Source organism: uncultured Litoreibacter sp. (assembly GCF_947487515.1).
Taxonomy (GTDB): Bacteria; Pseudomonadota; Alphaproteobacteria; order Rhodobacterales; family Rhodobacteraceae; genus Litoreibacter.
Window position 1 is genome coordinate 1 of sequence record NZ_CANKWO010000001.1, and the last position, 56,699, is coordinate 56,699.

The following is a 56,699-nucleotide window of genomic DNA, read 5'->3' on the forward strand; positions in this document are numbered from 1 at the left end:
CGGTTGTAGCTCAGTTGGTTAGAGTACCGGCCTGTCACGCCGGGGGTCGCGGGTTCGAGTCCCGTCAACCGCGCCACCGCTGCACATATGAACCCACACAGGCTGATGCGCGGTTGTAGCTCAGTTGGTTAGAGTACCGGCCTGTCACGCCGGGGGTCGCGGGTTCGAGTCCCGTCAACCGCGCCACTCTTTCTTTTCATTGGAAAATCTTCTTAGCCCGAAGTCACGCCTTTGGCGGTCTTTGAAACGCAAAATGCGAAGGTGTTACCCTTCGCATTTCAAAGATTTGTCATTGTGTTTGAGTTACTTGCGTCTACGAGACACAAAGCGCGGCAACATGGCTGAGAAGTCCTTGCCAGCGCCTTCCTCTTCCTCGACGAACTGCGCGTAGAGCTCGGTTGCGCGGGCGCCCATAGGGGTGTCGGCGTCAGAGGCCTCTGCGGCCTGCTGGCTTAAGCGCAGGTCCTTTAGCATCAGCTCAGCGGCGAACCCAGGGGTGTAATCATTGTCGGCTGGGCTTTGAGGGCCAACGCCAGGCGCAGGGCAATAGGCATTCATCGACCAAGAATAGCCCGACGACGTAGACACCACGTCAAACATTTTTTGACGGTCCAAGCCCAGTTTGTCAGCCAAGGCAAACGCCTCACAGGTGCCAACCATGGTCACCCCGAGGATCATGTTGTTACAAATTTTTGCCGCTTGACCGTTTCCTGACGGCCCACAATGCACAGCCTTTTGCCCCATGATGTCAAACAGGGGAGAGACCGCAGCGAAGCCTTCATCGGTCCCGCCAGCCATAAAGGTCAAAGTGCCACCTGCAGCACCACCGATGCCGCCCGAAACGGGGGCGTCAACCGCACTTAGGCCGGAGGCATGCGCGCTGGAGGCCACGGCACGTGCGCTCTCGACATCCACCGTAGAGCAGTCCAGCAGCGTGGCGCCTTGCTTCATCGCGGGGATGATATCTGACGCAACAGCTTGCAAGATTGCACCGTTGGGAAGCATTGTGATGACCACATCCTTATCGGTCGCAGCCTCTTGCACCGTATTGGCTTTCGCCACCCCTTCAGGCGGTGTGTTGGCGATGTCAAAGCCCGTCACCTCATGACCGGCCGCCGCCAGATTGGACGCCATAGGCGCCCCCATGTTCCCGAGCCCGATAAATCCGATCTTCATGGCATTTCCTTCCAGTTAAGCGCGTTGTCCCCTAAAGGCATCAACATTTGTGAGACATCCATATCGGTGACCGCACCGTGGTCGTCATGGGCCCATTTGGGGCTTCGGTCACGATCGATGATGGCCGCGCGGATGCCTTCGATGAAATCGCCCTGAGCCACAGCACGGAACGTATAACGAAACTCTTGATCCAAAGCCTGCCGGATCGAGCTGGCAGAACGCAACCGGCGAATGATCGTCATGGCACAGCCCACGGCCAAGGGCGCGTTGCGCTTCAGCGCTTTAAGTGCCGCTTGCGCAAAGGGGGTGTCGTCGGTCTCTAGGGACCGGATGACGTCATTTTGAGTTTCGCCTGCGAAGTGGCGGTCAATCTCGGGAAGAAGTTCTTCCAATGTGCCCGCAGGGGCAGGGGCGTTCAGCTTTGGCAACTTTCCGGTTTCCACCATCTGCGCCTTGAGCGATGGCCAATCGGCCTCTGGTGCATAGGCGTCTGCGAAGCCTGCGAATATCGCATCAGCAGCCCCCATTCGTGTCGCGGTCATGCCCAGATATTCCCCCAGCCGGCCTGGAGCCAAGGCAAGCATCAAGGAACCTCCCACGTCTGGCACCAGCCCGATGCCGCATTCAGGCATCGCGATCTGGCTGCTGTCGCCGACTATGCGCAAGGAGCCATGGCAGCCGACGCCAACGCCGCCCCCCATGGTGAACCCTTGCAAAAAGCTGACCACCGGTTTGGGGTACTCGAAAATCTTGGCGTTCAGGCGGTACTCATCGCGCCAGAACTGACGCCCGTAGTCCAGATTGCCCTCTTGGCCGGAGGTGTACATATCTGCAATGTCACCCCCAGAGCAAAAGGCGCGATCCCCTTCGGCATCCAGCAAAACAAGGTCGATATCGGCAGTCCGCCATTCATCAAGGGCGGTCTCAATCGCGAGAACCATGTCGTATGTCAAAGCATTCAGCGCCTCGGGGCGTTGCAACGTGATCCGACCGGCGCGACCTTCTATTCGAACAAAAAGATCACTCATTAAGAAATCAACCCGCGCGCAACGATCATACGCATGACCTCATTTGTCCCCTCAAGGATCTGATGCACCCGCAGGTCACGCACCAGTTTCTCGATGCCGTAATCCGCCAGATAGCCGTAGCCCCCGTGCAGTTGCAGGCAGCCATCGACGACGCGAGATCCCGCTTCGGTGACAAACTTCTTGGCCATCGCGCAATGGAGCATCGCGTCAGGTGCGCCTGTGTCCAGCTTCCATGCGGCTTGGCGCAAGAAGACGCGGGCGGCTTGCAATTCGATTTCCATTTCCGCAAGGCGGAACTGTAGGGCTTGGAACTGGTCGATGGATTTGCCAAAGGCCCGACGCTCGGACATGTAAGTCAGCGTTTGTGTCAAGGCGGACTGTGCGGCCCCCAGCGAGCAAGCAGAAATGTTCAACCGGCCGCCATTCAGGCCCTGCATCGCATAAGTGAAACCTTTGCCCTCGTCTCCAAGAAGATTCCCCGATGGAATGTTGCAATTGTCCATCTGAACTTGGCGTGTGGGCTGTGCGCGCCACCCCATTTTATCCTCAAGCCCGCCGTAGGAAAGCCCGTCGGTTCCATCGTCAATGACCATGGCGGAGATGCCCTTCGGACCAGCATCAGCGGTGCGGGCCATGACGACATAGGCGTCGGAATATCCGCCGCCAGAGATAAATGCCTTCGAGCCGGTTAAGGCATAGCCGTCCGCCGTCTGCTCGGCGCGTGTTTTCAATGCTGCTGCATCAGAACCGGACCCAGGCTCGGTCAGGCAGTATGAGAAGAAGGTCTCCATCGTAGTGGCCTTCTCAAGGTATTTTTCCTTGAGCGCATCTGATCCGTTCTTGTCGATCATTGCGGCGCACATGTTGTGGATGGATAGGAAGGCCGCCACGGACGGGCAGGACATAGAGAGGGCTTCAAACACGAGCGTCGCATCCAGTCGTGTGAGGCCGGAGCCGCCGTATTCCTCTGAGACATAGAGCCCGCCAAATCCAAGCTCGGCCAAACGCGGCCAAAGATCTTTCGGGATGTCTCCCTCTTTTTCCCACTGCAAGGCATGGGGGGCGATGAACTCGTCACCAAAGGCCTTGGCCATGTCAAAAATTGCGGTTTGCTCGTCTGATAGCGCGAAATCCATGGTTTCCTCCGAAAGAATTGAACAGCTGTTTAATTATGCGCCCCTGCACCAGAAATGCAAGGGCGCACATTGTCCATCTATTCCATGACTGGGATTGAGAACTCGCCGCCTTCTTTGATGCCCGAAGGCCAGCGGGAGGTTACAGTCTTGGTGCGTGTGTAAAATTTGAACGCATCCGGACCGTGCTGGTTCAGGTCACCAAACATCGATTTTTTCCAACCACCAAAGGTGTGGTAGGCCAGTGGAACTGGGATCGGAACGTTCACGCCGACCATGCCGATGTTGATGCGGTTCGCGAAATCACGCGCTGTGTCGCCATCGCGTGTATAGATCGCGGTGCCGTTGCCGTACTCGTGATCCATCGCAATTTTTAACGCGTCTTCATATGTTTCGGCGCGTACGGTGGACAACACTGGCCCGAAGATCTCCTGCTTGTAGATGTCCATATCGGTTGTGACACCGTCAAACAAATGTGGGCCAACAAAGAAGCCGTCTTCATAGCCCTGCAGTTTGAAATCACGCCCGTCGACAACCAGCTTGGCGCCTTGATCGATACCGGTTTGCACCAAGCGTTCGATGTTGGCCTTTGCAGCGGATGTAACAACCGGGCCGTAGTCTACGTCTTTCCCAGATGTGTAGGGGCCGACTTTCAGCGCTTCGACCTTCGGAACAAGCTTCTCAAGCAAACGATCTGCGGTGTCGTCGCCAACGGCCACAGCCACCGAAATCGCCATGCAACGTTCGCCTGCGGCACCGTAGCCGGCCCCGACGAGCGCGTCAGCAACCTGAGACATGTCCGCATCCGGCATGATGATCATGTGGTTCTTCGCACCACCGAAACACTGCACGCGTTTCCCGTTCGCACAGCCAGTGCTGTAGATATATTCGGCGATCGGTGTAGAGCCTACAAAGCCCACGGATTGGATTACATCGTGGTGCAAGATGGCATCCACGGCCTCTTTGTCACCATTTACCACCTGCAAGATGCCCTTTGGCAGGCCAGCTTCTTCCATCAGCTCTGCCAGCATCAAGGGGACGGATGGGTCACGCTCGGACGGCTTGAGGATGAAGGCGTTGCCGCAAGCAATGGCAGGCGCAAACATCCACATCGGGATCATCGCTGGGAAGTTGAACGGGGTGATCCCCGCTGTCACGCCCAAAGCTTGCTTCATGGAGTACATGTCAATGCCGGGGCCGGCGCTGTCGGTGTAATCACCTTTCAGCAATTCGGGCGCACCGATGCAATACTCAACCACTTCGAGGCCGCGCTGAACGTCGCCAGCCGCATCGGGCAATGTCTTGCCGTGCTCGCGGGACAGGGCTTCGGCCAATTTGTCCATGTCGCGGTTCAACAGGCCCACAAACTTCATCATGACCCGCGCGCGGCGCTGCGGGTTGGTGGCGGCCCAAGCAGGCTGTGCTGCAGCGGCGATCTGGACGGCTTGGTCCATCTCGGCAGGGGAGGCCAATGGAACTGTCGCCTGAACCTCACCAGTGGCAGGGTTGTAAACGTCGGCAAAGCGTCCAGACGTGCCTTTGACATGAGCGCCGTTGATGTAGTGGGTAAGTTCTTGCATGGAATCCTCCTTGAATATCCGTTCCAGTTTAATCTTGCATTTCTGCATGAAAAAGGGTCAATTTCTCAAAATCATTTTGCAAAAATGTAGGGATACTTGATGCCGGAACCAAAATGGGACGACTTGCGGGTTTTCCTCGCAGTGGCGCGCTCCGAGAGCTTGTCGAGGGCAGGAAAAACCCTGCGGCTTGATCCCGCGACCGTGGGGCGGCGTGTGGCCCGACTGGAAGAGGCGCTGGAAGCGGTTTTGTTCATGAAATCCCCGCAAGGCTATGCTTTGACGCAGGCAGGGGCACGGCTAATCGCGCGCGCCGAAGCCATTGAGACCGCTATTTTGAACGCGCAAGAGGACGCCAGTGGCGGGGCCGAGGCACTCACCGGTCAGATCAGGTTGGGGGCCCCAGATGGCAGTGCGAACTATCTTTTGCCGCAAGTCTGCTCCGCCATTTGCGCGGACCATCCGGGGCTTGAGGTGCAAATTGTAGCCCTGCCTCGGGTCTTTAATCTGTCCAAACGGGAAGCTGACATGGCGATCACCGTGTCTCCTCCGACGGCTGGGCGGCTGACCAGTCAAAAGCTGACGGATTACCACCTGCATTTGATGGCCAGCGAAGACTATTTGAAAAACGCGCCGCCACTCAGAACCTTAAAGGACCTCAAGGATCACACGATTATCGGGTATATCTCTGATCTGATTTTCGACGCTGAACTCGATTATCTGTCCGAAATCGGAGGGCCTTCGACAAAGTTCACCTCGAATTCGGTTTCGGTTCAATTCAATTGGGCGAGAAGCGGGGCGGGGTTGGTGATCGGGCATGACTTTGCCCTGCCGTCTGCCCCAGAGATGAGGCGGGTTCTAACGCATGAATTCTCGCTCAAACGCAGCTTCTATCTGGTGCGGCATGCCGACGATCGGAACATCTCGCGTCTGCGGCTTTTTGCCGAGGAATTGGGAGCGCGTGTACGCCAAGAAGTGGCGCGTCTGGAAGGCCAGACTTGACGGATACCCAAAGTTGCGACGACAGTGGAGTGTATTACACCATAACTTTTGAACAAATGCAGGAGACGCGCATATGCTGGTGAGCCACATTTTGAAGCTAAAAGCGGACGATGGAGTTGTAACAATCAGGCCCGAGGCCTCGGTCGCGGATGCGGCCAACATGTTGTCTTCACGCAAGATTGGCTCAGTTGTGGTTTCCTCCGACACTAAGGCGGCTCTGGGGATTTTGTCCGAGCGCGACATCGTGCGTGAGATCGGCAAGCGCGGTGCGGGATGCCTATCCGAAACGGTAGACAGCATGATGACCAAGAAGCTGGTGACCTGCACGACCGGTGACCGCGCCGATACGATCCTTACGCAGATGACCGAAGGCCGCTTTCGCCATATGCCGGTCGTAGAGCAGGGCGAGATGGTCGGGTTGATTACCCTTGGCGATGTCGTAAAAGCCCGCCTCAGCGAATTGGCGATGGAGAAAGACGCGCTTGAGGGCATGATTATGGGGCACTGACGTCATGGCGCAGGACATAAGCGGCAAATGCATGTGCGGCGCGGTGACATACCGCGCCCAGTTAATAGAGCCCGAATTGGGCGCATGCCATTGCTCTATGTGCCGGCGTTGGACGGGAGGGGTGTTTTTGGCGCTTTCGGTGCTGCCGGACGCCATGACATTCGAAGGAGAGGCGCATATCCAGCTTTTCCAGTCCTCCCCATGGGCGGAACGCGGGTTTTGTAAAAATTGCGGCTCCAGCTTGTTTTACCGTGTAACTGCGGCGGGAAAAGAGCAAGGGATTTACCATATCGGGGCTGGAACGATGAACGATCTGGATGGAATTACTTTGTCACAACAGTTGTTTATCGACCAGAAACCCGATGGTTACTCATTTTGTGAAACCACAGCCGATTTAACCCAAGAACAGGTCGAGGCGATGTTTGCCAATCTTGGCACAGCGTAAACCGTTGATCTATCGCTATCGACTTGCATTCTGCCGCGCAATAATGTTGCGTGAGGCAAATTGAGACGAACAAAGGCCCAGACCATGCGCATCGGATTATATCCCGGCACTTTTGATCCCATTACCCTTGGACATTCTGACATCATCCGCCGCGGTTGCTCGCTGGTCGACAGGTTGGTCATCGGAGTGGCTATTAACCGCGATAAAGGACCGTTGTTTTCCCTCGAAGAGAGGACAGCTATGATTGAAGAGGAATGCGCCAAGATTAGCACCGAAACAGGGTGCGAGATCATCGTACATCCCTTTGAGAATTTGCTGATCCATTGTGCCCGCGATGTCGGGGCCTCGGTGATTATTCGCGGGCTGCGGGCTGTTGCAGATTTTGAGTATGAATATCAAATGGTTGGCATGAACCGAGCCATGGACAACAGCGTCGAGACCGTGTTCTTGATGGCCGAGGCGCAGCATCAGGCCATCGCCTCGAAACTGGTCAAAGAAATCGCTCGTTTGGGCGGCGATGTCTCGAAGTTTGTGACCCCATCTGTGAAGGCTGCATTGCTAGAGCGGCTGGCATAGATCCAGCTGCAGAGGCCGAGGTTTCAAGCAGGGGTTTACACTGCTCTCAACTGGTCTAATTTGTCGCCAAATCCAAAACGCTTAGGAGCGCCCATATAATGGCCGAAATTAAAGATCCCGAAAACACAATCCTGATGGAACTCACCGGCGGTACGGTTACGATTGAGCTGCTGCCGGATGTGGCCCCACAGCATACTGCGCGCATGAAAGAGCTCGCACGCTCGGGCGCCTATAACAATGTGGCCTTCCACCGTGTGATCGACGGCTTCATGGCGCAAACAGGTGACGTGGCCAACGGCAACATGGAAAAAGACTTCAACATTCGTATGGCGGGGACGGGCGGCTCTGACATGCCAGATCTTCCGGCAGAGTTTTCCAAGCTGCCGCACGACCGTGGCTCCATCGGGGCCGCGCGCTCTGCGAATCCGAACTCGGCCAACAGCCAGTTCTTCATCAACTTCTCTGACAATGCATTCCTGAACGGCCAATACACCGTTTATGGCCGCGTCGTTGAGGGCATGGAACACGTCGACGCCATCCAGCGCGGTGAACCACCGATGAACCCAGACCGGATGATTTCGGTTATGGTAGCAGCAGACGCGGGCGGCGCAGACGCGGGCCCAGCAGAAGCTTCAGAGGCGGAAGCCGATGCAGGTGCCGACGGTGACGCTGGTGAATAAGCTTCTGGCAACATGTGCATTTCTGGTCGCAAGCCCCGCGCTTGCCACTGGTCTTGAGGTGGATGTCGCAGGCGAAGCGAAGGGCACCATTGTCATTGACCTGTTTGAGGATGTGGCCCCCAAGCATGTTGAGCAGATCACCGCGTTGGCAAGTGAAGGCGCATATGACGGGGTTGTTTTCCACCGCGTGATCGAAGGCTTCATGGCGCAAACGGGCGATGTGCAATTCGGTAAGGCCGATGGCGACACCTCTGGCGCGGGGCGGGGCGGATCAGACCGTCCTGATCTGCCGGCAGAGTTCTCGGATCTGAATTTTGACCGTGGCGTTGTGGGCATGGCGCGTAGCCAGAACCCCAATTCTGCCAATAGCCAGTTCTTCATCATGTTTGAGGAAGGGGCCTTCTTGAACGGGCAATATACCGTAGTGGGAAAGGTGACAGCCGGAATGGACGTCGTCGATCAGATTAAGTTGGGCACCGGCGGGAATGGCACTGTGGTCGGAACAGCTGATCAGATGAAAGCCGTTCGCGTCACCAAGTAACGCGCCGTAAACCCTGCGTGAGCGGGGCTGTTCTGGCAGCGAGGAACGGGCCATGCTTCTTTGGGAGGAGTAAGCATGGCCCGTTTTTATATTCTACTGTTCATCCTAAGCATGTCGGTGACAGCGGCATGGGCGCAATCCGCATATCTTTCAGCGGGCTGGCCGAATACGGATTTTTCCAAAACTACTGTAAACCTTGACGAAATTCGCTCTGGTGGTCCCGGAAAGGACGGCATTCCGGCTGTGGATAACCCGACCTTCCTTAAGGTCTCGGACGAGCGCCGCATCGGCCTGCGAGAGCCGGTCATGACGCTGGAGATCAAGGGCCAACGCCCGCGCGCCTATCCGATCCGCTATTTCATGGTGCATGAGATCGTAAATGACGTCGTCGGCGGGACGCCGGTTGCGGTGACATTCTGCCCGCTATGCAACTCTGGGGTCGTGTTTGACCGCCGCGTTGCGGGGAAAACCTTGTCGTTTGGGGTCTCGGGCAACCTGCGCAACTCTGATATGGTGATGTATGACCGCGAAACCGAAAGCTGGTGGCAGCAGGCCGTGGGAACCGGCATTGTGGGGCAACTGGCGGGGCGCAACCTGAAGCAAATCCCCAGCTGGATGGAAAGTTGGGAGGCGTTCAAGCAGCGTAATCCGAATGGCTTGGTGCTGAATGCTCCTCGAAAGGGATTTAACTACGGATCAAACCCTTACCTGCGGTATGATACGGCCTCGACCCCGTTTCTTTACGACGGGGCCTTGCCCCCCAACGGGGTTGACCCGATGGCGCGGGTGATTCGTGTCGGCAATCGTGCGTGGTCAATGGAGCGTTTGCGCCGCGAGAAAATCATTCGCGAACATGGCGTGGTGCTGTCATGGGAGGGCGAGCAAGCCTCAGCCCTAGATAGCCGCAAAATTGACAAGGGGCGCAGCGTTGGCGCTGTGCGCGTGAAAGACGGGCAGGGCCGCGATCTTGTCCACGATGTCATGTTTGCCTTTGCATTCCATGCTTTTCACCCGAAAGCGACTTGGCACTAGGTCCAATTCGGGGCGCGTTTCTCCAAGAAGGCATTGATGCCCTCATCCGTGTCGTCTTGCGCCATATTCACGGCCATAACCTCTCCGGTGAAAGCATAGGCTTCGGCAGTGGTCATCTGCGCTTGCGCATAGAACGCCTGCTTGCCGATGCGAACGGCAGAGCCAAGCTTGCCTGCGATTGTTTCCGCGAAGGCCAAGGCCTCTTGGTCAAGATCCTTTTGCGCCACGCGGTTGATCAACCCAAGTTCACACGCGCGCACAGCGTCGACAAACTCTCCCGTTGTTAGCATTTCAAACGCTTGCTTTCGCGAGATATTTCGGCTGAGTGCAACCATCGGAGTAGAGCAAAACAACCCGATGTTTACCCCGTTTACGCCAAATTTTGTATCCGGTGCCGCAATGGCCAGATCGCAAGTGGCCACCAATTGGCATCCCGCGGCAGTGGCGATGCCGTGGACTTGCGCAATCACCGGTTGTGGCAGGCTTTGGATGCGCGCCATCACGGCAGTGCATCTTTCAAACAAGTCCAACCAAGCCGCGCGTCCCTTGTCTGCGGTGTCTCGGACGGCTTGCATTTCTTTAAGATCATGCCCTGCGCAAAAGACCTTTCCCGCACCATTTAGGATCACCACGCGGATGGTCGGGTCGTCGGCGATTGTATCCAAAGTCTCATGTAAGCAAGCCAGCATGGCGTCAGACAGGGCATTCAGCTTGGAGGGAGCGTTTAGGGTCAACCTCGAGATGGCCCCAGAGTCTTCGCGAAGTACTAAACGCTCGTTCATCTTGTCATTCCCTTCATGATCTGCTCGGTTGGGCCATGTTTAGAGGGCAGGGGGAACGCATGGAAGTGAAAATGGATAAGGCCGCATTGCAGGCCTTCTTGGAGCGCGACTTTCCACAAGTGGTCGAAGACTTCGAGTTCGTAGACATCGCGCCGCCCTTTGTGACCATGGCTCTGTCGGCGTCCGAAAAGCATTTGCGCCCCGGTGGTACGGTCTCGGGGCCATCAATGTTCGCGCTGGCGGACGTGTGTGCGTATTTCTGCATCCTTAGCGCATTGGGGCCTGTGGCGCTGGCTGTGACCACGAATTGCTCCATAGATTTCATGCGCAAACCTGCGCCCGGGCGGCTTTTGTGCAAAATGGAGCTGTTGAAACTGGGGCGGGTGTTGGCGGTTACCGAGGGGAGGATTTTCTCTGAATCCGAGCCGGACCGACCGGTTGCGCGCGCGTCTTTGACGTATTCAATCCCGCCGCAACAATGAAAAAGGACCGGACGCGAACGTCCGGTCAAGTTTGACCCCAACGCGGACAGGGAATGTCACGTCGGGCATCAGGAACTGAATTTCAGAAAGGGGTGTTAACCCCGCCAGAAGGGGCGGCGTGCCTCTGCTTCGGCCTGCGCGCGGGTGATGCCGACGTCTTGTAGTTGCTCGGCGGTCAACCCCTTAAGGGCGCGTCGCGTGCGGTAGGCTTCATCCCAAGACATCAAAACAAACGCCAACTTGACAGCTGCGCGAGCCGTCGGCGCCACTTTAGCGCGGGCTGAAAGTGCGGACAGGTCAAGAGAAAGCGGTTGTGTAAGCGTCGCCATGGGAATGGCCTCCAGATTTGTATTGATACAATGCAGCAACCTTGCTACAAGAATAGGGTACAATTCAAAATTGTATGCGTCCATAGAAAGATTGTTATGAATACAATATGGTTCCCCGACCTCGCGAACAGTACTGGGCCGAAGTATCTGGCCTTGGCAGATGCCATACGCGACGCCATTCAGTCGGGGGGCTTGAAGCACGGCGAAAAGCTGCCCCCAGTGCGCGAGGTAGCCTATCAGTTGGGCATCACGGCGGGCACAGTGGCGCGCGCCTACTCTCGGCTTGTGGATGCCGGTTGCCTAGAAGCTGTCGTGGGGCGTGGAACATTTGTCTCGGACAGCCCGTCTGAGGCGGTGGGATCGGGCATTGATATCTCTGCACCCTTACACGTGGGCGGGCCGATCGAAGTTGATGCTACGCCGCATAACGAAGGCGGGAGCGTCTTTCGCGTGAATATGATTTCGCCTCATCTGCGCAATGTGGGGCAGTCTAGGTTGCTGAAGCAATTATTGACGGAGATTGCAAAAGATCCCCCATCTGGAATGATGCACTACCCCAGCAGGGATGCGTCCAAGCCCACCCGAGAAGCCGTGGCGCAGTGGCTGTCTCAAGCCCCAATCGGGCGGGTCTCCGAGGAGAATGTTGTCCTGACCAATGGCGGGCAAAATGCCATTCTACTTATCATGCAGGCCGTGTTGCGGGGGCGGAAGCCAGTGGTGCTGGTTGAGGATTTGGCCTATCCGGGGTTTCGGCGCGCCGCCGAGCTACTGCGCGCAGAGGTGATCCCCGTGGCCACGGATAAGAACGGGATCATTCCGGAAGCCTTGGAGGAGGCCGCACGCACCCATGATGCGCAGATATTATGCACCTCGCCTGAAGTGCATAACCCGACGTGCGGGTTTACCCCAGAAAGCCGACGGCGCCAGATTGTGGATGTCGCACGGAAGCTCGATTTCGAGATCATGGAAGACGACTGCTACCGGATGTCCTTGGCCGAGACGCCGTCCTACCGAATGCTTGCACCCGAACGTAGCTGGTTCGTGGCGTCCCTGTCGAAAACGCTGACGCCGTCCTTGCGGATCGGTTTTGCGGTTGCGCCAACCAATAGGGTATCGGTTTTGCGCCGTGTTGCCGAGTATTCCTTCTTCGGGTTGGCGACGCCTTTGGGGGATCTATGCACCAAGCTGCTGCTGCATCCCGAAACCCCGAAAATTGTCGAAGCAGTTCGGCAAGAGACTGCAAAATATGTCCGAGCTGCGGTGAATATATTGGGGGGATATGACGTGAAGTGGCGTGAGGATGTGTTGTTCTTGTGGTTAGCCTTGCCAGAGGGGTGGCGCGCCAACGCCTTTTGCCAAGCGGCAGAGGCCGAAGGGGTGCAAATCAGGTCTGCAGAAGACTACCAAGGGCGCTCCGCCCCGACATTGCATTCGGTGCGAATTTCGATCAACGCGGGTGTCAGCCTAAGCAGCTATGAGAAGGCCATAGGGCGATTAAGGGTGCTGCTGGACAACCCGCCAGAGCAAATCATGTCCTGAATTGTGGGGTAAAATAATACCTTAATTGCAAGGCGTTGTTATTGCTTGATAATTCATGACAAACTGTCGTTGACTGTGTCGTCAGTTCCGTTAGAACCACGCCATCCCAAGGGGCTTTATGCCTCATGGCCGCAATTCTTGAGGAACACCCATGAAAACCTTTACCGCTACTCCTAGCGATATCGACAAGAAATGGATCCTGATCGACGCTGAAGGCGTTGTTCTGGGCCGTCTCGCGTCCATCATCGCGATGCGCTTGCGTGGCAAGCACAAGCCGTCCTTCACTCCACACATGGATATGGGCGACAACGTGATCGTTATCAACGCTGACAAAATCCAGCTGACAGGTAACAAGCGTGAAAAGCCAAACTACTGGCACACCGGCCACCCGGGCGGCATCAAGTCCCGCACGAACGCCGAAATCCTTGAGGGCAAGCACCCTGAGCGCGTTTTGACCCAAGCTGTGAAGCGTATGCTTCCAGGTGGTCCGCTGTCGCGTCAGCAGATGACCAACATGCGTGTATACGCATCGGCTGATCACCCGCATGAGGCTCAATCCCCCGAAGTTCTGGACGTTAAGTCCATGAACAAGAAAAACACTCGGAGCGCATAAGAATGGCTGACGAAATCAAATCCCTCGACGAGTTGAACACCGTCGCAGAAGGCGTCACCCCAGCAGAAGCTGTGGCAGATGCCATCTCCCGTGAGCCAGTTCGTGACGATCTGGGCCGCTCCTACGCGACTGGTAAGCGTAAAGACGCGGTTGCCCGCGTTTGGATCAAGCCAGGTTCCGGCAAAGTTGTTGTGAACGGCAAAGAGCAGAACACATATTTTGCACGCCCAGTGCTGCAAATGATCCTGCGCCAGCCTTTCACAGTGTCCGGCACCGAAGATCAGTTCGACGTTTACGCAACCGTCAAAGGCGGTGGCCTGTCCGGTCAAGCTGGTGCGGTTAAGCACGGCATCTCCAAGGCGCTGCAGCTTTATGATCCGTCCCTGCGTGGCGCTCTGAAAGCCGCTGGCTTCCTGACCCGCGACAGCCGTGTTGTTGAGCGTAAGAAATACGGTAAAGCGAAAGCCCGTAAGAGCTTCCAGTTCTCCAAGCGTTAAGCTTCGAGTTCTTGCGAAATTGGAAAAGGCCACCCGATGCGGGTGGCCTTTTTTGTTGGGAATGTCATTGGCTTAGAATGTCTCCAGCCCCTTGGTCAATTCCGTGAATATCGGATGTGCCGGTAGTCGCAGATCGTGGTCGATGCTTCGCAACGGGTGTTGGTTTGGGCGCACAGGATGAGGCACGCCTAGAAACCCGCCGTGAGTGAATGCCGCTCTTAGGTAGTCGATGAAGGGCAAAGCGCGACTGTCCTCGAAAACCATCGGGTCCATGCGGGTGTTGGGCAAGAACACATGTGCGCCAATGCCGCCAGATACATTGGCCTTTTGCTCAAAGCTGGGGGCCAGATCCAACTGCAGGCCGATCCCGCCCGAGGGGAGGGAGACCATTTCAACCTCAAACTCCTGCGACAGGTCGTCCAATCCGTTCAAATCCACCACCAAGGGGTTCCAATCCCCAAGCCGAGCGATCACCGCGTCTTGGGACGGATGCGGGCGGCGATCTTCGGCTTCGGCGCGAGCTCGCCTTTCTTGGCGCAGCTCGCTTTCCTTGGATTGCACGCCCTCTAATGCGCCTTGGATCGCCTTCATCAAGGCGCGTTCTGCAGGGGTGACGGTGCGGCCTCTGATTTCTGCCAGCTCATCCTTTGGCTCCGACGCGGGGTAGCGTTGTCGCAGGTCGATGACGCCCACAACCAGTGCGAAATAGTGAAATGCCAAAGGCAGAAAGCGCGGGCCACCAACAAACGTTGACAGGTCGCCAAACCGGTCTTCAAGGGCAGCCTCTGCGTTGCCTAGATGGGTGGAGATTTGACGTCGGGGCGGTTGGGCCTCGCCGTAGCGTCCAGATTCCGTCTCGAAGCGGTAGCCTGTGTCGCGCAGGCGTTCGATCACTGTGTCGGTGTTGCGCGCCACACGCCCGTAGGTTTCGCGCATGACGGCTTCGATATCGGCGGCGTCGGTGCTGTGTGCGATTTCTTGCCAAACCTCAACGTGTTGGCCAGACATATATCGCTGGTAAAGGCTCAATGATCCGGCTCGATCAATCCCAATCCGCGCAGGTAGATCCCGATTCCGGCCTCCAGCAAATCCTCGGGCGGGTAGGGGGATTTGGACCCAGGCGTACCACGCGCAAAGAGCTCTACGACCCCGTGCGACAAGGCCCAGATATGGCTGGAGAACATCTTGGCTGGCGGGCGTTTATGTTCGGGGATGTTTTCGCTTAAGCGCATGGCGGCTTGCTCCAAAACCCCGCGTGAACGATCGGATGCCAGTGCAAGATCAGGGTTGGATTGCAGGTTCACTCCGCTTTCAAACATCGCCATGTAATGGCCTGGAAACTTGCGCGCAAAGGCCAGATAGGCGCGGCCAGTGGCCTCAAACGCTTTTAGCGCCGTGGGGCGGCCGTCGGCGTAGGCGTGCTCCATCAGGTCGCCGAAGATGCGGTGTCCCTGTAGGGCACATTCCGCGATCAACGCCTCGCGCCCGTTGAAATGGCGATACACTGCCGCAGGGGTGACCCCTGCCAGCTTGGCGGCTTCGGCCACGGTGAAGCCGGTGGGACCCTTGCCTTCAATCAACGTCAAGGTGGCCTCTACCAACGCCTGCTTGAGGTTGCCGTGATGGTAGCCGCGTTTAGGCATTCGCAGACCACATGTCCACGCCACCGCAAATTTTGGCGTCTGGACGGATCGCTATGCTATCGTCCTTATTGGCGTAGGGGATGCTGTTGAGCACTTTGCGCAAAGCAGAAATGCGGGCACGGCGTTTGTCATCGCTGCGGATCACTGTCCAACGGGCATGGCTGCTGTCGGTGGCGTCAAAGGTCTCGGAGATCGCACGCGAATAGGCGTCCCATTTGCTCAGGCCATCGACATCAATCGACGATAACTTCCACTGCTTTAACTTGTCGCTTTCGCGCGCCAACATGCGCCGAAGCTGCTCGGCACGTCCCACGTTGAGCCACAGTTTGATGAGTATAACCCCGTCATCCACAAGCATTTTCTCAAAATCAGGGGTCTGGGCGAAAAAGTGGTTCCGTTCCCCAATCGAGCAAAAGCCGAATACATCCTCGACCACGCCACGATTGTACCAGCTGCGGTCAAACAGCGTGATCTGCCCCGCGTTGGGCATATGTTTGATGTAGCGCTGGAAATACCATTGTCCGCGTTCGTCTTCAGTCGGTTTCGACAAAGCCACGGTCTTGCAAACGCGCGGGTTCATGTTCTCGCGAAAGCGTTTGATCGTGCCGCCTTTTCCCGAGGCATCACGCCCTTCAAAGACGATAGCAACGCGTTTGCCCTCTTTTTTCACCCATGCTTGCAGCTTCATCAGCTCAACCTGAAGGCGCTTCATGGAGTCCTCATAGTCGTCGCGATCCATGCGATTATCATATGGGTAGCTCTGGGCCAAAATGTCGTTTTTTCCCGCGTTGCGAATGGCTTCGCGTACATTGTCGGGGATTTCCTTAGTGTAGAATTCGGAAATAGCACCGTCGAAGGGAAGGGTCATAATGGCCTCGTTCTTGTTAACTATCTGCGAGTATGAAGGCTTAAGCCCGCCTAGGCCAGCGTGGTTTTATGAGCCGATCAAATCCATGTCGAAGGGCGTGGTTTGGTAGATCTGGTTGATCCAGTTGCCGTAAAGCTGATGCGCGTGGCTGCGCCAGCGGTTGATCGGCTTTTGGGTCGGATCGTCATTGGGGTAATAGTTCAAAGGCACAGCGATTTTCACGCCTTCGGAGACGTCGCGGTCGTATTCGTCCTTCAATGTGGTGCTGTCATACTCGAAGTGGTTGAAGATATAGAGAGCTCGATGCGCGGGATCTTCCACCAAGCATGGCCCACTGTCGGGACTCCCAAGTAGTGTTTTTAGGCCGTCGACCGCATCGATTTCATCTTGGCGCATTTCGGTCCAGCGGGAGACGGGAATCACGCAATCATCCGAAAACCCGCGCAGAAAGGGCGAGGTCTCGTCAAGATTGCTGTGGCGAAAACAGCCAAAGAGCTTGGTGTCCAGAAGGTGTTTCTGCACACCATGAAAGTAGTTGATCATCGCCATGCCACCCCAGCAAACGCCGAAAGTGGAATGCACATTGGTTTGTGTCCAATCCATAACTTCGCGCAGTTCGTCCCAATAGGTGACGTCGCTGAAAGGCAGATGTTCAATCGGGGCGCCGGTGATGATCAATCCGTCGAACTTTTGATCCTTAACTTCTTGGAAAGGCTGGTAGAATTCGGCCATATGTTCAGCGGCTGTGGTCTTGGTCTGATGCTCTGACATGCGGATCAACGACAGTTCAATCTGCAAGGGAGTGGCCCCAATCAACCGCGCAAACTGGTTCTCTGTCTGAACCTTCTTTGGCATCAGGTTCAGCAATGCGACGCGCAGCGGGCGGATGTCTTGCACCGCGGCCTGATCGGCACTCATCACGCTCACGCCTTCGCGCTTCAACACGTTATAGGCGGGCAGGGAGGATGAAGGCAGTTTGATAGGCATAGGGTCAATCGTATCCGTTGCGGTAGGGATCAGTTACCTAAGTGGATTAGGTCTTGTTGCCAAGGGTTGCGGCGATCAATTCATCGAGACCTTGGGGGGTGGTGACCTTTCCCAGATCGGTATGAGAGACCTTAATCCCGTAGTGATCAGCCATGGCCCGATACCGTGGCTCGCGCTGCGAGATGGCCTGCGCGTAGGTGAAGGTCATGAAGTCGTTCGGCACGACGTCTGCCTCGGCGCATTTGTGGCTTTCCAAGTACTCATCCCACAGGTCCTGCAAGAACTGCGGCCTGTAACACATTGGTTTTGGGGACGATTTGAACCTTCGTACCAGTTCGGCCTCATGGTCTTTCGATCCTTCGATCCACACCATTAGGTGGTTTTTTGCCAGATCATTGAGCAAGGGATCGTCTGGGGTAAAAGGATCAACAACTTCACAGGTAGACCCGCCGGTATCACAGACGAAGTTCTTGTACCCGTAGAGATCGCTGGCGCGGTCAATGAAGTGGGCTGTGTCGTATAGGGCTGCGACTTCGGCGCGGTGATGTTGGGCCTGACGCGCCTGATACTCCGCAAAGCTAAGCCCCCCAAGGGCCGGATTTCCAGGTTTGCCCAGATATGTGGACAGGGGGGACAGGTCGTCAAATGTCAGGTTCGACGCGATGTAGATGCTGTCAGACCGTAGCAAATCGGCCAAAAACGGATCCTGCATCGCGCGGCGTTTGAAGTTGTCGGTGATATATTCGCCCATGTAGCGCGTGCCGATCCGGTAGTCTGCACTGTAGTGAAACCAATCACCTGTCGCGCGTAACATATTGGAAATATATGTTTTTCCAAGACCGGACATGCCGAAGAACAGCACCTTCTTCCCGTCGGCTTGCAGCCAATCCTGTCCCGAGTTGTAGATCATTCGTATCGCTCCTGTGTCCCCAGACAAATAGGTAACGGTGCGCGGGCGGGCTTGCTAGGGGTTTCACAGGAAAAACGCAAAACGCCCCGCAAAACAATGCGGGGCGCTTTGAAAAATCCTGAGCGGTTTGCTTAAAAGTTCAAGCCGATACGAACGCCCGCTCCAACGGCTTCATTGTCGTTAAAGTTCAACCCGCTGGCAAAGTTCTGGCTGCCGAGTTTGGCGTAGGTGACGCCGCCGGTGATCTTGGTGTTGCCCTTGGTATAGGTTACGCCCAAGCCGATGCTTGTCTGACCGGTGCGCGGGTTAAGCAATGTGTTGCCCGGGCGGGTAGCAGGCTCTTCAAAGCCAAGTGTGACAGCACCGGACCAGTTTTCGTTGAAGCGACGGCCAACTCCCAAGGAGTAAGTGACGGTGTCATCGCGGAAGTTCACGTATTGACCTTGCCCAGCCGTGGTGAGGTTAAAGCCTTCCCACTCGACATAGCGCACAGAGCCAAACAGCAAAGTGTCTTTGGCGATTCCGGTTTGGAACTCAAGGTTCAGGCTTGCTGGAATTGTCGCCGTGAAAGACGTGGGCGTTGAAGTTAATGTTGCAAGCGCAAGTTCGGTCCCCTCCAGATCAACATCGATCTCGCTGCTGTAGGTCAGGGCGACACGCATGGCAATGTCGGGGCGTTCATATGCTGCGCCGAATACGAAGCCGACGCCGAAGTCACTGCCTGCAGTCAAGCGAGCAGGGCTAACACCCCCAACAAAGGTCTGGATCTCGCCGCCAAGATCTTGAAAGCGAAGTCCGCCGTGAACACTGAAGTTCTCGTTGAACTTATAGCGCCCTAAAACAGTTACTGCTGTACTATTCACCTCTGCATAGCCGGAAATGCCGAATGCAAATGGAAAGGGGCGGTAATCTACGGAGGCACCAATAGGCTGATCGACAATAACCGAAAAGCTCAACTTCTCGGAGACATCTTGCTTAAAGGCAAACCCGAACAGCGAATAGCTTTTGAGCGGATCAACGGGAAGTCCCGCAGCACTTGCACCGGAACTAACGGTCCCGAAGCTGAATTCAGTATACGCGCCGGTTTCACCACCTTCTTCAAACAAGGGGCGAATAAATTGGCCGGTCCGATCGATACCACCGGCAGATGCCAAGGTTGTGGTTGTCGCAAGAATGGCGGCTGCGCCGTATATCTGTTTCATTTGTTTCCTCCCCGAAACACTTGAATGCTGCTTTCTGTACCCTAATGGCGACATTCCGCCTACGTCAATTTGTGACCATACGTCACAGGCAAATTTGGCTGTAGATCATGGCTTTAGTCGCTCAGGCGTGGCGAAAAGCTCACAATTCCCTTAGGTCAAGTCACCAGATTTACGTGTCTCAAAGGCAATATTGAGGTAGTTGGCACCAAATATGATGGCTGCGCCAACCAAGACCCACGGATCAAAAGCCTCGTGAAAAATGGCCACGCCCAGCAGGGCCACAATGGGCAACCGGCCAAAGTCCATTGGCATAACGACAACGGCTGGCGCATGGCTCAAAGCGGTGGTTAGGCAAAAATGCGCGCTTAGGCCGGTGCAAGACACAACAATGACCCATGGAATTAGCTGCGATGAGGGCCACGCCAGATGGCCATCCCACCCCGCAATTGTGATCCCGAAAACCGCTTGCATAAGGGCCAGCCAAAAAAGAATGCACGTGATTGAATGGTGCTGCGTAAGCTTCTTTGTCGCAATCGCGGACCCCGCAAAGCCAATCGCCGATCCCGCTGCCAACATCGATCCCAAGTCTAGGTTTGATACATCAGGGCGCACGACCACAAGAACCCCGATGAAGCCAAGAATGGCAACCGCAATGCGTAAAGACGTCAGCCGTTCGGCCAGAAAAATCGGGGCCAATAGCGCCACCCAAATAGGGGAGGTGAACTCGATTGCGACGACTTGCGCCAGCGGGGCAATGGCTATGGCCGCGAACCACATGTTTTGCCCTGCGAAATGAGATATGTTGCGCACGACATGCAGGCCAAAGTGCCGGCTACTGATCTGGTTCAAGGTGCCTGCGGCGGCGCCGATGCCCAGCACCAAGGCAATCGAGATGACGGACCGATAGGTCATCAGCTCAAAGGTATCCAGCTCTGCGCTGATCTTGCGTCCTGCTACGGCCATCGTTGAAAACGATATGATCGCACCGACCATCCAAAGGGCAGCCAACGGCATTTGAGGGGCAGGAGACGTTGTCATGTGTACCTGCAAATCTCTTTCCGCTGAGCGGGTCAAGCCGATTTAGGAGGCGCAGCGCATTTGGCGGTCACCACCCCCGCGGGGGTAGTGACTGGAATTGGTTATTCCCACTCGATGGTGCCCGGAGGCTTCGAGGTGATGTCATAGGTGACGCGGTTGATGCCGGGCACTTCGTTGATAATGCGGGTCGCAGTCTCGCCTAAGAAATCATGCTCGAAGGGATAGTAATCCGCGGTCATACCATCAACCGAAGTCACCGCACGCAATGCGCAAGCGTAGTCGTATGTCCGCCCGTCGCCCATAACGCCCACGGTTTTCACCGGTAAAATGGCGACAAAAGCCTGCCAAATGTCATCGTACAGCCCGTGTTTGCGGATCTGGTCGATATAGACCGCATCAGCTTCGCGCAGAATGTCGAGCTTGGCGCGGGTAATCTCACCAGGGCAACGAATAGCAAGGCCAGGGCCAGGGAAGGGGTGGCGACCGATAAAGGATTTGGGCAGGCCAAGCTCGACCCCCAATTCGCGCACCTCGTCTTTGAACAATTCGCGCAAAGGCTCGACCAGCTTGAGACCCATTTTCTCCGGAAGGCCACCCACGTTGTGGTGGGATTTGATTGTCACAGAAGGGCCGCCCGAAAAGCTAACGCTTTCAATGACATCAGGGTATAAGGTGCCCTGAGCAAGGAACTTGGCGTCCTCAATCTCATTGGCGTATTTCTGGAACACATCGATGAACAGCTTGCCAATAATTTTGCGCTTGGTCTCCGGATCCGATTGACCGTCCAACTCGCCCAAGAACAACTCTTGCTCGTCGGCGTGGATCAGTTTCATCTTATAGTTGTCGCGGAACATGGTGACGACCTCTTCGGCCTCGCCTTTGCGCAACAGGCCGTGGTCAACAAAGACGCACGTGAGCTGGTCACCGATGGCTTCATGAATCAGCACAGCCGCAACAGAACTATCGACCCCGCCGGACAAGCCGCAGATCACATGGTTGTCGCCAACCTGTTCACGGATCGCCGCAATGGCCTGTTCGCGATAGGCACCCATCGTCCAATCACCACTGAACCCAGCCAGTTTGACGAAGTTCTCATATAGTTTCGCGCCATTTGGGGTGTGGTGCACCTCTGGGTGGAACTGAACCGCATAGAAGTTGCGCGATACGTCTCCCGTGATCGCATAAGGGGCATTCGGGGAGGTGCCGTAAACCTCAAATCCCGGAGCGATTTCAGAGACATGGTCTCCGTGTGACATCCAAACCTGCTCTTTGCCATCTTCAAACCAACCGTCCAGAATGGCCAGCTTGGCCTCCGTGGGGGTGACAAAGGCGCGGCCGAATTCCGCAGTGCCATGACCGCTTTCCACCTTGCCGCCCAATTGGGTCATCATCGTCTGTTGGCCATAGCAAATACCCAAGACCGGTACGCCAAGGGTAAAGACACCGTCAGCAGCGCGCGGACTGCCTTCGCGTGTGACGCTATCGGGGCCACCGGACAGGATCACAGCCTTTGGGTTGAACTCGGTCAAAAAGGCATCAGTGACGTTCTGATAGGGGTGTATCTCGCAGTACACGCTGGATTCGCGCAAACGACGCGCAATCAGCTGTGTGACCTGCGACCCGAAGTCGATGATCAGTAATTTTTCATGAATGATGTCAGAGGCTGTGGCGGGGGCGATGATTTGATCTGTCATACATGCTGATTATGAGGCAACTGCCTGCGTTGCAAGAGCTGTGGCGCGGTGATTTTGCCCGATGCCACGCATAATTGTGGTGACATGTCGCTTTTTCATCGTAAGGGGCGGTTTCTGGCCATGATCCGAGGCCCCATCGGGTAATCACTTTGTTAACAATTTCTGAGGGAGCCTGCCATGACCGATACAGCCACACCACGTAGACGGACACGCGGCGGCGGCGGCGCTGCGCGACGGGCCGAGCGCACGGCGGTTTCCATCGAAACAGCCAAATACATTGAACGCAACATCCCGAACTTCGAAGTGCTGAATGAAGAGGCGCTTCAGATCATCGAGGACAACGCAGAAACGGTTTTGGCCGAAATCGGGGTTAGCTTCGTCGACAACCCATACGCGTTGGACCTGTGGCGCGAGGCAGGGGCTGAGGTTGACGGGGAGCGCGTGCGCATCCCACGCGGATTGGCCCGCGAACTGTGCAAAACTGCGCCCTCGACGATCACCCAACATGCGCGCAATCCAGAGCGCTCGGTGGAAATCGGTGGCAAAAATCTTGTTTTGGCCCCGATTTATGGCCCGCCCTTTGTGCGCGATGCCGAGGGGGGACGCCGCTACGCGACGATGGAAGACTTCAACAAATTCGTGAAGCTCGGCTATATGTCAAAATGGCTGCACCACTCGGGTGGTACCGTGTGCGAGCCCACAGATGTGCCGGTGAACAAGCGGCATTTGGACATGCTTTACGCGCATATGTCCCTAAGTGACAAACCGTTCATGGGGGCGGTTACGGAGCCCTCCCGCGCACAAGATTCGGTCGATATGTGCGAAATTCTATTTGGCGGCCTGAACGGGCGTACGGTCATGACATCCTTGATCAATATCAATTCGCCGATGACCTTCGATGCGGTGATGATGGGGGCGTTGGAAGTCTATGCGCGCGCCAATCAGGCGTGCATTATCTCTCCGTTCATTGTGGGCGGAGCAATGGCGCCTGTCTCCGTTGCGGGGACTTTGACGCAGGTGTTGGCCGAGGTATTGGCAGGCGTGGCCTACAGTCAGTTGGTTCGCAAAGGCGCGCCGGTGATTATGGGGGCCTTTGTAACCTCTATTGATATGAACTCCGGCGCCCCAACCTTCGGCACGCCGGAGGCGTCTCATATCACCTATGGTGCGGGGCAATTGGCCCGTCGTTTGGGCCTGCCTTACCGCTCCGCGGGGTCGTTCTGCGGCTCGAAGTTGCCGGATGCGCAAGCGGCCTATGAGACCGCGAACAGCCTGAATATGGGGCTGTTGTCTGGGGTCAACTTCATGCTGCACAGCTGTGGTTGGCTGGAAGGCGGATTGGTTGCCTCCTTCGAGAAATTCGTGATGGATGCGGATCAGCTTGGCACCCTTCACCACTTTGCAAAAGGTGTCAGCATGGACGAGAACGCCCAAGCTATGGGCGCGCTGCGCGAAGTGGGGCCTGGAGGGCACTTCTTGGGCTGTGAACACACGCAGGCGAATTTCAAAACGGCCTTTTGGCGGTCCGATCTGTTCGACTATAAGCCCTTTGAAACATGGGCCGATGAGGGCGAGCGTGATACTGTCGCACTGGCATCCGCCCGCGTGACGAAATTGCTTGGTGACTACCAGCAACCGCATCTTGATCCTTCCGTAGATGAGGCGTTGCGGACCTATGTTCGCGAAAAGAAAGAAAGCATGCCCGACGCCTTCAGCTAGGAGGTGATCACACCACGGTAGGGCGCCATCCTGTGCGGCCTTCCGACCGTGTTGCGATTGGCAAATTGCGGGTTTCGGCCATCAGGGCGATCAGCAATTCGATGTGTTTGTTGACGCTGTAGGTGCCGTCATGGGCAAGGCGGGTTTGCTCGGCTTGTTCTTCTTGCAGCAGTAGTGATTCCACCACCGCGAGAGGCGAGGCCGATTGCGCCTGACCGGCGATGCGTTGCAAGTCGCGGCTGCGACGGTAACCACTGATCCCATGACGGGCAGCACGCACCAAAAGACGGGGGCGGCGAAGGTCGGTGATTTGAGTGGCAAGGTCGGTCATGGCAGTGGCTCCGGGTTAAGTTTGTTCACCGCTAATCTAGGCTTGGGTGTGACGCCGTTGCGCATGATTTCGCCTTGCGGACGCTCCCTAAGTGTCTGTTTACGTTTTGGAAACAAAATCGTGGATTTGAACGCAGTGTTAACCATCTCGTAATGAATACAACCTCAAGTTGTGTGCGTTGCTTAGGGGTTTTTGCCGCCTTTGCCCTACCGACTTAGGGGAGTCACACATGCATTCTGCTGCTGTTCTGCCATCTGATTATTCGTTTCCGACCTGGATACCTCAGGCTGTGCGCCGGTATCTCATTCACACGGAAAAAGGGTTATCCCTCAGAGACTTGGCGCGGCGGGAAGGATGTCATGCGTCGACTGTTCTCCGGCAGGTTCGTCGCTTTGAGAACCGCCGCGATGATCCGCTTGTCGATGAGGCGCTTCGAACCTTGAGCAGCAGTTTAGCCATCCGTGAACATGCAGATACGCCCCAAGGAGCCGACTCTATGACAGCACATGCCCGTAACCATTCTGAAACCTATGTTAACAACACCAAACCGGTTGATTCTTCCGGCCCGACCGTTCTCACCGACGAAGACAAGCTAGGTCGAGAGGCCCGCCGTGTCCTACGCCGGTTGTCGGAGACAGGTGCGGTTCTGGCTTTGGCCGCCGACATGGATAAAGCTGTGGTCCTACGCACGCTTAACGATGGTCCGCCAACCCGTACGGCGGTTGTCTCGCGGGATGTGGCGCAGGCTTTTGCTTTGAAGGACTGGATTAGCTGCGCGCGCACGGGCCGTGTCTCAAGCTACACGATTACTGCTGCAGGTCGTTCTGCCTTGAAGCAATATTTGTCTCAAGATCTGGAGCGAAAGCGCAGCGCCAAAGGGTCTCATGACGGGCGATCCCCCTTCGTGGATGCAGATGGTGGCACTGCCTTTGCCCGTCCGATGACGTCGGAAAGCCCTCTGGCGATGCTCGCGCGTCGCCGCGACAAAGAAGGGCGGGCCTTTCTTGCCCCAGAGCTGGTTCAGGCCGGTGAGCGGTTTCGCGAAGACTATGAACTGGCTCAGATGGGGCAGGGCGCCGCGCAACATTGGGATCGTTTCATGGCCTCTGGTGATCGCAACGAGTTGATCGGCGACGACAGCATGTCATCGGGGCCGCGTGCCGCGAGATCGCGCATCGTCGCGGCGCTTGATGATCTGGGGCCGGGCCTGAGTGACATCATCATGCGGTGTTGCTGCTTTCTTGAGGGGTTGGAGACCGCGGAGAAACGTATGGGGTGGTCGGCGCGCTCTGGGAAAGTCGTGTTGCGCATCGCCTTGCAACGGTTGCATCGCCACTATGTCGAAGAAAATGGCCATATGAACGCGATGATTGGCTAAATCCTCGCCACGAACAGGGCGCCCATTGTCTGGCGCCTTGTTTTCGGGGGCAGGGGGCTTGATACGTGGACCTGCGACAATACTTCGTTTAACACTGAACTAAGTTTTGTCGAATAGGCTGAAGCCGTCCAAACAGGAGCCTGAACTATGGCCACCCGCGATCTGAAAATCCCGAGCCAACGTCACCCTGAGAAGGCAAAGCGTCCCGACAACCAGCAACCGCGCAAACCTGAATGGATTCGGGTCAAAGCCCCAGTTGGAGAAGGCTATAAAGAGACGCGTGACATCATGCGCGAACATAAGCTTACGACCGTTTGCGAAGAAGCCGGTTGCCCGAATGTCGGTGAATGTTGGAACCAAGGCCACGCCACAATGATGATCATGGGCGAGGTATGCACGCGGGCCTGCACCTTCTGCAACATCGCAACCGGCAAGCCCCCAGAAGCCTTGGATGTGTTCGAGCCAGGTCGCGTGGCGGATGCGGTGAAGAAGTTGGGGTTGAACCATGTTGTGATCACATCAGTGGACCGTGACGATATTGAAGACGGCGGCGCAGAGCATTTCGCCCAAACCATTCGGGCCATCCGCCGTCAATCCCCCAACACAACAATCGAAATTTTGACGCCCGACTTTATTCGCTGCGACCCCAGCGTGTTGGAGATCGTCGTTGAAGCGCGGCCCGATGTGTTTAACCACAATCTCGAAACCGTCCCGGGGCTATATCCTGAAGTGCGCCCGGGCGCGCGCTACTTTCATTCCCTGCGGTTGCTACAGCGCGTGAAAGAGCTGGACCCGTCGATGTTCACCAAATCCGGCATCATGGTGGGCCTTGGCGAAGACCGTCAATCTGTAATGCAGGTTATGGAAGACATGCGCGCCGCGGATATTGATTTCCTGACAATCGGGCAATATTTGCAGCCCACGCCCAAGCATCACCGCGTTGATCGCTTTGTCACTCCTGACGAGTTTGCCGCCTATGAGAAAGCGGCCTTCGGCAAGGGGTTCTTGATGGTTTCGGCGTCGCCTTTGACGAGATCCAGCTACCACGCAGGAGATGATTTCGCGAAGCTTCGCGATGCGCGTTTGGCCAAAATTGGCAAAGCCTAAGGGCTAAAACGAGGGGCGCGCGGCATACGATCTTGTTGCGCCCATTCCGGCCAGCCGATGTAATGCTCTATCAACGCGATAGCGATGCAAACGGCAATCAGGCCGACCACCAACTTGACGCGGCGCTCTGAAGGTGGACGGCGGGCCCAGATGGAGGCACGCAGCAGCCATCGCCAATTCATGTGAAGCGCACTTTGCCGATGTAGGGCAGGTTGCGGTTGCGCTGCGCGTAATCGATGCCGTAGCCCACGACGAATTTATCGGGAATTTCGAAGCCGGTCCAAGTTGCTCGAATGTCAACTTCACGACGGGTGGGCTTATCCAGCAAGGCAATGGTCTCGATGCGTGCAGGGGCGCGGCTTTCGAGCAGATGCAAGACGTGAGACAATGTGAAGCCCGTATCAACGATGTCTTCGACGACCAAAACATCGCGTCCCCCGATTTCGCCGCGAAGGTCCTTGAGAATGCGAACCTCGCGTGAGCTTTCCATGCCGTCGCCATAGCTGGAGGCCTCTAGAAAATCCACTTCGACGGGAAGGTCCAATTCACGCACGAGATCGGCGATAAACACGAAGGATCCGCGCAGCAGTCCAACCACCACCAGTTTGTCTGTGTCCTCAAAACGCTCGTGAATATCGCGGGCCAATGTCTCGATGCGGGCTGCAATGGACTTGGCCGAGATCAACTCGTCAATGACATAGGGTGGGTGAGACATGTTATCCCTTGAATTTTGCGTCGGACTGGGGGACACCCGCTTGCAACCTGAGAGCAAGCAGAGCCCCTTACGCCTATGCCAAGTCACCGCGAAAAACGCAAGCTGCCCTATAGTGCAGACCAAATGTATGCCCTTGTCGCTGATGTCGCGAGCTATCCGGAGTTTCTGCCATGGTGCTCGGCTGCGCGCATTCGATCCCGCAGCCAAGAAGACGCCTTTGAAGTAATGCTTGCGGACCTTGTTATTAGCTTCAAAGTTTTTCGTGAAAGTTTTGGCAGCAAGGTAACGCTTTGGACAAGTGAGAGAAGAATAGACACCGAATACCTCGATGGACCTTTTAAATATTTGAAGAGCACTTGGAAGTTTCACGATTTAGGTGGAAATGGCTGCGAAGTAGAGTTTTATGTCGACTTCGAGTTCAAAAACCGGATTTTGCAAGGGGCGGCGGGTTTGTTTTTTAATGAAGCAATGCAACGAGTTGTCCGCGCATTCGAGGGTCGTGCCCAAAAATTATATGGTGCAAGTTTGTAACACCGTTTTCCACGCGTAATTAATTTCTTGATTTGATGGATTCCAAAATACAATGTCGCAAATGTAGTTAATTGGGCATGGTGCCCAGTGTAGTATTTATTGGTGACATAGTGGAAGTATTTTTCCAGATGAAGTTTTTCTATTGCGGAAAACCTAAAGGGATTGTGGGCAATCGAGTAAGTAAATCGCGCGAAGATTGCGAAGAAAACATATTAAAACAGTTTGAATTACTAGAGCGGGTGACATTGCCGTCATTGCGCGACCAATCCGACCCGCAGTTTCGATTGGTTCTGTTGACAAGCACGCGAATGCCGCAAGAGTGCAAGGACCACCTGACGTGGTTGCTTAACCACTACTTGCCAGGACGTTCAGAGGTATTGTTTGCGCGCCCCATGGTCGCTGGACGCGTTTTTCGAAACTATATGCAACGCTTAGGGGACGGCCCCGACACCGTCATTCAAACGCAGGTGCTGGAAGGGGATGCCTTTGGGGTCACTTTTGTCAAAACCCTGCGAGAGCATGCCATCCAAAGCTGGTCCCAAATACCGACGGAAAAGGGCCAAAGAACCGGCGGCACCTTCATGTCGTTTAAGCGTGGGTTGAAACTGCGATTGCGAGAGAACACACCAGTAGGGTTAGAGGTCACAAGTACCTCAAATGCGCCCTTTGGGTTGAGCTTGGTCGCAAGACGAACCGGCCGCTACAATCCGGAATTAATCAACCCCGACGTTCTTGGAGTGAAGCTTCCGCATGTCTCCATTCGAACACGCGATATCCATTGTATGAGGGTGGTCTCTGGCGAGAGTGCACGAAACATGCCGCCGGTCGACGAGGATATTCTAATCCAAGCGCGACAAGAATTTGGCGTCCTAAAGTCTGCCGACGCGGTCGCGCGAAAGCGGAACCGGCTCAGAGTTGCTCAAACCGTGGATGGCGTGATCGGGATGCGGCGCGCCGGATAAGCGTTAGTAGCCGCGCCAGATCCATCCACCGCCAAAGATACGGCTGGAACCTTCGTCATAGAACACACATGCTTGGCCCGGAGAAACCCCTTCTTCGGGCGTTAGCAATTCTACTTCTGCTTCGGTCGCAGAGATCGGGCGAATAATCGCCGCGGCAGGCGGACGGGTTGAGCGCACTTTGACGCCGACATGCCACTCCGCTTGGCTGTCAAACGGGGCATCCCCCAGCCAGTTGATCTCGCGCACAGGAATTTTTCGCGTTGCAAGTGCTTCCTTTGGTCCGACCACGACATGCTTTTTGTCGACATCAAGGCTGACCACATAAAGCGGCGAAGCCAGCCCGCCGATGCCAAGTCCTCGGCGCTGGCCAATTGTGTAGTGGATCACACCGTTATGTTGGCCCAACACAGTGCCATCCATATCAACCAGATCACCCGGTTCTCCGGCGCCGGGGCGGAGCTTCTCAATAACTGAAGCATAATCGCCATTCGGCACAAAACATATGTCTTGGCTGTCCGGTTTATCCGCCACCGAAAGCCCGTATTTCGCGGCAAGCGCACGGGTTTCATCCTTGGACGCCAAATGTCCAAGTGGAAAACGCAGGTAATCCAGCTGTTGTGCCGTCGTTGAAAACAAGAAGTAGCTTTGGTCACGGTTTGCATCGGCTGCCGAGTGCAATTCGGGCCCTTGATCGCCGGTTTTGCGCTGAATGTAGTGACCGGTTGCCATGCAGTCCGCATCCAGATCCTTGGCCGTTTCCAGCAAATCTTTGAACTTCACCCGCTCATTACAGCGAATGCAGGGTACTGGGGTCGCCCCGCCAAGGTAGCTGTCGGCAAATTCGTCGATGACCGCATCCTTGAACACGTTTTCATAGTCTAACACGTAATGCGGAAACCCCATGTCCTCTGCCACGCGGCGGGCATCGTGAATGTCGCGCCCCGCACAGCACGCCCCTTTCTTGGCCAATGCCGCACCGTGATCGTATAGCTGTAAGGTAACGCCGACGACGTCATACCCTTCTTCGGCCAATTGAGCCGCCACAACCGAGCTATCCACGCCTCCGGACATCGCGACAACAACGCGCGTCTCTGAGGGTGGTTTGTCAAATCCAAGTGAATTCAGACGTCCTGGGGTCCAGTCCAATGCCATTTTGGCCTCCATTGGGGGGATACGCCGGAATATAGGAAAACTTTAGCCAGTCGCAAGGCCATGCTTCACTCGACCTTAAGATTAGGGGGGCAAACTCGGTAAAGTATTAAGTATTCGGGACGATTTGCAATGTATCTGAAACGGGAAACGGGGCCGCGTATGGTCACTTTGGACGATGGCACTTCGATGAGTAGGGCCGATCTGCCGGACCGCGGCACGCGGCGGTGGGTTGCCAGTCGAAAAGCCTTGGTTGTGCGCGGGGTGGAAGCAGGTCTAATTTCGGATAAAGAAGCCTGCGAAATGTATGAATTATCTGACGAAGAACTTTTGGCGTGGCGAAATGCGTTGGCTGATCACGGAACGGCTGCTTTGAGAACAACTTCAATTCAAAATTATCGACAAAAAAATAGTTTGGACGAAAGTAGTTGAACTCGGTAACCTCAAATTAACCTTTTCCAAATTAATGTTAAGGTACTTGAGGGGACGTATAGCGGAGACCAAATAATGCGAGTTCTTCTCGTCGAAGACGATCCAACAACTGCCAAGTCCATCTCGATGATGCTGACTCACGCGAATTTAAATGTTTATTCCACTGATTTGGGGGAAGAAGGCATCGATCTGGCCAAGCTGTATGACTATGATCTGATCCTGCTAGACCTGAATTTGCCTGATATGACTGGGCATGAAGTGTTGCGGCACCTGCGGCAGGCGCGAATTGAAACTCCGATCCTGATTTTGTCTGGGGCGGATGATACCGATAGCAAATTAAAGGGCTTCGGGTTCGGGGCTGACGACTATTTAACAAAACCCTTCCACCGCGAAGAACTGGTTGCGCGAATTCATGCTATTATCAGACGCTCGAAAGGGCATTCGCAATCGGTCATCCACACCGGAAGTATTTCGGTCAACCTTGACGCAAAAACCGTCGATGTCGGAGGAACGCCTGTTCATTTGACGGGAAAAGAGTACCAGATGTTGGAGCTCTTGAGTTTGCGAAAGGGGACGACGCTAACCAAAGAGATGTTTTTGAATCATCTTTATGGCGGCATGGATGAACCAGAACTAAAAATCATTGATGTTTTCATTTGCAAGCTTCGCAAAAAATTGGCGGCTGCGACAGGTGGTGAAAACAACATCGAAACTGTTTGGGGGCGTGGATATGTTTTGCGTGATCCACAACCTGCTCTCGATTCGGATGATACCCCTCTGATTGCCGCCACCGCATAGACCTCCATCCAAAAGAAACCACTAAGAATGGCGTGCCCTAGGGCGCGCCATTTTTGGTATCCTCATTCATAGGTGATACCAATATTGTCCCACGGATGTGTTGACCTACTGGACGCCTCGGCATTCTCACAATATCAACAAGTGCGTAGGCAAGGGGGCGATCTGTGACATCTATATCTACCGTAGAGCCATCCAAACTGTCCAAACAGCAAGCAATTGAAGAGCTGGCGCGTTTGGCTTCCATGTTATCGCAGGCGGATCTCGACTATCATGGCAAGGATTCCCCTTCGATCGATGATGCCAGCTATGATGCGTTGAAGCGTCGAAACAAGGAAATCGAAAAACTATTTCCGGAGCTGAAACGCCCAGACAGTCCAACGGACAAAGTGGGTGGGCCACTGGCGGATGGGTTTTCGAAGATCAAGCACAGCATTCGCATGCTGTCCTTGGGAAACGCGTTTGAGCAGAGTGATGTTGTCGAGTTCGATCAACGTATCCGCAAGTTCCTCGGAATGGAGGACAGTGATCCATTGCAATATACCGCGGAGCCTAAGATTGACGGCTTGTCGCTTTCACTGAGGTATGAAGACGGGATATTGATCTCGGCGGCGACCCGCGGCGATGGGAGCACGGGAGAGAATGTAACTGCCAACGCGAAGATGATCTCGAATATTCCGCAAAAAATTGAAAACGCACCAAAAATTCTAGAAGTTCGCGGCGAAGTCTATATGGGGCACGCCGATTTTTCCAAGCTGAACGCCGCTCAAGAAGCGGTTGGTGGAAAGGGGTTCGCAAACCCCAGAAATGCCGCAGCCGGATCTTTGCGGCAGTTGAACGCTGACATCACAAAAGCGCGCCCGCTTTCATTTTTCGCTTATGCGTGGGGGGAGGTGTCAGACCCTTTGGCCAAAACCCAGATGTCGGCGATTGCGCGTCTGAAAGGGTTTGGGTTTGCCACAAATGATTTGACGCAGCTCTGCGATGGTCCCTCCGAGTTGGTTTCGCACTATCATCTAATTGAAACCGCGCGGTCAGATTTGGGGTATGACATTGATGGTGTGGTCTACAAAGTTAACGATCTAGAATTGCAACGGCGCTTGGGCTTTCGCTCCACCACGCCGAGATGGGCAATTGCTCATAAATTTGCAGCCGAGCTTGCATGGACCCGACTTGAAGATATCGAAATTCAGGTTGGTCGAACTGGCGCGCTTTCGCCTGTCGCGCGCTTGCAGCCGGTGACAGTGGGCGGTGTCGTTGTGTCAAATGCGACGTTGCACAATGAAGATTACATCAAAGGGGTCGACAGCAAGGGCGCAGAAATTCGCGAAGGCAAAGACATCAGAGTAGGTGACTTGGTTCAGGTCTACCGCGCGGGGGACGTGATTCCCAAGATCGCTGATGTTGACCTATCGAAGCGCGACCCAAATGCGCGGCAGTTTGATTTCCCTGAAGTCTGTCCGAAGTGCCAATCTGCGGCGGTCCGTGAAGGGGATGACGCTGTCCGGCGCTGCACGGGCGGGCTGATTTGCCCCGCTCAGGCCGTTGAAAAACTTAAGCATTTTGTCAGTCGTGGCGCATTTGATATTGAGGGTTTGGGTGCCAAGCAGATCGAGACCTTTTATCATGATGACCAGCTTCCAATTCGCGAACCCGCCGATATTTTTACGTTAAGGTCGCGGGACGATAGCGCGCTCACCAAGCTCAAAAACCGTGATGGTTGGGGGGGGACATCGTCACGAAATCTGTTCGATGCGATTGATGATCGGCGCGTTATTCCGTTGAACAAAATGATCTATGCGTTGGGTATTCGCAATGTCGGGGAAACAGCGGCAAACTTGCTCGCGCGGCACTATTTAAACTGGACTGACTTTCTTGCAGGCGTTCAAGATGCAGCCTCGCAGGCTGGTCCGGCATGGGATGATTTACTGTCAATCGACGGCGTTGGGGCGGTGATGGCAACGTCACTCACGCAGTCCCTGACCCACGAACAAGAATTCGCATCCATTGCTAGACTTGCGGAAGAATTAACGATCGAGCCCGTTGAACCTGTCGCCCAAAGCGAAAGCCCCGTGGCTGGGCAGACCGTTGTTTTTACTGGAACTTTAGAAAAGATGAGTCGCGCAGAAGCCAAAGCGCGTGCGGAGTCTCTCGGAGCGAAAGTCTCTGGCAGCGTCTCTGCCAAGACGAATTTACTGATCGCGGGCCCGGGCGCTGGATCAAAGGCGACCAAAGCTGCGGCGCTCGGCATAAAAGTGATCGATGAAGATGAATGGATCGTCCTCATCGGCGATGTGTAGGTATTATGTCAGGTCGCCCAGAAATCCTTTTCCCGCTGTTTACCGCGTTGACCGAGCTGGACGGAATAGGCCCGAAAACCGCCAAAAATTTCGAACATTTGCGGATCGAAAAGCCTCGCGATCTGCTCTTTACTCTTCCACAATCGGGGATCGATCGGGCGCTCAAAGAGTCTGTTCAAGATGCCATTTTGCCTGATGTGGTGACCGTCGAAGTCGAAATCGGAATGCATGTTCCCCCGCGTTCACGCGGGCGCCCGTATCACATCCACGTCACGGATAAGACGCTGGAGTTTCGCCTCATATTCTTCCACGCACATGGAGATTATCTAAAGAAACAACTTCCTACAGGGCAACGGCGCGTGGTGTCCGGCAGGGTTGAGATATTCGACGGGCAGGCGCAAATGGTGCATCCCGATTACATTATGACGGTCGATGAAGCCTCCGAAATTCCGGCGTTCGAGCCGATATATCCGCTGACACAAGGGGTCACTCAACGGGTCATTCACAAAGCTGCAAAATCGACGCTGACACGTGTGCCTGCACTGAGCGAATGGATTGATCCTTCGCAAAAGGCAAAGGCCAATTGGCCAGACTGGGACGACGCCATTCGGGCGGCTCATACTCCGCAAAAATTGTCCGATATCACGGCCACCGATCCGCAGCGTGAACGCTTGGCCTATGACGAATTCTTTGCCCATCAGCTAACCCTTGGGTTGGCTCGTGCGAGGGTTCGCGCAAAGCAGGGTGTTTCAAGTCAGGCGACAGGCGTGCATCAATCGCGCGTGCTTGCAGCGCTTCCCTATGCTCCAACCGGAGCGCAAACCCGCGCAATTTCCGAGATCGCCGAGGATATGGCGGCCCCAATACGGATGAACCGGCTGCTACAGGGCGATGTTGGGGCGGGGAAAACCTTGGTCGCCTTTATGGCGCTACTGGGGGCCGTTGAAGCAGGTGGGCAGGGGGTCATGATGGCGCCGACAGAAATTTTGGCCCGTCAGCATCACGAAAGCTTGGTCCCCTTGGCCGCAGACGCGGGTGTAGTGCTTCAGCTTTTGACGGGTCGCGACAAGGGATCAGAGCGAAGCGCAAAGCTCAAAGCACTGGCGTCTGGCGAAATCCATATTTTGGTGGGCACACATGCCGTTTTTCAAAAAGATGTTGAATTCAATGATTTACGACTAGCGGTCGTGGATGAGCAGCATCGTTTTGGCGTGAATCAACGCTCGGAGTTGGGCGCGAAGGGGCGCGCGGTGGATGTGTTGGTGATGACCGCGACCCCAATTCCGCGATCTTTGTCGCTGGCACAATACGGGGATATGGATATCTCTGTGCTTGATGAAAAACCGCCAGGGCGCAAAGCGATTGCCACGGCCACGGTGTCTACGGGGCGCATTGACGAGGTGGTTCAAAAGTTACGCGGCGTGATCTCAGAGGGGCGGCAGGCCTATTGGGTGTGCCCATTGGTGGAGGAAAGCGAACTCAGCGATAAAACGGCAGCCGAAGATCGGTTCAAACGGCTTCGCGCGGCCCTTGGTGAGGATGTCGTTGGGTTGGTGCATGGACAAATGCCGCCAGCGGAAAAAGATGCGGCCATGGCGAAATTCGTAGCTGGTGAGACATCGGTCTTGGTTGCAACAACGGTGATTGAGGTGGGGGTAAACGTGCCCAATGCCACCATTATGGTTATTGAACGGGCCGAGACCTTCGGTCTGGCTCAGCTACACCAATTGCGCGGGCGGGTGGGGCGCGGGGATGCGGCCTCTACCTGTTTGTTGCTGTTTCAGGATCCTTTGTCGGAAACGGCGAAGCGGCGTCTGAACATCATGCGAGAAACTGAAGACGGGTTCAGGATCTCTGAGGAAGATCTGGCAATTCGCGGCGCAGGAGATTTGATTGGCACGGCGCAAAGCGGGCTGCCTCGGTTCAGGATTGCAGATATTGAAAGTCAGGCCAGCTTGATGTCAATCGCCCAGAGTGATGCGCGCAAATTGCTGGCGGACGATCCATCACTAACATCACCGCGCGGGCAGGCCGCACGTGTTCTTCTGTGGTTGATGGAACAGGATAAGGCAATACGTTTGATTTCAGTGGGTTAGGTGAAGTAGAACGCTTCGTGCTTCTGTTTGTTCACGTTTGTTCTCAAAAAGTTCTTTACAAGTCATGAATTTAGTGAGAACAAAGGTGCAACAAAAGAAACGACTTGAGGGAGCTTTCAACATGATCAAAGATTTTCGCGACGTTCTGACCCGTTCACCCAAAGCACTTCTGCACGACGCTGCTGGAATTGCATCGATTGGCGTAATGATGACGGTCGCCCTCTACATTCCCAAATTTTTCTAAGAGTTAACTGCCTGCTGTCTTTCAATAGGTCCGACCGGTTTTCTGTCCCGATGCCCGTCGGAATACGCAATGTCCCCAACATCACCGGCTGCTTTCCGGTATGCGTAAACACCCTGACGAGACTAGCTGACTGGCCGCCGCGTCCCGCCCGGGCGCGGCGGTTTTTTTACGCGCAATTTGCGTGACTTACCTGCTCCATAGCTTCAACAGTCGCATCAATGGCCAACATGATTGATGCATGACGGTTCTTGAATTCTTTCGCCGGCAGAAGAACTTTTAACCCGTCAAAGGGGGCGTCTGGGGCAGGGCCATCTGATTTCAACATGGCTTTCAGTTGCGTTTGGGCCGTGCGAACTTCTTTTGCGGTGCGCCCAATCACGGCCGCCCCCACGACGGAGGCTGCGGCCTGACCCAAAGCGCAGGCTTTCACATCCTGCCCGAAGCCGGTGACCCGATCGTCTGCCATCGTGATATCCACGGTGATCGTGGATCCGCATAGCGGCGAGCGCCGTTTCACCGTCGCTTGCGGTTCATCCAGCCGATCTGTAAGGGGTATCTCCGCAGCGAGTGCGAGAATTTGGCCCGAATAGAGCTTGATGAGGTCGCTGTTCTCAGACATTTTCAGGTCCTGCTAGGGCTTCTAAATGTGGTTTCAATCATAGATAAGCACTAGTGCCGCGATTGCAAAAGGTAAATCCCATGACCCGTTTTGATCCCCAAACACTCATCTACAACGACCAAGGGTTGCTACCCGTGATCGCACAAGATCACGTTTCAGGGGAGGTGTTGATGTTGGCGTGGATGAATGCCGATGCGGTCGCAAAAACTTTGGAAACAAAGAAAGTGACCTATTGGTCGCGCTCGCGGCAGGCGTTTTGGGTGAAGGGCGAGACCTCAGGAAACGTCCAGACATTGGTTGACCTAAGGGTCGATTGCGACCGCGATTGCCTGCTTGCCACCGTCAATCAAACCGGCCCAGCGTGCCACACGAACCGGCGCAGCTGTTTCTACACATCCGTTGAAGATGGAACCGAGCGCGAGCTGATGAAACCCATGAGCTAGAGCCCGACTTTGGCTCTAATCTGATCAGCAGTTACCCCGTCTTCACGGTATTTTAAGATCGCGCGCGCATCGTCTCGCTTAGCGAGACGTTTTCCAGCCTCATCGCGGATCAACCTGTGGTGGTGGTAAATTGGCGTTGGCAGCCCGAGCAAATGTTGAAGCACCACGTGAATTTTGGTGGCCTCAAAAAGATCTTGCCCGCGGACCACATGTGTAATCGCTTGGGCCGCATCATCCAGCACCACGGACAGGTGATATGAGGTGCCAATGTCCCGTCGTGCCAGAACAACATCGCCAATCGCCCTGAGAACCTCCTGCCCATCAAATGCGATAAGGCCTGTTTCCCCATTCGGGCCAGCTCCCGTCTCCATAAAGGAATAGCTCTTGTCGCGAACCGCTTTTGACATGTCTAAACGCAGCGCCACGTCGTCAACAGGCGAGGGCGCCTTCACATGGGATGAGGTCTTGCGACAGGTCCCCGGATAGATAACGCCATCAGGTCCAACAGGAAGATCGCCGCCTTCTTGCGGCGCAGAGATCGCAGCTAGAATGTCTTTTCGGTTGCAGCGACATTGGAATATCGCATTCCTATCCCATAACTCCTGCAAAGCGGCGCGGTAGGCCTCATATCGGTCGGATTGGCGCAAAACAGGGGTAGGCCAGCGCAATCCCAACCAAGATAGATCGTCATAAATCTGGGCTTCCCATGCGGGTTTTGATCTGGATTGATCAATGTCCTCTATTCTCAGTAGGAATTCACCTGACAATTGCACCGCAATGTCATGCGCCCGCAGGGCAGAAAAGGCGTGGCCAAGGTGCAAAGGCCCCGTAGGGGATGGGGCGAAACGGGTTCTAACGTGCATGCGTAAAGGCTAGCATAGATGCAGCACCGCGGCCTATGCCTTAAGCGCTTCGGATTTCTCCAACCATTGCGTCCAAGCCTGCTTCGCGCGGTCTGTGTACATCTTGTACCGCGTTGCACGGTGCCTGCGGCCAGTTTTGGCCTCTTCAACCAGTGGAAATAGCCCGAAATTGACGTTCATCGGCTGGAAGGTTTTGGCATCTGCCCCCCCCGTGATGTGGGTGACCAATGCGCCCATTGCGGTTTCGGGGGCGGGTGCGTCCAGCTCATGACCCAATATTTGTGCCGCTGCATAGCGTCCTGAAAGAAGGCCCATCGCCGCCGATTCGACATATCCCTCGACACCCGTGATCTGTCCGGCAAACCGCAAATGCGGCTTTGATTTCAGGCGCATTTGATTGTCCAACAGGGTGGGAGAGTTGATAAATGTGTTGCGGTGAATGCCGCCAAGGCGTGCGAATTCAGCCTCTTCAAGGCCCGGGATCATGCGCAAAACTTCTTTTTGCGCGCCATATTTCATCTTGGTTTGGAAGCCGACGATGTTGAACAATGTGCCCAAGGCATTGTCGCGTCGCAATTGTACAATCGCATGGGCCTTCACGTCTGGTTGGTGAGGATTGGTCAAGCCCACAGGTTTCATCGGGCCAAAGCGCAGGGTCTCGCGACCGCGCTCCGCCATGACTTCGATGGGAAGGCAGCCGTCAAAGTAGCCTGCGGTTTCGCCTTCTTTGAACTCGGTCTTTTCCGAGGCCAAAAGCGCGTCGATAAATGCCTCATAGGTCTCTTTGTCCATCGGACAGTTGAGATATGCGGTGCGATCTTCTTCTGTTTCGCCCTTGTCGTAGCGCGATTGGAACCACGCTTTATCCATATTGATCGTGTCGAAATAGATAATCGGGGCGATTGCGTCAAAGAAGGCCAATGCGTCTTGGCCGGTTTCTGCAGCGATTGCACCCGCCAGCTCCGGTGATGTCAGCGGGCCGGTGGCGATGATCCAGTTGCCCTCCGTCGGGAGTGCGTCAATCGGCTCATATGAAACCGAAATATTTGGATGTGCGGTCAGCTTTTCGGTCACGGATTGGGCGAATGGATCACGGTCCACCGCCAAGGCGCTCCCTGCGGGCAATGCGTGTTTGTCCGCCATTTGCATGATGATGCCACCCGCTTGGCGCATTTCCCAATGCAACAGCCCCACAGCATTTTGCTCATGATCGTCAGAGCGGAAGGAGTTGGAGCAGACCATTTCTGCCAGATCGCCGGTGCGATGCGCGAAGGTCTCTACTTTCGGGCGCATCTCGTGGATGATCACTTTGACGCCCATGTTGGCAGCTTGCCATGCGGCTTCAGAGCCTGCCATGCCGCCACCGATGATATTAAGAATGCTATCTGTCATGCAGGGGGTTTAGTGCCGGAACACCGGTAAGGAAAGGTCAGATTAGCGCAATTCGTTCTCGTTGATCTGGGTCGGGGTAGGGGCGGTATAGACCGATGTCAGCAGTTTCAATCATATCATGAAACCGGATGTATCTTTGTTCGTCATCGTCATCCACGGATTTCCCCAAGGTCAGAAACGCTTGATCAAGTTGTGACATGCCAAGAACTTCTATTTCCAAGATGAAATCGCTGTGACGTCCAGACGCAAGGCCGAATTTCCGCCGGTGCAGTCGCCAGTTTTCAATAAGTTGGCGCTGCTTCAAGCCGTTCAGCCAATCTTCCGCCGCCGCCGCGAAGGACAAAGCCTTTGCGCCGCTGCGAAGTTCTATCATGCAGTGATACATGTTCATGGGATACCTCCGGAATACGAATGCACCGTATCCCGAAGTATCTTATCAGCCGGTTAAGCTTCGCCGGATTCCGGAGTTTCGCTGGTTTCTGGCGCCTCGTCGTCATCTCCTTGGTCGGCGATATAGGCCACCGAGACGACTTCTTCACCTTTGCCCGTGTCAAAGACCTTCACCCCACCTGCAGAGCGGGAGCGGAACGAAATTCCTTCAACCGGACAGCGGATCGACTGGCCCTTGGAGGTCGCCAACATGATCTGATCATTTATCTCGACAGGGAAGGACGCGATGATTTCCCCGCCACGCATGGCCTTGTCCATGGCTGTGACGCCCATGCCGCCGCGCCCTCGAACAGGATAGTCATGCGAGGAGCTGAGCTTGCCTGCGCCGCCCTTGGTGATGGTGAGGATCAGGTCCTCAAAGGCCGACATCTCGGCGTAGCGTTCTTGGCTGATGTCCCCTGCTGGGGCCTCTTCATCTTCCACTTCAGCATCATCTGCTAAGCCCATGACTGCACGGCGCATTTTCAGATATGCTGCACGCTCGGAGGCCTCGGCTTCAAAGTGGCGGATGACCGACATCGACACGACACTTTGGCCGTCTTGCAGCTTGATGCCACGCACACCGGTCGAGTTGCGTGACGAGAACACGCGCACGTCGGTGGAGGGGAAGCGAATGGCGCGTCCAGCGTTGGTGATCAACATGACGTCGTCACTTTCTTCACAGATGCGGGCGTTCACCAGCTCGACACCTTCGGGCAGCTTCATTGCAATCTTGCCGTTCCGCATGACGTTGGTGAAGTCTGACAAGGCGTTGCGTCGCACATCACCTGCGGTCGTGGCGAACATGATTTGCAGGTCGCTCCATTCTTTCTCGTCACGGTCCACTGGCATGATTGCAGCAATGGAAACACCGGTCGGAATAGGAAGGATGTTGACGATGGCCTTGCCCTTGGCGGTGCGACCGCCTTGCGGCAGACGCCATGTTTTCAGCTTATAGGCCATGCCGTCGGTGGTGAAGAACAACAGCTGCGTGTGGGTGTTTGCCACAAACAATTGTGTCACGACATCGTCGTCTTTGGTCGCCATGCCGGACAGGCCCTTGCCGCCACGACGTTGCGCGCGGAATTCGGCCAATGGTGTCCGTTTGATCCAGCCCGTCTGGGTGATCGTGACGACCATGTCCTCTTTCTCGATGAGGTCTTCGTCTTCCATGTCGCCAGACCAGTCCACCACTTCGGTGCGGCGAGGGACGGCGAATTGTTCTTTAACTTCAGCAAGTTCGCCGGAAATGATCTCCATGATCCGTTCGCGCGACCGCAGAATGGCGAGGTACTCGGTGATCTTCTTGGCAAGCTCTTCCAGCTCGTCCGTTACTTCCTTTACGCCGATTTGAGTCAGGCGTTGCAGGCGCAGCTCCAGAATGGCGCGGGCTTGGGTCTCCGACAGGTGGTAAGTGCCGTCGTCATTCACGGTATGGGTCGGGTCATCGATCAGCTTGATATATGCCGCAATGTCAGCCGCAGGCCATGCGCGGGTCATCAATCGGCTGCGTGCCTCTGCTGCATCGGCGGAGGAGCGGATGGTCGCGACGATTTCATCGATATTGGTGACGGCCACGGCCAAGCCACATAAGATATGGCTGCGTTCACGGGCTTTGCGCAACTCAAATGCTGTGCGGCGGGCGACAACATCTTCACGGAAGGCGATGAAGTTGGTCAAGAAGGTGCGCAGCGTCAACTGCTCTGGCTTGCCGCCGTTCAGCGCCAGCATGTTGCACGCAAAGCTGGTCTGCATCGGCGTGAAGCGGAACAATTGGTTCAACACGACCTCAGCGGTTGCATCGCGCTTCAGTTCGACCACAACGCGCACGCCGACGCGGTCGGATTCGTCTTGGACGTGGCTGATGCCTTCGATCTTCTTGTCGCGGGCAGTTTCTGCGATCCGCTCAATCATGGTGGCTTTGTTCACCTGATAGGGGATCTCGGTGATGATAATGGCGAAGCGGTCCTTGCGAATTTCTTCAACATGGGTTTTGGAGCGCACGATGACCGAGCCGCGGCCTTCGGTATAAGCCTTAATCGCACCGGATCGGCCAAGGATAATGCCGCCCGTCGGGAAATCGGGAGCGGGGACGTATTCCATCAGCTGATGTTCGTCCAGATCGGGGGATTCGATCAGCGCCAATGTCGCGTCGATCACTTCGCCCAAGTTGTGCGGCGGGATGTTCGTGGCCATGCCAACCGCGATCCCGCCAGCGCCGTTGACCAGCATATTCGGGAAACGGGCGGGCAGAACGGTCGGCTCACGGTCTTTGCCGTCGTAGTTGTCTTGGAAATCGACTGTGTCTTTTTCAATATCCGCCAGCAAGGAGCCGGCCGGCTTGTCCATGCGCACCTCTGTGTAGCGCATCGCGGCGGGGTTATCGCCGTCCATGGAGCCGAAGTTGCCTTGACCGTCCAGAAGCGGCAGCGACATGGAGAAATCCTGCGCCATACGCACCAGCGCGTCATAAATCGCGCTGTCGCCGTGGGGGTGATATTTACCCATGACGTCGCCAACTGGGCGGGCGGACTTTTTGTAGGATTTGTCATGCGTATTGCCGGTCTCATGCATCGCATAAAGAATACGGCGGTGCACCGGTTTTAGGCCGTCGCGAAGGTCGGGAATCGCACGCGAAATGATGACGCTCATGGCGTATTCGAGGAAGGAGGTCTTCATCTCATCGGAGATGTTGATCTGCGGCCCGTCGTGATGCATGCGAAACGGGGTGTTTTCTTCTTCGTTATCAGGTGTTTCCGGCGTGTCGTTCACGTAGCGTCCCATCTGTCGTTAGATGCGCCGTTAGGCGTCTATATATAGTTGATCGCACTATAGACTAACCTAGGTTTAGGGTGCAATGGGCCTCGGTGAATGAGTTCGACGCCTAGCCAAAGCGTCGCGCAGCCACCAGCCAGATTCCAGCGAGGAAGAAGGATATAATCATGTTCCATCCCGCCATGGAGATACCTGCAAGCGCCCATGCGATATCGTCGCATCGCACCAGTGGGGCGGCCATAATCGACTCCAAAAGCTGCTCTGGTGTCAGGTTGGTAATGTCACCGGAGGTACAGCTGGACGGACCTTCCCACCATTTTTGCTCCACCCCCATGTGGAACAGCCCGATTGCACCGGATGTGGCAGCTGCAAGGGCGCCCAAAATTGCGATAATGCGACTGGGGATAACCAAAAAGGCGATGCCGATGACAAAGGCGATGGCGTGCGGCCAACGTTGCCACAGGCACAGCTTGCAAGGGGGGTAGCCCATCATCTGGAACAAAAATGCGCCGCCCAACAGCAACGCAGATCCACCTGCGGCCACGGTGACGACCTGCGCGCGCGTCATGCTCATACAAACCTCACCAGTGCAAAGCCGCCCAACAAGACGGCAAGAAACAACGTCATGACAATGCCCAAACGCTTCTCGATAAAGGCGCGGATCGGATCGCCAAACTTCCACAGCAACGCCGCCACAAGGAAGAAACGCGCCCCACGCGCGATGATCGATGTGATGATAAAGGTTGTCAAAGGCATCCCAGTCCACCCCGACATGATTGTAATGACCTTATAGGGGAAGGGCGTCATCCCTGCGATCAATACGGGCCAGAACCCCATGTCATTGAAACGGGTGTTGAACTCGACCGCGGCGTCGCCTTTGCCCAAGGCCTCCAAAATCGGTTGGCCAATCTGTTCAAAGGCAAGGGCGCCGATTGCGTATCCCAGCAACCCGCCAACAACAGATGCCGCTGTTGCCAAGCCTGCGATCAGAAACGCCTTGCTTGGTCGCGCGATGATCATCGGGATCATCAAAATGTCTGGTGGGATTGGAAAGAAGGAGCTTTCCATAAAGGCCACTACAATCAATGCCCACATTGCATAGGGATGGTCCGCGAGGGACATTGTCCAGTTGTAGAGCCGTTTCATGTGCTGTCCTGCTTCGATCCAGTCGCGCTCGCTTATACCTGCTGGCTGCAAAAGGGAAGTTTGCCTTCACTGCACCATGACCTTAGAAAGGCGCAAAGTCCAGATGGGGAGTATCAGATGCGTTGGAAAGGACGGCGAGGCAGCCGAAACATAGAAGACCGTCGTATGCAATCCGGATCACGGCGTGTGGGCAAGGCGGGTGGCGTTGGCGGCATCGGGCTGATTGCTGTTTTGGTGATTGGCTACTTCTTGGGGATTGATGTCTCGCCATTGCTGCAAAATGTTGACGGGTCAGGAGGGCAGCAGGTTTCAGTCGACACGCGTATCTCGCAAGCTGACCGCGAGGCAGGGGAATTCGTCTCGGTGGTGTTGGCGGATACAGAGGAAGTCTGGAGCGAGATTTTCCAAGACCAAGTAGGCCGCGCCTATCGCCCTGCAACATTGGTGTTGTTCAAAGGTGGCACACAAAGCCCTTGCGGCGGTGCATCCGGCGCATCGGGGCCGTTTTATTGTCCCGCCGATCGCAAAGCCTATCTCGACACTGACTTCTTCACCACTTTGTCGCGCCGTCTGGGCGCCTCGGGCGATTTCGCAGCCGCCTATGTTGTCGCCCATGAAATAGCCCACCACGTGCAAAATGAGCTTGGCATCTTGGCGCAGGCCAACAAAATTCGCCAACAGGTAAGCCAAGCAGAAAGCAACGCCATCTCTGTGCGCATTGAATTGCAGGCCGATTGCCTGTCCGGCGTTTGGGCGCGTTACGCCAAGGCGCGCTTTAACGCGTTGGAACGGGGCGACCTCAAGGAAGCGGTCAATGCGGCCAAGCAGATTGGCGATGACACGTTGCAGCGCAACGCTGGACGCCGCCCTAACCCGCATAGCTTCACACATGGTACATCCGCGCAACGTCAACGCTGGTTCAAGACCGGCTATGAGAATGCCACGGTTCAAAGCTGCGATACCTTCGGGACGGATCGCCTTTAGCAACACCGCTCGCTTCACTCCGAGGAGGAGGGACCATGGCTTTGGCCACTAAACTGGAGGCGCGCGTGGGGCGTGGCCTCAACCGTATTTGCCGATTGTGCGCTTATTTCGGCGGGATCGTGCTGGTTGCTGCGGCATTGGTCACCATGGCCTCTGTTATTGGGCGGTATTTCCTCTTCGCGGGTCTGGGTCCCATTCGGGGTGACTTCGAGCTGGTCGAGATGAGCTGCGCCATTGGCATTTTTACCTTTCTCCCTTGGTGTCAGATGAACCGCGGAAATGTCACCGTTGATGTCTTGGTCAACCGTTTTCCGCTTCGCGTGCAGTCGTTGTTTGGGCTGCTCGGGGATCTGTCGATCACAGTGCTGTCCGCGTTGATCTTCTGGCGCATCTACTTGGGGTTCGGTGAGAAGTTTCCATATGGCTCCGACAGTTTGCGCGCGGCACTTCACATGGGCACGAAGCCTTTCTATCCCGAAACCACCTATGAATTGGAAATGCCGGTTTGGATTCCCTATGCGCTGTCGACGCTTGGGGCCGCGCTCTTTTTTGTGGTGAGCCTTTATACCGTCTGGCGGGCGTTGAATTGGGTGATCAGCGGGCAGGAGGCACAGATATGAGCGGCCTAGAGTTGGCCCTATCGGGTTTCGGCTTGATGCTATTGGGGATTTTCCTGCGCATTCCGATTGCAGCGGCGATGTTTGCTTCGGGTTTTATTGGCACTTGGATCGTGTTGGGGCGGCCATCTGCTACGCTTAGCCAGATGAAGACGCTGACCTATGATACGTTTTCAAGCTACTCGCTGACCATCGTGCCGTTGTTCCTGCTGATGGGGCAGTTCGCCACTAAATCGGGCATGAGTGGCGCGCTGTTTGCTGCGGCCTCTGACTGGCTTGGCCATCGCAAGGGCGGGGTGGCGATGGCGGCTGTCGGCGCCTGCGCGGGGTTCGGGGCCGTCTGTGGGTCCTCATTGGCGACGGCAAGCACGATGGGGCAGGTGGCTTTGCCAGAGATGCGGAAGCAAGGGTATTCGGATGCCTTAAGCACTGGTGTGCTGGCGGCAGGGGGCACCTTGGGCATCCTTATTCCGCCATCGGTCATCTTGGTGATCTACGCGATCCTCACGGAGCAAAACCTTGTAAAGATGTTCATCGGCGCGTTGATCCCCGGAGTGCTGGCGGCAGTGGGGTATATGATTACGGTGGCGATCTATGTGCGTCTGCGCCCCGGATCGGGCCCTGTGGCTGAACGTAAGCCCATCAAGGCGCGCTTTAGGACCTTGGTCAGAGTGTGGCCGGTTGTGTTGATCTTCTCCTTGGTTATGGGAGGGATCGCGGCAGATTGGAACTGGACCAAAACCGGTGTTCAGGCGCTGTTCACCCCGACCGAAGGGGCCGCAGTCGGGGCCATCTTTACCGGCCTATATGGTGTCATCACAGGCGGATTGAACTGGCAGGGGTTCAAAGCTTCCGTTTTGGAAACCGCACAGGCCTCAGCGATGATCTTTCTGATCATTCTGGGCGCACAGGTGTTCAACTCTTTTCTTGCCTTCACACAGGCGCCTCAGGCCATGGCACAATGGGTGTCCTTGCAGGGGTTTGCGCCTATGACTGTGCTCATTGCCATGCTTTTGTGCTACTTGGTCTTTGGGTGTGTCATGGACAGCTTGTCGATGATTTTGCTGACGATCCCGATATTCTATCCGATCATCGAGACATTGGACTTTGGATTGGGGGCAGAGGGCACGGCGATCTGGTTCGGCATTCTCGCCCTGATCGTCGTCGAGGTCGGGCTCATCACTCCACCGGTGGGGATGAATCTGTTCATTATCAATCAAGTTGGAGGCAATATTCCGATCACGCAGACCTATCGCGGGGTGCTGCCTTTCATCGCGTCAGATTTGATCCGTGTTGTCATTTTGCTGGCTTTTCCGAGCATTACGCTGTGGCTGGTCGGGGTGATGTTCTAGCTGTAGCGCTGCATAGGCGAACTATCTTTGCCAATCGCGTTAAAAACTGCTGGAATCTGCAAACGACGAATTGACGCGCCCTGAAGCTTTGGCTACACCGCACGCACCTCTGGTGGCGACTACCGCGCTGCCATACGAGACAAGGGGCCCGAGTGGTGGAATGGTAGACACGACAGATTCAAAATCTGTTGCCGCGAGGCGTGCCGGTTCAAGTCCGGCCTCGGGTACCAAATCATCCAATACATATAGAATATAAGCAGGCGGCAAGCCTCGCAAAGAGCGTTTGGTAAGGGTTTTCTTACTTGTGCGATCGATTTTTCGTTCAAATTAAGGCGAAAAAATGAGACCCGAGATAATCTAGAGAACTTTAGGCTATTGTTTCCAAACTAGCTTTTACGACGTTAGGTAACGCAAGATTCGGCTTCGTTGGGAGCCTCTAATCGAATCGAATTTGGGATCAATACTGCCAATTCGGAGACAATCATCGGTAAAGCTCTAGATTGTTCTGTCGTTTCTTACGGGGAATAGATAACGAAAAGTGACGATGGATTATCGCTGGTTCACAGGAAAGTGAGGACCGAAACTCGGAATTCGTCATGACCATTCCAGTAATCAGAATGTTTGTGTTTGATGTTTGAGTGATAGTTAAGTTTTTGAAATAAATGAACAATATTAACTTTCCCGACAAGCTGACGCTAGTTTGGGGCAGCGGTTGGCTGCATTTGGGGGAAAAGTAATAGCCAAAAATAGCGGCCGGAAACAATTTTTGGGGTATCCGGTAAAATGTTGAAATAAGGTATTTTTATGATCTTCGTCAAAGTTTCCGCTTTTTGGTTCTCTGTCGAAAAGGTATCAAAAGGCACACCCATCTGGGGGGTGAAGACATTTGGCCACGGGGGCGGCCACACGAAAAGCGCGTTCTTGCAGAATGCGGAGGTAGTCGTGTGATCGTTTGCTGGGCGCGTTGGTTTCAACGAATGCTATTTGCAGATCGTCATCAACGTTGGGCTTACTAAGGTCTGAATTCCTCCTCATTTTTGGCGTAGCGTTTGAGTGTGGTCGCAATTGTGGCGTCTTCACTAAACTAGATGACACGGAACTGCACGAAGCCTGGGGATCTTATGGCTGAAATGACTACACTTACCGATCTTGTGACAGCGTTCAGCGCTGTCTTGTCTGCTGTGTTGGTTATTCAATTGTGCACTAAAGAGTTAAATTTGTTGCGGGGGTCGGCAGTGTATCGACCGACGCTCGTAAAGTCGTAGGAGACTGAAATGCCTGAGGTACTGCTAACGTTCGAAGATCTGCAAGCTGGTGATATTGTTAACGGTCAATACACCTCAAATGGGGTTACTATTAGCTCAGGAAATCCTACCAACCCTACTATGGTGTTTGACACCGATAACCCGACTGGCGGTGACTCGGATTTGGCGACCAACAATCTTGGCAACGTTCTGATCCTGTCGGAAGATGGCGATAGCAACGATCCAGACGACAATGCGGGCGGCGGATCGTTCATTTTCGAATTTGAAGAGCCTTCCGAGGTGGTCAACTTCAGCGTTCTGGACATCGAAGAATCCGGCACCGTGCGCCTTTACGATGTGAACGGGAACCTGATCGATACAGTCACTATTTCGGCAACAGGTAATAATGGCCAAGCCACCGTTAATATCAACGCCGAAAACGTGGCCCGCATGGAGGTCCAGATCAATGGCTCCGGCGCGATCGACAACATCTGCTACATAACTCCAGAAGCCTCCGATGACCTTGACGGCATCGTAGAAGGCTCTGCTGGGAATGACGTGATTGATGCGTCTTATGACGGCGACCCAGACGGCGACTTCATTGACGCCAACGACGAAATCCTGCCCGGCGAAGGCCCGAACGATGACATCGTTGACGCATTTGGCGGCAACGACACAATCACATCAGGCGAAGGCAACGACGAAGTCTATGCGGGTTCTGGCGACGACACGGTCGACGGCGGCGCAGGGGATGACATCATCTATGGCGATAGCAACTACGGCGGCCCTGGCGGGTCCACAACCGTACGCGAAAGCTTTGAGTGGGATTTGCAGTCCGAGGGTGAGGTCGATACGACCTTCGTGCAAGACACTGGCAACGTAGAAGTGACCTACACACGTTTGGCTGACGTCAATAACCACGACAGCTTTTTGAACAACGAGCAGCTCAACGTGAGCGGCATCGACGACGGCTCCGAAACTGTGGATACAGATAGCGGCCTGACATCGGTCACCAACGGCTCGAACGGTCAGGGCAAATTCCAGTGGGAATTCTCCGAAGCGGTTACCGATGTTGACTTCAACATCAATGACATCGACGGCGACGGCGTCGTCAACGTCAAAGCCTATGACATCAACGGCAACGAAATCCCTGTTCAGTTGACCGGCGGCAGCAACCTGACATTGCGCGACACTGATGGTGTGAACGGTGTGGACACTGCAGATAGCAACGGCGGCTATGATGCGACCATCAGCACGCAGTACAACCTGCAGGTGTCCATCGCGGGGCCAGTTGCCCGTATCGTGGTCAACCACACGCAAGATGGCGGCAACAACTCCGGTGTTCGCATCACCGACATGTTCTTCGACACCTCCACGGCGATCATTGACAACGGCCCTGACGGCAACGACACGCTGCGCGGCGGCGACGGCAATGACACGATCTTCGGGGAAGGTGGCAACGATCGCCTTGAAGGCGGCGCTGGCGACGACACCCTTGATGGCGGCGCAGGCCGTGATGTGATCTTGGGCGGCGCGGGTAACGACACCGCTGACGGTGGCGATGGCAATGACGAAATCTGGATGGGTTCCGGCAATGACACTGTTGAAGGTGGCGCTGGCAACGACTGGATCCACGGTCAGGGCGGCCACGACACGCTGAACGGCGGCTCCGGCGACGACATGATCTTCGGTGAGGCCGGCGACGACCGCATCGAAGGCGGCGACGGCAACGACGCGTTGTCTGGTGGTGACGGCGCTGACACCATCCTTGGCGGCGCAGGTCGCGATACCATTCTTGGTGGCAACGACGGCGACACAGTCGACGGCGGCACAACCGGCGACGACTTTGACGTGCTGGACCTGACCGGCGAAGGTCCGTTCCGCATCGTCAATGAAACCCTAGATGCCGACGGCGATAGCACCTCCGGCACCGTAGAGTTCCTCGACAACAACGGCAATGTAACGGGTTCTTTGCAGTTCACCGAGATCGAGCAGATCATCGGTGACCTCGTAAACCAAGGCCCTGATGCGGTTGATGACACGGCTGAAGGCGTTGAAGACGAAAGCGTGACAATCGACGTTTTGGGCAACGACACCGATCCAGAGGGCGACGATCTGACCGTGATTGACGCGACATCTCCAAATGGCGAAGTCGTGATCAACGCTGATGGCACAATCACCTTCACCCCTGACGAGAACTTCAATGGTGACACGACCATCACCTACACAATTGAAGACGAAGCAGGCAACACAGACACCGCTGTGGTGACATTGACTGTTGAGGCCGTGAACGACGACCCAATTGCGAATGATGACACGGCGTCGACCGACGAAGACACCGCAGTTACCATCGACGTTCTGGGCAATGACACAGACGTGGACGGCGACGACCTGACAGTTGAAAGCGCGACATCGCCAGACGGCGACGTTGCGATCAACGCAGACGGCTCGATCACCTTCACACCTGAAGATGACTTCAACGGCGAAACCACCATCACCTACACAATTTCCGACGGCAATGGTGGTACGGATACCGCGACCGTTACGGTCACAGTCGGTTCGGTCAACGATGGCCCAGACGCTGTGAATGACGTGAGCACAACCGATGAGGACACTCCGATCACGGTTGATGTGTTGGCCAATGACACCGACCCAGAAAACGATGCGCTGACAGTGACAGGGGCGACCGTTCCTGCCGCGCAGGGCACAGTTGAGATCGTGAACAACCAAGTAGTGTTCACTCCGGCCGAGAACTTCAACGGCTTGGCGACCATCAGCTACTCTATCACTGACGGTAACGGCGGCACTGACACAGCGATCCACGAGATCAATGTTCTGCCGGTAAACGATGCCCCAGTGGCGGTTGACGACATTGCAGAGACCTTCGAAGACGAAGCAGTGGTTATCGACCTGATCGGGAACGACACGGATGTTGACGGCGACCCGTTGAACATCGGCACTGTTTCGGTTCCAGCAGAGCAGGGCACAGTTGTCGACAATGGCGATGGCACAGTGACCTTCACACCTGCTCCGAACTACACAGGTCCGGCGCAAATCACCTACACGGTTCAAGACGGCCAAGGTGGTGAAGACAGCGGCGCAGCAGTGGTTAACATTGAGGTTATCGGCGTAAATGACGGCCCGCAGGCCATCGATGACACAGCCACAACCGACGAAGACACTCCGGTCACCATCGACGTGCTGGACAACGACTTCGACACCGAAGGCGACGACCTGAGCATCACAACAGCGACAGTTCCCGCTGAGCAAGGCACGGTCGAAGTTGTCAACGGCCAGCTGGTGTTCACACCAGCAGAAAACTTCAACGGCGAAGCAACCATCACCTACGGGATCACCGACGGCAATGGCGGTGCGGATATCGGCGAAGTCGTCGTGACCGTTACCCCTGTGAACGACGATCCGGTTGCAGTCGATGACGTTGAAACCACGGATGAAGATCAGCCAATCACCATTGACCTGATCTCCAACGACACCGATGTAGATGGCGACGAATTGAGCGTCGGTTCGGTCTCCGTTCCTGCGGATCAAGGCACTGTTGTCGACAATGGCGATGGCACCGTGACCTTCACACCGGCCCCGAACTTCAACGGCCCCGCAACGATCACCTATACGGTTGTGGACGGCAATGGCGGCGAAGATGAAGGCCAGGCTGTGGTCTCCGTCGGCGCGATCAATGACGGTCCAGTGGCTGAGGATGACAGCGATGTCACCACCGAGGACACACCGGTCACCGTAGATCTGCTTGCGAATGACAGCGACGATGACGGCGACGACCTCTCGGTCATCAGTGCGACTGTTCCTGCCGACCAAGGCACATTGGTCGACAATGGCGACGGCACGGTCACCTTCACTCCGGCTGAAAACTTCAACGGTACGGCGACGATCTCTTACGAGATTTCCGACGGCAATGGCGGCACAGACACTGCCGAGCACACCATCGAAGTAACACCAGTCAACGACGGCCCAGACGCGGTGGACGACAGCGATGTCACCACCGAAGACACTGCCGTAACTGTTGATTTGCTGGCCAATGACACCGACCCAGAGAACGACGATCTGACCGTCACCAACGCAACTGTTCCTGCCGACCAAGGCACTTTGGTCGACAATGGCGACGGCACAGTCACCTTCACTCCGGCACCGGACTTCAACGGCACGGCGACGATTTCATATGAAATCTCCGACGGCAACGGCGGCACAGATGCTGCGGTGCACACTATCGAAGTGGGCGCGGTGAACGACGGGCCTGATGCGGTTGATGATACAGCTGAAACCGACGAGGACACTCCGGTTGAGATCAACGTTCTGGGCAACGACACTGACCCTGAGAACGATGATCTGACAGTGACCGAGGCGACGTCTCCTGACGGCGATGTTGTGATCAACGCCGACGGCACGATCACCTTTACTCCGGCTGAAAACTTCAACGGCGACACCACGATCACCTACACCATCACCGACGGCAACGGCGGCGAAGACACTGCGGTTGTGGCTGTGATGGTGAACTCAGTCAACGACGGTCCAGACGCGGTAGACGACAGCGATGTCACCACCGAAGACACTGCCGTAACTGTTGATTTGCTGGCCAATGACACCGACCCAGAGAACGACGATCTGACCGTCACCAACGCAACTGTTCCTGCCGACCAAGGCACTTTGGTCGACAATGGCGACGGCACAGTCACCTTCACTCCGGCACCGGACTTCAACGGCACGGCGACGATTTCTTATGAAATCTCCGACGGCAACGGCGGCACAGATGCTGCGGTGCACACCATCGAAGTTGGCGCAGTGAACGACGGGCCTGATGCGGTTGATGATACGGCTGAAACCGACGAGGACACTCCGGTTGAGATCAACGTTCTGGGCAACGACACTGACCCTGAGAACGATGATCTGACAGTGACCGAGGCGACGTCTCCTGACGGCGATGTTGTGATCAACGCCGACGGCACGATCACCTTTACTCCGGCTGAAAACTTCAACGGCGACACCACGATCACCTACACCATCACCGACGGCAACGGCGGCGAAGACACTGCGACGGTTGATGTCACAGTGAATGCGGTGAATGACGATCCGATCGCTGAAGACGATGTCTATACGACAGATGAGGACACTCCGATCACCGTGTCCCCACTGGAGAACGACAGCGACGTTGATGGCGACGATCTGACCATCACTGACGTGACGCAGCCTGCAACGGGTGAAGTTGTCCTGAATGCCGATGGCACGATCACCTACACACCTGCGGATGATTTCGTAGGCGAGGAAACGGTCACCTACACTGTCTCTGATGGCAACGGTGGCACCGACACTGCGACAATCACCTTCACAGTGAACGGCGTGAACGACGGTCCGGACGCTGTTGACGACGAAGCATCGACCAACAATCTGACGCCGGTAGTGATCCCAGTTTTGGGCAATGACACGGACCCAGAGAACGATGATCTGACTGTGACAGAAGCCTCCGTGGATGTGGGCGAGGTGACCATCAACCCTGATGGCACGCTGACTTACACCCCAGTGGCTGAATTCGGCGGCGTGGCAACGATCACCTACACGATCACAGACGGCAACGGTGGCTTTGACACCGCAACTGTCACCGTGAACGTGAATGACGGTATCGTTGAAGGCACCGCAGGCGACGACTTGATCGATGAGAACTACCTCGACGATCCAGAAGGCGACCTGATCGACAACAACGACGAATTCTTGCCGGGTGAAGGCCCACAAGACGACATCGTGTTGGCCGGCGACGGTGATGACACTGTTCTGGCGGGCGACGGCGACGACGAAGTCTACGGCGAAGAGGGCAATGACACTCTCTACGGCAACGACGGCGACGACTACCTGTCCGGCGGCGAAGGCAATGACACACTCTTCGGTGGCGAAGGCGATGATACGCTGGATGCTGGCCAAGGTGGTGATGAGCTATACGGCGAAGAAGGCGATGATCTGCTGCTTGGTGGACCTGGCCCTGACTTGCTGGATGGTGGCACCGGCGACGATGAGATCATCGGTGGTAACTCCGCTGACACGATCATCGGTGGGGACGGCAATGACACCGTTTACGGCGAAGATGGCGATGACGTTATCGACACCTCCGGCGGCAGCCCGCGCCCAGACCTAGGCTACCCAGGCTTGTTCCCGGGTGATCTGGACCCGAATGACGACATCGACTTTGTAGATGGCGGCGACGGCGACGACACGATCTCTACCGGCGACGACGCTGACACCATCATCGGTGGCGCTGGCAACGACACAATCGATGGCGGCCTAGACGCCGATACGATCGATGGTGGCGACGGTGATGACCGTATCGTGGGTGGCGAAGGCTCCGACGTGATCAATGCAGGCGCAGGCAACGATGTTGTCTACGCTGGTATCGACCCCGATCTGGGCTTGCCTGACAACCTCGACATCGCTGATGTGGACGGCGATCTGGTGCCAAACAACGGTATGGACACAGTCCACGGCGGCGACGGCAACGACACTATCTTCGGTGCTGATGACGACGACACATTGTTTGGTGATGCGGGTGACGACTACATCGACGGCGGCGTAGATGCAGATGATATCTACGGTGGCACAGGTGACGACACGCTGATCGGTGGCCAAGGCGCTGACACAATCGAAGGTGGCGACGATGCTGATACGATCATTGTTAGCAGCGCAGAAGACGGCGCAGGCGACATCATCGACGGCGGAACCGGCGGCAACGACCTTGATACTCTGGACCTGACTGGGGCCGGCCCACTTCGCATCGTTGGCGAAACGGTCGATGCGGACGGCGATAGCACCTCCGGTACTGTTGAATTCCTTGACGGTGTTGGCGGTAGCGTGATCGGCACGTTGCAGTTCTCCGAGATCGAAAGCATCGTTCCTTGCTTCACTCCGGGTACGTCGATTGCCACGCCGCGTGGTGAAATCCTCGTCGAGGACCTAATGGTCGGTGACAAGGTTATCACCCGTGACAACGGCATTCAGGAAATCCGCTGGATTGGCGCCAAGCGCATGGACGGCCGCGAGTTGCAAAACAACCCGCATCTGCAGCCTGTCTTGATCCAGAAAGGTTCCCTCGGGAACGGCCTGCCAGAGCGTGATATGCTGGTAAGCCCGAACCACCGGATGCTGGTGAACAACGATCGTGTTGCTCTCTACTTCGACGAAAACGAAGTTCTGGTTTCGGCCAAGCACTTGGTTAACCCGTCGGAAGGTGTACAAACCATCGCCTCGATGGGGACCACCTACATCCACTTCATGTTCGATAACCACGAAGTTGTCCTGTCGAACGGCGCGTGGACAGAGAGCTTCCAGCCGGGTGATTACTCGCTGAAAGGTATCGGTAACTCGCAACGCAACGAAATCTTCGAGCTGTTCCCAGAACTGCAAGGCGAAGCTGGCCGCGAAGCATATGCATCCGCCCGCCTGACCCTGAAGAAGCACGAAGCCAAGTTGCTGTTTAAATAGGTTAAAGTTTCAGCTGCGCTCTCATTTAGGGGGCGCATCTGGGGGGTAACCCGTGAAATAAGTGAGAAGGCCCGCTTGAAACAGCGGGCCTTTTTCTATTGCGCAGATGAATTCGGGTCCTTGGATTGCTCCGCCCGCCAGGCAGCCCAGTCTTCAGGCGTATCAAGATCCCGCACAACAGAGGCGCCGATCGGGACTAAAACGGTATCCAACTTGTGGCGTTGCAGCAGTGGCTGAGCACCGATGTCGCCAGTCAACGTGTTGAGTTGAGAGAATAAATCTTTGCGCAAAAGAACTGGGTGACCGGCTTTGCCGTCTGTGCTGGCCCCTCGAAATATCGTGGCATCTGGATGCGCTTTTGCTGCATTCACGACTTGTTGCATGTGTTCGGCCGTCAGGTCGGGGAGATCGGCGAGCACGATCAACAGCGCATCAGCATCGATATTTTCTACACCGCGTTGCAAGGAGTGGGACATGCCAAGGTCTGATCCGTCATTGAAGATGATCTCGACATCCAGCCCATCAAGGGCGCCTATGCGTTCTGGGCGGTTTGGGGGAAGAACAACGCGGACTCCGGTAACGCCAGATTTCAAGCAGGCTTGCGCGCGTTGGCGAAGAAGGGGGGCTCCATCGACGTCTTCAAGCAGCTTGTCGCGTGAGCCCATTCGCGATGATGCGCCACCTGCTAGTAAAAGTGCGATAATTTTCAATGAGTTGCCGTAGATGAAAGCAAGTTGATCACCACAATCCCTGCAAGGATCAGAGACATGCCAAACACCGCAGCGAGGTCTAGCTTTTGGCCGAAATACACCCATCCGATTATGGCAATAAAAATGATGCCTAGACCGGACCACAACGCATACATGATCCCAACCGGCAGAACTTTTAACGTTAATGACAGCAAGTAAAAGGCCATTGCAAAGCTGACCATTGCCAACAATGACGGCCAGAGCCGTGTGAACTGCTGGGAGGCTTGGATCGAGGAGGTGCCGATGGTTTCAGCAGCGACCGCGAGGATGAGATAAAAGTAATGGGCAGGCATATGCGTCCGATCAATCACAAAGTGCGGCGCTTGAACTTGGCGCCATAGTTGCACCCTAGATTGCACATGATTGCGCGTCAAAGGGGCGGGCCGTTGCTTCGGTAAGCCTACTGTCAGGAGGTCGAATGATTGTGGCCAATCCCGAAAGCGGCACAAACCACCGCATGTTCGATCACGCCATGGCGTGTGCCCAAGGGCAATTGGTCTTCGCGGTTATGCAAAAGCCAGTGCGCTATGCCTATGAAATCGCAAAGAAAG

At 55.6% G+C, this 56,699-nt stretch carries 53 protein-coding genes, 2 tRNA genes and 1 pseudogene (1 of these 56 running past the window's edge); 29 read left to right on the forward strand and 27 right to left on the reverse strand.

All coding sequences use genetic code 11. The annotated features are described in order from the left end of the window. Positions 1 to 109: 109 nt before the first annotated feature. Positions 110 to 186: transfer RNA gene (locus Q0746_RS00005), tRNA-Asp, on the forward strand. 117 nt (positions 187 to 303) lie between these two features. Here Q0746_RS00005 and mmsB read toward each other — a convergent pair. The 4 genes from mmsB to Q0746_RS00025 form a co-directional block, all read right to left on the reverse strand. Further along, entirely contained in the window at positions 304 to 1,176 is an 873-nt protein-coding gene (mmsB, locus tag Q0746_RS00010; protein WP_298255969.1) for a 3-hydroxyisobutyrate dehydrogenase, read from the reverse strand. After that, the gene (locus Q0746_RS00015; RefSeq protein WP_298255971.1) at positions 1,173 to 2,204 is read right to left on the reverse strand and encodes an enoyl-CoA hydratase/isomerase family protein; all 1,032 of its coding nucleotides are present in this window, start codon (positions 2,202 to 2,204) and stop codon (positions 1,173 to 1,175) included. Before Q0746_RS00015 ends, mmsB begins: the two co-directional genes overlap by 4 nt. After that, positions 2,204 to 3,340 carry an acyl-CoA dehydrogenase family protein gene (locus Q0746_RS00020; RefSeq protein ID WP_298255973.1) on the reverse strand — a complete coding sequence of 379 codons (1,137 nt, stop codon included), beginning with the start codon at positions 3,338 to 3,340 and terminating at the stop codon, positions 2,204 to 2,206. Before Q0746_RS00020 ends, Q0746_RS00015 begins: the two co-directional genes overlap by 1 nt. Before the next feature lie 77 nt (positions 3,341 to 3,417). Next, positions 3,418 to 4,917 carry a CoA-acylating methylmalonate-semialdehyde dehydrogenase gene (locus Q0746_RS00025; RefSeq protein ID WP_298255975.1) on the reverse strand — a complete coding sequence of 500 codons (1,500 nt, stop codon included), beginning with the start codon at positions 4,915 to 4,917 and terminating at the stop codon, positions 3,418 to 3,420. 99 nt (positions 4,918 to 5,016) lie between these two features. Here Q0746_RS00025 and Q0746_RS00030 point away from each other — a divergent pair, with 99 nt between their 5' ends. From Q0746_RS00030 to Q0746_RS00060, 7 genes and pseudogenes are all read left to right on the forward strand, one after another. Continuing rightward, on the forward strand, positions 5,017 to 5,916 hold the full coding sequence (locus tag Q0746_RS00030; RefSeq protein WP_298255977.1) for a LysR family transcriptional regulator: 900 nt from the start codon (positions 5,017 to 5,019) through the stop codon (positions 5,914 to 5,916). A gap of 73 nt (positions 5,917 to 5,989) precedes the next feature. Further along, complete coding sequence (locus tag Q0746_RS00035; protein ID WP_298255979.1) at positions 5,990 to 6,424, forward strand: CBS domain-containing protein; 435 nt, start codon at positions 5,990 to 5,992, stop codon at positions 6,422 to 6,424. 4 nt (positions 6,425 to 6,428) lie between these two features. Next, on the forward strand, positions 6,429 to 6,869 hold the full coding sequence (locus tag Q0746_RS00040; RefSeq protein WP_298255981.1) for a GFA family protein: 441 nt from the start codon (positions 6,429 to 6,431) through the stop codon (positions 6,867 to 6,869). 84 nt (positions 6,870 to 6,953) lie between these two features. Continuing rightward, positions 6,954 to 7,445, forward strand: coding sequence for a pantetheine-phosphate adenylyltransferase (gene coaD / locus Q0746_RS00045; protein WP_298255983.1), 492 nt, complete (start codon positions 6,954 to 6,956; stop codon positions 7,443 to 7,445). A 98-nt stretch (positions 7,446 to 7,543) separates the two neighbouring features. Further along, positions 7,544 to 8,047 (forward strand): annotated as a pseudogene (locus Q0746_RS00050) (peptidylprolyl isomerase); the annotation flags it as partial. Positions 8,048 to 8,117: 70 nt separating this feature from the next. Further along, entirely contained in the window at positions 8,118 to 8,666 is a 549-nt protein-coding gene (locus tag Q0746_RS00055) for a peptidylprolyl isomerase (RefSeq protein WP_298255985.1), read from the forward strand. 75 nt (positions 8,667 to 8,741) lie between these two features. Continuing rightward, positions 8,742 to 9,698: a DUF3179 domain-containing protein gene (locus Q0746_RS00060; protein ID WP_298255987.1), complete on the forward strand. Its 957-nt coding sequence runs from the start codon at positions 8,742 to 8,744 to the stop codon at positions 9,696 to 9,698. On the opposite strand, the gene Q0746_RS00065 is transcribed toward Q0746_RS00060, so the two are convergent. Beyond that, entirely contained in the window at positions 9,695 to 10,480 is a 786-nt protein-coding gene (locus tag Q0746_RS00065) for an enoyl-CoA hydratase (protein WP_298255989.1), read from the reverse strand. The genes Q0746_RS00060 and Q0746_RS00065 overlap by 4 nt on opposite strands. Before the next feature lie 59 nt (positions 10,481 to 10,539). On the opposite strand from Q0746_RS00065, the gene Q0746_RS00070 reads away from it, so the two are divergent. After that, complete coding sequence (locus Q0746_RS00070) at positions 10,540 to 10,962, forward strand: PaaI family thioesterase (RefSeq protein ID WP_298255991.1); 423 nt, start codon at positions 10,540 to 10,542, stop codon at positions 10,960 to 10,962. A gap of 95 nt (positions 10,963 to 11,057) precedes the next feature. Here Q0746_RS00070 and Q0746_RS00075 read toward each other — a convergent pair whose 3' ends face one another. Then, positions 11,058 to 11,291, reverse strand: a complete 234-nt coding sequence (locus tag Q0746_RS00075) for a DUF1127 domain-containing protein (protein ID WP_298255993.1) — start codon at positions 11,289 to 11,291, stop codon at positions 11,058 to 11,060. 96 nt (positions 11,292 to 11,387) lie between these two features. Here Q0746_RS00075 and Q0746_RS00080 point away from each other — a divergent pair, with 96 nt between their 5' ends. The 3 genes from Q0746_RS00080 (at position 11,388) to rpsI (ending at position 13,940) form a co-directional block, all read left to right on the forward strand. Next, complete coding sequence (locus tag Q0746_RS00080; protein ID WP_298255995.1) at positions 11,388 to 12,830, forward strand: PLP-dependent aminotransferase family protein; 1,443 nt, start codon at positions 11,388 to 11,390, stop codon at positions 12,828 to 12,830. A 151-nt stretch (positions 12,831 to 12,981) separates the two neighbouring features. Next, entirely contained in the window at positions 12,982 to 13,443 is a 462-nt protein-coding gene (gene rplM, locus Q0746_RS00085; RefSeq protein ID WP_298255997.1) for a 50S ribosomal protein L13, read from the forward strand. 2 nt (positions 13,444 to 13,445) lie between these two features. Then, positions 13,446 to 13,940, forward strand: a complete 495-nt coding sequence (rpsI, locus tag Q0746_RS00090; RefSeq protein ID WP_298255999.1) for a 30S ribosomal protein S9 — start codon at positions 13,446 to 13,448, stop codon at positions 13,938 to 13,940. Positions 13,941 to 14,012: 72 nt separating this feature from the next. Here the strand turns inward: rpsI and Q0746_RS00095 are convergent, their stop codons facing one another. The 8 genes from Q0746_RS00095 to guaA form a co-directional block, all read right to left on the reverse strand. Further along, positions 14,013 to 14,948 (reverse strand): hypothetical protein, encoded by a 936-nt coding sequence (locus tag Q0746_RS00095; RefSeq protein ID WP_298256001.1) that lies wholly within the window; start codon positions 14,946 to 14,948, stop codon positions 14,013 to 14,015. A 17-nt stretch (positions 14,949 to 14,965) separates the two neighbouring features. Then, entirely contained in the window at positions 14,966 to 15,583 is a 618-nt protein-coding gene (locus Q0746_RS00100; RefSeq protein WP_298256003.1) for a TetR/AcrR family transcriptional regulator, read from the reverse strand. Continuing rightward, positions 15,576 to 16,451, reverse strand: a complete 876-nt coding sequence (ppk2, locus tag Q0746_RS00105) for a polyphosphate kinase 2 (protein ID WP_298256005.1) — start codon at positions 16,449 to 16,451, stop codon at positions 15,576 to 15,578. The genes Q0746_RS00100 and ppk2 overlap by 8 nt, the downstream gene beginning before the upstream one ends. A gap of 66 nt (positions 16,452 to 16,517) precedes the next feature. Beyond that, a complete protein-coding gene (gene metA, locus Q0746_RS00110; RefSeq protein ID WP_298256006.1) occupies positions 16,518 to 17,438 on the reverse strand; it encodes a homoserine O-succinyltransferase in 921 nt (306 codons plus the stop codon). A gap of 46 nt (positions 17,439 to 17,484) precedes the next feature. Continuing rightward, entirely contained in the window at positions 17,485 to 18,348 is an 864-nt protein-coding gene (locus Q0746_RS00115; RefSeq protein WP_298256008.1) for an ATPase, read from the reverse strand. Positions 18,349 to 18,479: 131 nt separating this feature from the next. Continuing rightward, a complete protein-coding gene (locus Q0746_RS00120) occupies positions 18,480 to 19,550 on the reverse strand; it encodes an outer membrane protein transport protein (protein WP_298256010.1) in 1,071 nt (356 codons plus the stop codon). Between the two features lie 150 nt (positions 19,551 to 19,700). Next, positions 19,701 to 20,588: a DMT family transporter gene (locus tag Q0746_RS00125; protein WP_298256012.1), complete on the reverse strand. Its 888-nt coding sequence runs from the start codon at positions 20,586 to 20,588 to the stop codon at positions 19,701 to 19,703. A 101-nt stretch (positions 20,589 to 20,689) separates the two neighbouring features. After that, the gene (gene guaA, locus Q0746_RS00130; protein ID WP_298256013.1) at positions 20,690 to 22,282 is read right to left on the reverse strand and encodes a glutamine-hydrolyzing GMP synthase; all 1,593 of its coding nucleotides are present in this window, start codon (positions 22,280 to 22,282) and stop codon (positions 20,690 to 20,692) included. 177 nt (positions 22,283 to 22,459) lie between these two features. On the opposite strand from guaA, the gene Q0746_RS00135 reads away from it, so the two are divergent. Beyond that, on the forward strand, positions 22,460 to 24,001 hold the full coding sequence (locus Q0746_RS00135; protein WP_298256016.1) for a trimethylamine methyltransferase family protein: 1,542 nt from the start codon (positions 22,460 to 22,462) through the stop codon (positions 23,999 to 24,001). A gap of 7 nt (positions 24,002 to 24,008) precedes the next feature. Here the strand turns inward: Q0746_RS00135 and Q0746_RS00140 are convergent, their stop codons facing one another. Next, positions 24,009 to 24,332, reverse strand: coding sequence for a DUF6477 family protein (locus tag Q0746_RS00140; RefSeq protein ID WP_298256017.1), 324 nt, complete (start codon positions 24,330 to 24,332; stop codon positions 24,009 to 24,011). Positions 24,333 to 24,828: 496 nt separating this feature from the next. Here Q0746_RS00140 and Q0746_RS00145 point away from each other — a divergent pair, with 496 nt between their 5' ends. Together Q0746_RS00145 and lipA are read left to right on the forward strand one after the other, a co-directional pair. Continuing rightward, positions 24,829 to 25,710 (forward strand): DUF6456 domain-containing protein, encoded by an 882-nt coding sequence (locus Q0746_RS00145; RefSeq protein ID WP_363322713.1) that lies wholly within the window; start codon positions 24,829 to 24,831, stop codon positions 25,708 to 25,710. Between the two features lie 147 nt (positions 25,711 to 25,857). Beyond that, a complete protein-coding gene (lipA, locus tag Q0746_RS00150) occupies positions 25,858 to 26,817 on the forward strand; it encodes a lipoyl synthase (RefSeq protein WP_298256021.1) in 960 nt (319 codons plus the stop codon). Here the strand turns inward: lipA and Q0746_RS00155 are convergent. Continuing rightward, positions 26,814 to 26,999, reverse strand: a complete 186-nt coding sequence (locus Q0746_RS00155; protein ID WP_298256023.1) for a hypothetical protein — start codon at positions 26,997 to 26,999, stop codon at positions 26,814 to 26,816. The two genes, lipA and Q0746_RS00155, sit on opposite strands and share 4 nt — an antisense overlap. Continuing rightward, entirely contained in the window at positions 26,996 to 27,532 is a 537-nt protein-coding gene (gene hpt, locus Q0746_RS00160; protein ID WP_298256025.1) for a hypoxanthine phosphoribosyltransferase, read from the reverse strand. Before hpt ends, Q0746_RS00155 begins: the two co-directional genes overlap by 4 nt. A gap of 75 nt (positions 27,533 to 27,607) precedes the next feature. Here hpt and Q0746_RS00165 point away from each other — a divergent pair, with 75 nt between their 5' ends. Together Q0746_RS00165 and Q0746_RS00170 are read left to right on the forward strand one after the other, a co-directional pair. Continuing rightward, positions 27,608 to 28,063 (forward strand): type II toxin-antitoxin system RatA family toxin, encoded by a 456-nt coding sequence (locus Q0746_RS00165; RefSeq protein ID WP_298256027.1) that lies wholly within the window; start codon positions 27,608 to 27,610, stop codon positions 28,061 to 28,063. A gap of 128 nt (positions 28,064 to 28,191) precedes the next feature. Beyond that, on the forward strand, positions 28,192 to 29,025 hold the full coding sequence (locus Q0746_RS00170) for a glycosyltransferase (RefSeq protein WP_298256029.1): 834 nt from the start codon (positions 28,192 to 28,194) through the stop codon (positions 29,023 to 29,025). Positions 29,026 to 29,028: 3 nt separating this feature from the next. On the opposite strand, the gene mnmA is transcribed toward Q0746_RS00170, so the two are convergent. Next, a complete protein-coding gene (gene mnmA / locus Q0746_RS00175; protein WP_298256031.1) occupies positions 29,029 to 30,177 on the reverse strand; it encodes a tRNA 2-thiouridine(34) synthase MnmA in 1,149 nt (382 codons plus the stop codon). 129 nt (positions 30,178 to 30,306) lie between these two features. Between mnmA and Q0746_RS00180 the strand changes: the two genes are divergently transcribed. The 5 genes from Q0746_RS00180 (at position 30,307) to Q0746_RS00200 (ending at position 36,041) form a co-directional block, all read left to right on the forward strand. Further along, a complete protein-coding gene (locus tag Q0746_RS00180) occupies positions 30,307 to 30,606 on the forward strand; it encodes a DUF1153 domain-containing protein (RefSeq protein ID WP_298256033.1) in 300 nt (99 codons plus the stop codon). Between the two features lie 75 nt (positions 30,607 to 30,681). Further along, positions 30,682 to 31,404 (forward strand): response regulator transcription factor CtrA, encoded by a 723-nt coding sequence (ctrA, locus tag Q0746_RS00185; RefSeq protein ID WP_298256035.1) that lies wholly within the window; start codon positions 30,682 to 30,684, stop codon positions 31,402 to 31,404. A 164-nt stretch (positions 31,405 to 31,568) separates the two neighbouring features. After that, complete coding sequence (gene ligA / locus Q0746_RS00190) at positions 31,569 to 33,701, forward strand: NAD-dependent DNA ligase LigA (RefSeq protein ID WP_298256037.1); 2,133 nt, start codon at positions 31,569 to 31,571, stop codon at positions 33,699 to 33,701. A gap of 5 nt (positions 33,702 to 33,706) precedes the next feature. After that, positions 33,707 to 35,797 carry an ATP-dependent DNA helicase RecG gene (recG, locus tag Q0746_RS00195; protein ID WP_298256039.1) on the forward strand — a complete coding sequence of 697 codons (2,091 nt, stop codon included), beginning with the start codon at positions 33,707 to 33,709 and terminating at the stop codon, positions 35,795 to 35,797. A gap of 121 nt (positions 35,798 to 35,918) precedes the next feature. Continuing rightward, positions 35,919 to 36,041 carry a hypothetical protein gene (locus tag Q0746_RS00200; protein WP_298256041.1) on the forward strand — a complete coding sequence of 41 codons (123 nt, stop codon included), beginning with the start codon at positions 35,919 to 35,921 and terminating at the stop codon, positions 36,039 to 36,041. Positions 36,042 to 36,207: 166 nt separating this feature from the next. Here Q0746_RS00200 and Q0746_RS00205 read toward each other — a convergent pair whose 3' ends face one another. Beyond that, a complete protein-coding gene (locus Q0746_RS00205; protein WP_298256043.1) occupies positions 36,208 to 36,660 on the reverse strand; it encodes an iron-sulfur cluster assembly scaffold protein in 453 nt (150 codons plus the stop codon). An 80-nt stretch (positions 36,661 to 36,740) separates the two neighbouring features. Here Q0746_RS00205 and hisI point away from each other — a divergent pair, with 80 nt between their 5' ends. Then, a complete protein-coding gene (gene hisI, locus Q0746_RS00210) occupies positions 36,741 to 37,103 on the forward strand; it encodes a phosphoribosyl-AMP cyclohydrolase (RefSeq protein WP_298256044.1) in 363 nt (120 codons plus the stop codon). Here hisI and gluQRS read toward each other — a convergent pair. The 6 genes from gluQRS to Q0746_RS00240 form a co-directional block, all read right to left on the reverse strand. Beyond that, positions 37,100 to 37,966 carry a tRNA glutamyl-Q(34) synthetase GluQRS gene (gene gluQRS, locus Q0746_RS00215; RefSeq protein WP_298256046.1) on the reverse strand — a complete coding sequence of 289 codons (867 nt, stop codon included), beginning with the start codon at positions 37,964 to 37,966 and terminating at the stop codon, positions 37,100 to 37,102. The genes hisI and gluQRS overlap by 4 nt on opposite strands. A gap of 33 nt (positions 37,967 to 37,999) precedes the next feature. After that, complete coding sequence (gene trmFO, locus Q0746_RS00220) at positions 38,000 to 39,358, reverse strand: methylenetetrahydrofolate--tRNA-(uracil(54)-C(5))-methyltransferase (FADH(2)-oxidizing) TrmFO (RefSeq protein WP_298256048.1); 1,359 nt, start codon at positions 39,356 to 39,358, stop codon at positions 38,000 to 38,002. A gap of 37 nt (positions 39,359 to 39,395) precedes the next feature. After that, complete coding sequence (locus Q0746_RS00225) at positions 39,396 to 39,749, reverse strand: DUF6614 family protein (RefSeq protein ID WP_298256049.1); 354 nt, start codon at positions 39,747 to 39,749, stop codon at positions 39,396 to 39,398. 53 nt (positions 39,750 to 39,802) lie between these two features. Further along, positions 39,803 to 42,559, reverse strand: coding sequence for a DNA gyrase subunit A (gene gyrA, locus Q0746_RS00230; RefSeq protein WP_298257990.1), 2,757 nt, complete (start codon positions 42,557 to 42,559; stop codon positions 39,803 to 39,805). A gap of 112 nt (positions 42,560 to 42,671) precedes the next feature. Continuing rightward, positions 42,672 to 43,130, reverse strand: a complete 459-nt coding sequence (locus Q0746_RS00235) for a disulfide bond formation protein B (RefSeq protein WP_298257993.1) — start codon at positions 43,128 to 43,130, stop codon at positions 42,672 to 42,674. Between the two features lie 2 nt (positions 43,131 to 43,132). Then, a complete protein-coding gene (locus Q0746_RS00240; protein ID WP_298256050.1) occupies positions 43,133 to 43,708 on the reverse strand; it encodes a YqaA family protein in 576 nt (191 codons plus the stop codon). 117 nt (positions 43,709 to 43,825) lie between these two features. On the opposite strand from Q0746_RS00240, the gene Q0746_RS00245 reads away from it, so the two are divergent. From Q0746_RS00245 to Q0746_RS00265, 5 genes are all read left to right on the forward strand, one after another. Further along, positions 43,826 to 44,692 carry a neutral zinc metallopeptidase gene (locus tag Q0746_RS00245; protein ID WP_298256051.1) on the forward strand — a complete coding sequence of 289 codons (867 nt, stop codon included), beginning with the start codon at positions 43,826 to 43,828 and terminating at the stop codon, positions 44,690 to 44,692. Between the two features lie 35 nt (positions 44,693 to 44,727). Beyond that, a complete protein-coding gene (locus tag Q0746_RS00250) occupies positions 44,728 to 45,312 on the forward strand; it encodes a TRAP transporter small permease (protein ID WP_298256052.1) in 585 nt (194 codons plus the stop codon). Further along, the gene (locus Q0746_RS00255; protein WP_298256053.1) at positions 45,309 to 46,661 is read left to right on the forward strand and encodes a TRAP transporter large permease; all 1,353 of its coding nucleotides are present in this window, start codon (positions 45,309 to 45,311) and stop codon (positions 46,659 to 46,661) included. Before Q0746_RS00250 ends, Q0746_RS00255 begins: the two co-directional genes overlap by 4 nt. 146 nt (positions 46,662 to 46,807) lie before the next feature. Continuing rightward, positions 46,808 to 46,891: transfer RNA gene (locus Q0746_RS00260), tRNA-Leu, on the forward strand. A gap of 1,044 nt (positions 46,892 to 47,935) precedes the next feature. Beyond that, on the forward strand, positions 47,936 to 55,399 hold the full coding sequence (locus tag Q0746_RS00265) for a cadherin-like domain-containing protein (protein ID WP_298256054.1): 7,464 nt from the start codon (positions 47,936 to 47,938) through the stop codon (positions 55,397 to 55,399). A 95-nt stretch (positions 55,400 to 55,494) separates the two neighbouring features. Here the strand turns inward: Q0746_RS00265 and Q0746_RS00270 are convergent, their stop codons facing one another. Next, the gene (locus Q0746_RS00270) at positions 55,495 to 56,214 is read right to left on the reverse strand and encodes a nucleotidyltransferase family protein (protein WP_298256055.1); all 720 of its coding nucleotides are present in this window, start codon (positions 56,212 to 56,214) and stop codon (positions 55,495 to 55,497) included. Then, positions 56,106 to 56,441 (reverse strand): SMR family transporter, encoded by a 336-nt coding sequence (locus Q0746_RS00275; RefSeq protein ID WP_298256056.1) that lies wholly within the window; start codon positions 56,439 to 56,441, stop codon positions 56,106 to 56,108. Before Q0746_RS00275 ends, Q0746_RS00270 begins: the two co-directional genes overlap by 109 nt. A 125-nt stretch (positions 56,442 to 56,566) precedes the next feature. On the opposite strand from Q0746_RS00275, the gene Q0746_RS00280 reads away from it, so the two are divergent. After that, a protein-coding gene (locus tag Q0746_RS00280) for a hypothetical protein (RefSeq protein ID WP_298256057.1) crosses the window boundary here: on the forward strand, positions 56,567 to 56,699 show its 5' portion. The gene runs 65 nt beyond the window's last position; only the first 133 of its 198 coding nucleotides appear in the window; the start codon lies at positions 56,567 to 56,569; the stop codon falls past the right edge of the window.

Excerpts from the sequence above, each read along its gene's own strand:
- Q0746_RS00180 (WP_298256033.1), top strand. The coding sequence starts at position 30,307 with ATGTATCTGAAACGGGAAACGGGGCCGCGTATGGTCACTTTGGACGAT.
- Q0746_RS00115 (WP_298256008.1), bottom strand. The coding sequence starts at position 18,348 with ATGATCTACAACTCGGGACAGGATTGGCTGCAAGCCGACGGGAAGAAG.
- Q0746_RS00125 (WP_298256012.1), bottom strand. The coding sequence starts at position 20,588 with ATGACAACGTCTCCTGCCCCTCAAATGCCGTTGGCTGCCCTTTGGATG.
- Q0746_RS00030 (WP_298255977.1), top strand. The coding sequence starts at position 5,017 with ATGCCGGAACCAAAATGGGACGACTTGCGGGTTTTCCTCGCAGTGGCG.
- gluQRS (WP_298256046.1), bottom strand. The coding sequence starts at position 37,966 with ATGCACGTTAGAACCCGTTTCGCCCCATCCCCTACGGGGCCTTTGCAC.
- Q0746_RS00095 (WP_298256001.1), bottom strand. The coding sequence starts at position 14,948 with ATGTCTGGCCAACACGTTGAGGTTTGGCAAGAAATCGCACACAGCACC.
- Q0746_RS00065 (WP_298255989.1), bottom strand. The coding sequence starts at position 10,480 with ATGAACGAGCGTTTAGTACTTCGCGAAGACTCTGGGGCCATCTCGAGG.
- Q0746_RS00070 (WP_298255991.1), top strand. The coding sequence starts at position 10,540 with ATGGAAGTGAAAATGGATAAGGCCGCATTGCAGGCCTTCTTGGAGCGC.
- Q0746_RS00035 (WP_298255979.1), top strand. The coding sequence starts at position 5,990 with ATGCTGGTGAGCCACATTTTGAAGCTAAAAGCGGACGATGGAGTTGTA.
- hisI (WP_298256044.1), top strand. The coding sequence starts at position 36,741 with ATGACCCGTTTTGATCCCCAAACACTCATCTACAACGACCAAGGGTTG.
- trmFO (WP_298256048.1), bottom strand. The coding sequence starts at position 39,358 with ATGACAGATAGCATTCTTAATATCATCGGTGGCGGCATGGCAGGCTCT.
- Q0746_RS00135 (WP_298256016.1), top strand. The coding sequence starts at position 22,460 with ATGACCGATACAGCCACACCACGTAGACGGACACGCGGCGGCGGCGGC.
- Q0746_RS00270 (WP_298256055.1), bottom strand. The coding sequence starts at position 56,214 with ATGGGTGTATTTCGGCCAAAAGCTAGACCTCGCTGCGGTGTTTGGCAT.
- Q0746_RS00240 (WP_298256050.1), bottom strand. The coding sequence starts at position 43,708 with ATGAAACGGCTCTACAACTGGACAATGTCCCTCGCGGACCATCCCTAT.
- Q0746_RS00235 (WP_298257993.1), bottom strand. The coding sequence starts at position 43,130 with ATGACGCGCGCGCAGGTCGTCACCGTGGCCGCAGGTGGATCTGCGTTG.
- Q0746_RS00015 (WP_298255971.1), bottom strand. The coding sequence starts at position 2,204 with ATGAGTGATCTTTTTGTTCGAATAGAAGGTCGCGCCGGTCGGATCACG.
- rplM (WP_298255997.1), top strand. The coding sequence starts at position 12,982 with ATGAAAACCTTTACCGCTACTCCTAGCGATATCGACAAGAAATGGATC.
- Q0746_RS00120 (WP_298256010.1), bottom strand. The coding sequence starts at position 19,550 with ATGAAACAGATATACGGCGCAGCCGCCATTCTTGCGACAACCACAACC.
- Q0746_RS00225 (WP_298256049.1), bottom strand. The coding sequence starts at position 39,749 with ATGAACATGTATCACTGCATGATAGAACTTCGCAGCGGCGCAAAGGCT.
- Q0746_RS00155 (WP_298256023.1), bottom strand. The coding sequence starts at position 26,999 with ATGAATTGGCGATGGCTGCTGCGTGCCTCCATCTGGGCCCGCCGTCCA.
- Q0746_RS00145 (WP_363322713.1), top strand. The coding sequence starts at position 24,829 with ATGACAGCACATGCCCGTAACCATTCTGAAACCTATGTTAACAACACC.
- Q0746_RS00020 (WP_298255973.1), bottom strand. The coding sequence starts at position 3,340 with ATGGATTTCGCGCTATCAGACGAGCAAACCGCAATTTTTGACATGGCC.
- Q0746_RS00060 (WP_298255987.1), top strand. The coding sequence starts at position 8,742 with ATGGCCCGTTTTTATATTCTACTGTTCATCCTAAGCATGTCGGTGACA.
- ppk2 (WP_298256005.1), bottom strand. The coding sequence starts at position 16,451 with ATGACCCTTCCCTTCGACGGTGCTATTTCCGAATTCTACACTAAGGAA.
- Q0746_RS00040 (WP_298255981.1), top strand. The coding sequence starts at position 6,429 with ATGGCGCAGGACATAAGCGGCAAATGCATGTGCGGCGCGGTGACATAC.
- recG (WP_298256039.1), top strand. The coding sequence starts at position 33,707 with ATGTCAGGTCGCCCAGAAATCCTTTTCCCGCTGTTTACCGCGTTGACC.
- Q0746_RS00080 (WP_298255995.1), top strand. The coding sequence starts at position 11,388 with ATGAATACAATATGGTTCCCCGACCTCGCGAACAGTACTGGGCCGAAG.
- ctrA (WP_298256035.1), top strand. The coding sequence starts at position 30,682 with ATGCGAGTTCTTCTCGTCGAAGACGATCCAACAACTGCCAAGTCCATC.
- Q0746_RS00250 (WP_298256052.1), top strand. The coding sequence starts at position 44,728 with ATGGCTTTGGCCACTAAACTGGAGGCGCGCGTGGGGCGTGGCCTCAAC.
- Q0746_RS00265 (WP_298256054.1), top strand. The coding sequence starts at position 47,936 with ATGCCTGAGGTACTGCTAACGTTCGAAGATCTGCAAGCTGGTGATATT.
- Q0746_RS00140 (WP_298256017.1), bottom strand. The coding sequence starts at position 24,332 with ATGACCGACCTTGCCACTCAAATCACCGACCTTCGCCGCCCCCGTCTT.
- hpt (WP_298256025.1), bottom strand. The coding sequence starts at position 27,532 with ATGTCTCACCCACCCTATGTCATTGACGAGTTGATCTCGGCCAAGTCC.
- mnmA (WP_298256031.1), bottom strand. The coding sequence starts at position 30,177 with ATGGCATTGGACTGGACCCCAGGACGTCTGAATTCACTTGGATTTGAC.
- Q0746_RS00205 (WP_298256043.1), bottom strand. The coding sequence starts at position 36,660 with ATGTCTGAGAACAGCGACCTCATCAAGCTCTATTCGGGCCAAATTCTC.
- Q0746_RS00165 (WP_298256027.1), top strand. The coding sequence starts at position 27,608 with ATGCCAAGTCACCGCGAAAAACGCAAGCTGCCCTATAGTGCAGACCAA.
- Q0746_RS00275 (WP_298256056.1), bottom strand. The coding sequence starts at position 56,441 with ATGCCTGCCCATTACTTTTATCTCATCCTCGCGGTCGCTGCTGAAACC.
- Q0746_RS00255 (WP_298256053.1), top strand. The coding sequence starts at position 45,309 with ATGAGCGGCCTAGAGTTGGCCCTATCGGGTTTCGGCTTGATGCTATTG.
- rpsI (WP_298255999.1), top strand. The coding sequence starts at position 13,446 with ATGGCTGACGAAATCAAATCCCTCGACGAGTTGAACACCGTCGCAGAA.
- Q0746_RS00245 (WP_298256051.1), top strand. The coding sequence starts at position 43,826 with ATGCGTTGGAAAGGACGGCGAGGCAGCCGAAACATAGAAGACCGTCGT.
- coaD (WP_298255983.1), top strand. The coding sequence starts at position 6,954 with ATGCGCATCGGATTATATCCCGGCACTTTTGATCCCATTACCCTTGGA.
- mmsB (WP_298255969.1), bottom strand. The coding sequence starts at position 1,176 with ATGAAGATCGGATTTATCGGGCTCGGGAACATGGGGGCGCCTATGGCG.
- metA (WP_298256006.1), bottom strand. The coding sequence starts at position 17,438 with ATGCCTATCAAACTGCCTTCATCCTCCCTGCCCGCCTATAACGTGTTG.
- Q0746_RS00075 (WP_298255993.1), bottom strand. The coding sequence starts at position 11,291 with ATGGCGACGCTTACACAACCGCTTTCTCTTGACCTGTCCGCACTTTCA.
- Q0746_RS00200 (WP_298256041.1), top strand. The coding sequence starts at position 35,919 with ATGATCAAAGATTTTCGCGACGTTCTGACCCGTTCACCCAAAGCACTT.
- guaA (WP_298256013.1), bottom strand. The coding sequence starts at position 22,282 with ATGACAGATCAAATCATCGCCCCCGCCACAGCCTCTGACATCATTCAT.
- Q0746_RS00100 (WP_298256003.1), bottom strand. The coding sequence starts at position 15,583 with ATGCCTAAACGCGGCTACCATCACGGCAACCTCAAGCAGGCGTTGGTA.
- Q0746_RS00025 (WP_298255975.1), bottom strand. The coding sequence starts at position 4,917 with ATGCAAGAACTTACCCACTACATCAACGGCGCTCATGTCAAAGGCACG.
- Q0746_RS00170 (WP_298256029.1), top strand. The coding sequence starts at position 28,192 with ATGAAGTTTTTCTATTGCGGAAAACCTAAAGGGATTGTGGGCAATCGA.
- lipA (WP_298256021.1), top strand. The coding sequence starts at position 25,858 with ATGGCCACCCGCGATCTGAAAATCCCGAGCCAACGTCACCCTGAGAAG.